Annotated in this window: 48 protein-coding genes and 3 pseudogenes (1 of these 51 running past the window's edge); 39 read left to right on the top strand and 12 right to left on the bottom strand. The window is 43.2% G+C overall.

The genetic code is table 11. From position 1 onward, the window contains the following. The 8 genes from M1K58_RS27600 to M1K58_RS27565 all read left to right on the top strand — a co-directional run. Window positions 1-258, top strand: partial view of a fumarylacetoacetate hydrolase family protein gene (locus M1K58_RS27600; protein WP_256762130.1) — the 3' end only. Its footprint begins 630 nt before the window's first position; 258 of the gene's 888 nt are visible here — the last part of the coding sequence; its start codon lies off the left edge, out of view; it ends in the stop codon at window positions 256-258. Window positions 259-553: 295 nt separating this feature from the next. Then, entirely contained in the window at window positions 554-979 is a 426-nt protein-coding gene (locus M1K58_RS27595) for a hypothetical protein (protein ID WP_256762129.1), read from the top strand. A gap of 48 nt (window positions 980-1,027) precedes the next feature. Next, a complete protein-coding gene (locus M1K58_RS27590; RefSeq protein ID WP_256762128.1) occupies window positions 1,028-1,465 on the top strand; it encodes a hypothetical protein in 438 nt (145 codons plus the stop codon). 27 nt (window positions 1,466-1,492) lie between these two features. Then, complete coding sequence (locus M1K58_RS27585; RefSeq protein WP_256762127.1) at window positions 1,493-2,230, top strand: alpha/beta fold hydrolase; 738 nt, start codon at window positions 1,493-1,495, stop codon at window positions 2,228-2,230. A gap of 155 nt (window positions 2,231-2,385) precedes the next feature. Further along, window positions 2,386-2,802 carry a GNAT family N-acetyltransferase gene (locus M1K58_RS27580; protein ID WP_256762126.1) on the top strand — a complete coding sequence of 139 codons (417 nt, stop codon included), beginning with the start codon at window positions 2,386-2,388 and terminating at the stop codon, window positions 2,800-2,802. 124 nt (window positions 2,803-2,926) lie between these two features. Next, complete coding sequence (locus M1K58_RS27575) at window positions 2,927-3,481, top strand: nucleotidyltransferase family protein (RefSeq protein WP_256762125.1); 555 nt, start codon at window positions 2,927-2,929, stop codon at window positions 3,479-3,481. A 143-nt stretch (window positions 3,482-3,624) separates the two neighbouring features. Continuing rightward, window positions 3,625-4,209, top strand: a complete 585-nt coding sequence (locus tag M1K58_RS27570; RefSeq protein ID WP_256762124.1) for a bifunctional transcriptional activator/DNA repair enzyme AdaA — start codon at window positions 3,625-3,627, stop codon at window positions 4,207-4,209. After that, window positions 4,196-4,747 carry a methylated-DNA--[protein]-cysteine S-methyltransferase gene (locus M1K58_RS27565; protein ID WP_256762123.1) on the top strand — a complete coding sequence of 184 codons (552 nt, stop codon included), beginning with the start codon at window positions 4,196-4,198 and terminating at the stop codon, window positions 4,745-4,747. Before M1K58_RS27570 ends, M1K58_RS27565 begins: the two co-directional genes overlap by 14 nt. A 77-nt stretch (window positions 4,748-4,824) precedes the next feature. Here M1K58_RS27565 and M1K58_RS27560 read toward each other — a convergent pair whose 3' ends face one another. Beyond that, entirely contained in the window at window positions 4,825-5,259 is a 435-nt protein-coding gene (locus M1K58_RS27560; RefSeq protein WP_256762122.1) for a hypothetical protein, read from the bottom strand. A 63-nt stretch (window positions 5,260-5,322) separates the two neighbouring features. Then, window positions 5,323-6,261, bottom strand: coding sequence for a DNA-3-methyladenine glycosylase family protein (locus M1K58_RS27555; RefSeq protein ID WP_256762182.1), 939 nt, complete (start codon window positions 6,259-6,261; stop codon window positions 5,323-5,325). Between the two features lie 208 nt (window positions 6,262-6,469). Here M1K58_RS27555 and M1K58_RS27550 point away from each other — a divergent pair, with 208 nt between their 5' ends. Both M1K58_RS27550 and M1K58_RS27545 read left to right on the top strand, forming a co-directional pair. Then, on the top strand, window positions 6,470-7,561 hold the full coding sequence (locus M1K58_RS27550) for a glycosyltransferase family 2 protein (protein ID WP_256762121.1): 1,092 nt from the start codon (window positions 6,470-6,472) through the stop codon (window positions 7,559-7,561). Then, the gene (locus M1K58_RS27545; RefSeq protein WP_256762181.1) at window positions 7,561-8,193 is read left to right on the top strand and encodes a glycerol-3-phosphate acyltransferase; all 633 of its coding nucleotides are present in this window, start codon (window positions 7,561-7,563) and stop codon (window positions 8,191-8,193) included. The genes M1K58_RS27550 and M1K58_RS27545 overlap by 1 nt, the downstream gene beginning before the upstream one ends. An 88-nt stretch (window positions 8,194-8,281) precedes the next feature. On the opposite strand, the gene M1K58_RS27540 is transcribed toward M1K58_RS27545, so the two are convergent. Continuing rightward, window positions 8,282-11,413 carry a beta-galactosidase gene (locus tag M1K58_RS27540; RefSeq protein WP_256762120.1) on the bottom strand — a complete coding sequence of 1,044 codons (3,132 nt, stop codon included), beginning with the start codon at window positions 11,411-11,413 and terminating at the stop codon, window positions 8,282-8,284. 245 nt (window positions 11,414-11,658) lie between these two features. Between M1K58_RS27540 and M1K58_RS27535 the strand changes: the two genes are divergently transcribed. The 9 genes and pseudogenes from M1K58_RS27535 to M1K58_RS27495 all read left to right on the top strand — a co-directional run. Next, window positions 11,659-13,440 carry a cache domain-containing sensor histidine kinase gene (locus M1K58_RS27535; protein ID WP_256762119.1) on the top strand — a complete coding sequence of 594 codons (1,782 nt, stop codon included), beginning with the start codon at window positions 11,659-11,661 and terminating at the stop codon, window positions 13,438-13,440. Beyond that, a complete protein-coding gene (locus tag M1K58_RS27530; RefSeq protein WP_256762118.1) occupies window positions 13,415-15,037 on the top strand; it encodes a response regulator transcription factor in 1,623 nt (540 codons plus the stop codon). The genes M1K58_RS27535 and M1K58_RS27530 overlap by 26 nt, the downstream gene beginning before the upstream one ends. Window positions 15,038-15,163: 126 nt before the next feature. Beyond that, entirely contained in the window at window positions 15,164-16,483 is a 1,320-nt protein-coding gene (locus M1K58_RS27525) for an extracellular solute-binding protein (protein ID WP_256762117.1), read from the top strand. An 80-nt stretch (window positions 16,484-16,563) separates the two neighbouring features. After that, window positions 16,564-17,451, top strand: coding sequence for a carbohydrate ABC transporter permease (locus M1K58_RS27520; RefSeq protein WP_256762115.1), 888 nt, complete (start codon window positions 16,564-16,566; stop codon window positions 17,449-17,451). Beyond that, window positions 17,444-18,277: a carbohydrate ABC transporter permease gene (locus M1K58_RS27515; protein WP_256762114.1), complete on the top strand. Its 834-nt coding sequence runs from the start codon at window positions 17,444-17,446 to the stop codon at window positions 18,275-18,277. The genes M1K58_RS27520 and M1K58_RS27515 overlap by 8 nt, the downstream gene beginning before the upstream one ends. Window positions 18,278-18,300: 23 nt before the next feature. Continuing rightward, on the top strand, window positions 18,301-19,623 hold the full coding sequence (locus M1K58_RS27510) for a glycoside hydrolase family 125 protein (RefSeq protein WP_256762113.1): 1,323 nt from the start codon (window positions 18,301-18,303) through the stop codon (window positions 19,621-19,623). A 638-nt stretch (window positions 19,624-20,261) separates the two neighbouring features. Continuing rightward, the gene (locus M1K58_RS27505) at window positions 20,262-20,897 is read left to right on the top strand and encodes a hypothetical protein (RefSeq protein ID WP_256762112.1); all 636 of its coding nucleotides are present in this window, start codon (window positions 20,262-20,264) and stop codon (window positions 20,895-20,897) included. Window positions 20,898-21,018: 121 nt separating this feature from the next. Next, a complete protein-coding gene (locus tag M1K58_RS27500; protein ID WP_256762110.1) occupies window positions 21,019-21,576 on the top strand; it encodes a DJ-1/PfpI family protein in 558 nt (185 codons plus the stop codon). Window positions 21,577-21,911: 335 nt separating this feature from the next. Next, window positions 21,912-22,211, top strand: a pseudogene (locus M1K58_RS27495) (transposase); the annotation flags it as partial. Between the two features lie 216 nt (window positions 22,212-22,427). Here the strand turns inward: M1K58_RS27495 and M1K58_RS27490 are convergent. Continuing rightward, window positions 22,428-23,411 (bottom strand): quinone oxidoreductase family protein, encoded by a 984-nt coding sequence (locus tag M1K58_RS27490; protein ID WP_256762180.1) that lies wholly within the window; start codon window positions 23,409-23,411, stop codon window positions 22,428-22,430. 204 nt (window positions 23,412-23,615) lie between these two features. On the opposite strand from M1K58_RS27490, the gene M1K58_RS27485 reads away from it, so the two are divergent. The 6 genes from M1K58_RS27485 (at window position 23,616) to M1K58_RS27460 (ending at window position 38,072) form a co-directional block, all read left to right on the top strand. Beyond that, on the top strand, window positions 23,616-24,152 hold the full coding sequence (locus M1K58_RS27485; RefSeq protein ID WP_256762109.1) for an RNA polymerase sigma factor: 537 nt from the start codon (window positions 23,616-23,618) through the stop codon (window positions 24,150-24,152). Then, complete coding sequence (locus M1K58_RS27480; protein WP_256762108.1) at window positions 24,139-25,575, top strand: hypothetical protein; 1,437 nt, start codon at window positions 24,139-24,141, stop codon at window positions 25,573-25,575. Before M1K58_RS27485 ends, M1K58_RS27480 begins: the two co-directional genes overlap by 14 nt. 309 nt (window positions 25,576-25,884) lie before the next feature. Beyond that, window positions 25,885-30,249 carry a helix-turn-helix transcriptional regulator gene (locus M1K58_RS27475; RefSeq protein WP_256762107.1) on the top strand — a complete coding sequence of 1,455 codons (4,365 nt, stop codon included), beginning with the start codon at window positions 25,885-25,887 and terminating at the stop codon, window positions 30,247-30,249. A 166-nt stretch (window positions 30,250-30,415) separates the two neighbouring features. Beyond that, on the top strand, window positions 30,416-34,042 hold the full coding sequence (locus tag M1K58_RS27470; protein WP_256762105.1) for an S-layer homology domain-containing protein: 3,627 nt from the start codon (window positions 30,416-30,418) through the stop codon (window positions 34,040-34,042). A 201-nt stretch (window positions 34,043-34,243) separates the two neighbouring features. After that, complete coding sequence (locus M1K58_RS27465; protein WP_256762103.1) at window positions 34,244-37,339, top strand: S-layer homology domain-containing protein; 3,096 nt, start codon at window positions 34,244-34,246, stop codon at window positions 37,337-37,339. Between the two features lie 109 nt (window positions 37,340-37,448). After that, window positions 37,449-38,072, top strand: a complete 624-nt coding sequence (locus tag M1K58_RS27460) for a hypothetical protein (RefSeq protein WP_256762102.1) — start codon at window positions 37,449-37,451, stop codon at window positions 38,070-38,072. A gap of 130 nt (window positions 38,073-38,202) precedes the next feature. On the opposite strand, the gene M1K58_RS27455 is transcribed toward M1K58_RS27460, so the two are convergent. Then, entirely contained in the window at window positions 38,203-39,090 is an 888-nt protein-coding gene (locus M1K58_RS27455; protein WP_256762101.1) for a fructose bisphosphate aldolase, read from the bottom strand. A 183-nt stretch (window positions 39,091-39,273) separates the two neighbouring features. On the opposite strand from M1K58_RS27455, the gene M1K58_RS27450 reads away from it, so the two are divergent. Continuing rightward, the gene (locus tag M1K58_RS27450) at window positions 39,274-39,645 is read left to right on the top strand and encodes a BlaI/MecI/CopY family transcriptional regulator (RefSeq protein WP_256762100.1); all 372 of its coding nucleotides are present in this window, start codon (window positions 39,274-39,276) and stop codon (window positions 39,643-39,645) included. Then, window positions 39,638-41,527, top strand: coding sequence for a M56 family metallopeptidase (locus tag M1K58_RS27445; RefSeq protein WP_256762099.1), 1,890 nt, complete (start codon window positions 39,638-39,640; stop codon window positions 41,525-41,527). Before M1K58_RS27450 ends, M1K58_RS27445 begins: the two co-directional genes overlap by 8 nt. 46 nt (window positions 41,528-41,573) lie before the next feature. Here M1K58_RS27445 and M1K58_RS27440 read toward each other — a convergent pair whose 3' ends face one another. From M1K58_RS27440 to M1K58_RS27430, 3 genes are all read right to left on the bottom strand, one after another. After that, window positions 41,574-42,332 (bottom strand): SDR family NAD(P)-dependent oxidoreductase, encoded by a 759-nt coding sequence (locus M1K58_RS27440; protein ID WP_256762098.1) that lies wholly within the window; start codon window positions 42,330-42,332, stop codon window positions 41,574-41,576. Between the two features lie 15 nt (window positions 42,333-42,347). Further along, the gene (locus M1K58_RS27435; RefSeq protein ID WP_256762097.1) at window positions 42,348-43,718 is read right to left on the bottom strand and encodes an APC family permease; all 1,371 of its coding nucleotides are present in this window, start codon (window positions 43,716-43,718) and stop codon (window positions 42,348-42,350) included. Window positions 43,719-44,028: 310 nt separating this feature from the next. After that, entirely contained in the window at window positions 44,029-44,310 is a 282-nt protein-coding gene (locus tag M1K58_RS27430) for a hypothetical protein (protein WP_256762096.1), read from the bottom strand. A 154-nt stretch (window positions 44,311-44,464) separates the two neighbouring features. Here M1K58_RS27430 and M1K58_RS27425 point away from each other — a divergent pair. The 5 genes and pseudogenes from M1K58_RS27425 to M1K58_RS27405 form a co-directional block, all read left to right on the top strand. Further along, window positions 44,465-44,635: pseudogene (locus M1K58_RS27425) on the top strand (thioredoxin reductase); the annotation flags it as partial. A 137-nt stretch (window positions 44,636-44,772) separates the two neighbouring features. Then, window positions 44,773-45,102 (top strand): metal-sensitive transcriptional regulator, encoded by a 330-nt coding sequence (locus tag M1K58_RS27420; RefSeq protein ID WP_256762095.1) that lies wholly within the window; start codon window positions 44,773-44,775, stop codon window positions 45,100-45,102. Window positions 45,103-45,320: 218 nt separating this feature from the next. Beyond that, window positions 45,321-46,475, top strand: a complete 1,155-nt coding sequence (locus M1K58_RS27415; RefSeq protein ID WP_256762094.1) for a YhgE/Pip domain-containing protein — start codon at window positions 45,321-45,323, stop codon at window positions 46,473-46,475. An 18-nt stretch (window positions 46,476-46,493) separates the two neighbouring features. Next, window positions 46,494-47,087, top strand: coding sequence for a TetR family transcriptional regulator (locus tag M1K58_RS27410; RefSeq protein WP_256762092.1), 594 nt, complete (start codon window positions 46,494-46,496; stop codon window positions 47,085-47,087). A 110-nt stretch (window positions 47,088-47,197) separates the two neighbouring features. Further along, a complete protein-coding gene (locus M1K58_RS27405) occupies window positions 47,198-48,172 on the top strand; it encodes a S66 family peptidase (protein WP_256762091.1) in 975 nt (324 codons plus the stop codon). Between the two features lie 52 nt (window positions 48,173-48,224). On the opposite strand, the gene M1K58_RS27400 is transcribed toward M1K58_RS27405, so the two are convergent. After that, window positions 48,225-49,595 (bottom strand): aminotransferase-like domain-containing protein, encoded by a 1,371-nt coding sequence (locus M1K58_RS27400; protein WP_256762090.1) that lies wholly within the window; start codon window positions 49,593-49,595, stop codon window positions 48,225-48,227. Between the two features lie 128 nt (window positions 49,596-49,723). On the opposite strand from M1K58_RS27400, the gene M1K58_RS27395 reads away from it, so the two are divergent. Next, window positions 49,724-50,620, top strand: coding sequence for a DMT family transporter (locus M1K58_RS27395; protein WP_256762089.1), 897 nt, complete (start codon window positions 49,724-49,726; stop codon window positions 50,618-50,620). Here M1K58_RS27395 and M1K58_RS27390 read toward each other — a convergent pair. Beyond that, complete coding sequence (locus M1K58_RS27390; protein WP_256762088.1) at window positions 50,582-51,460, bottom strand: LysR family transcriptional regulator; 879 nt, start codon at window positions 51,458-51,460, stop codon at window positions 50,582-50,584. The genes M1K58_RS27395 and M1K58_RS27390 overlap by 39 nt on opposite strands. A 110-nt stretch (window positions 51,461-51,570) precedes the next feature. Between M1K58_RS27390 and aroC the strand changes: the two genes are divergently transcribed. The 3 genes from aroC to M1K58_RS27375 all read left to right on the top strand — a co-directional run bounded on the left by aroC (window position 51,571) and on the right by M1K58_RS27375 (window position 54,041). Next, window positions 51,571-52,629 carry a chorismate synthase gene (gene aroC / locus M1K58_RS27385; RefSeq protein WP_256762087.1) on the top strand — a complete coding sequence of 353 codons (1,059 nt, stop codon included), beginning with the start codon at window positions 51,571-51,573 and terminating at the stop codon, window positions 52,627-52,629. Between the two features lie 393 nt (window positions 52,630-53,022). Continuing rightward, window positions 53,023-53,292, top strand: a complete 270-nt coding sequence (locus M1K58_RS27380) for a CD3324 family protein (protein ID WP_256762086.1) — start codon at window positions 53,023-53,025, stop codon at window positions 53,290-53,292. 149 nt (window positions 53,293-53,441) lie between these two features. Continuing rightward, on the top strand, window positions 53,442-54,041 hold the full coding sequence (locus M1K58_RS27375; protein WP_256762085.1) for a GNAT family N-acetyltransferase: 600 nt from the start codon (window positions 53,442-53,444) through the stop codon (window positions 54,039-54,041). Here M1K58_RS27375 and M1K58_RS27370 read toward each other — a convergent pair. Then, window positions 54,013-54,681 (bottom strand): DUF998 domain-containing protein, encoded by a 669-nt coding sequence (locus M1K58_RS27370; RefSeq protein WP_256762084.1) that lies wholly within the window; start codon window positions 54,679-54,681, stop codon window positions 54,013-54,015. The genes M1K58_RS27375 and M1K58_RS27370 overlap by 29 nt on opposite strands. Window positions 54,682-54,831: 150 nt before the next feature. Here M1K58_RS27370 and M1K58_RS27365 point away from each other — a divergent pair, with 150 nt between their 5' ends. Further along, window positions 54,832-55,500, top strand: coding sequence for a hypothetical protein (locus tag M1K58_RS27365; RefSeq protein ID WP_256762083.1), 669 nt, complete (start codon window positions 54,832-54,834; stop codon window positions 55,498-55,500). A 186-nt stretch (window positions 55,501-55,686) separates the two neighbouring features. Continuing rightward, window positions 55,687-55,959 (top strand): DUF4190 domain-containing protein, encoded by a 273-nt coding sequence (locus M1K58_RS27360; RefSeq protein WP_256762081.1) that lies wholly within the window; start codon window positions 55,687-55,689, stop codon window positions 55,957-55,959. Between the two features lie 285 nt (window positions 55,960-56,244). On the opposite strand, the gene M1K58_RS27355 is transcribed toward M1K58_RS27360, so the two are convergent. Beyond that, window positions 56,245-56,874: a cysteine hydrolase family protein gene (locus M1K58_RS27355; RefSeq protein ID WP_256762080.1), complete on the bottom strand. Its 630-nt coding sequence runs from the start codon at window positions 56,872-56,874 to the stop codon at window positions 56,245-56,247. Between the two features lie 426 nt (window positions 56,875-57,300). Between M1K58_RS27355 and M1K58_RS27350 the strand changes: the two are divergent. Beyond that, window positions 57,301-57,671 (top strand): annotated as a pseudogene (locus M1K58_RS27350) (ankyrin repeat domain-containing protein); the annotation flags it as partial.

Raw genomic sequence — 57,671 nt, 5'->3', positions numbered from 1 at the left:
ATTAAGTCGAGCGTGAATGGGGAAGTTCGTCAGAGCTCCAACACTTCAGATATGATCTTCCCTTGCGACGAAATCGTTAGCTACATCTCCCAACACTTAACACTTGAGCCGGGTGACATTATCCTGACGGGAACACCTGAAGGTGTCGTGCTCGGATACCCACCGGAGAAACAAGTGTATTTGAAGCCTGGTGACGTTGTGACGATTGAAATCGAGAAGCTCGGCTCGCTCACGAATACGTTCGTGGCGGAATCCTAACAAGATACTTTCCGCTGTCAACCCTAGAGATGGACACTGAATTAAGTGCCCACTCTAGGGTTCTTCTTTGCGTGCATAAGCTCTTCAATGTAGTTTTGATTTACTCGGATTATCCACTCCGTACCTATCATATGCTAAACTAGGACTATCATAATTTTCCATTTAATGAGGGGATGGTCATCTGGCGGGGAATTTATTATATATACCGTACACGATTTTAATGATGATTGGTCTGATTGTCCTCGTAATAGTGATCAGTTTTAAAAAAGATAAAAGAGCTATGAAGGGCTTCTTGATGATTTCGTTACCCCTAATTATTTTATTTCAATTTTACTTTTGGAATTTAAATTTTAATAACTATGTGAAAAGCTATTTGTTCGCAAGTAAAGGATTTGAATGTGAATATGAAGAAGAATTGAAAAACCTAATTATTCCTCTTCCTGAAAGAACGGTATTTAAAGGAAAGCAAGATGGCTGTTCTCCATTCTATATCACCTATGTGAATGTTACGGATTTTGAATCCTTCTATCAGAAAGAGTTAAAGTCGCTGAAAAACCAAGGGAAAATTCAAAGCTATCGTGATATTGAACGTACGGATAAGGATTGGACTGAAGATCAAGGGTTTGTGGTTGAGCTACCCTCGGGTTCGACGATCGAAATCTTTACTTACACAATAAAAGGTTCTGGGATTATTGCTATCGATTATCAACGAAGTCATTAAGTAATGCTGCAAGGGATATTTCAATGCTGCTCTACAGGGGGATGTAAAATGAAAAGAACGATCATCTTAGGAATCATTGCGTTCCTTCTCATACCCTTCCAGATTGCTTCAGCGGATTGGGCTTCTCGTTTTGTTGTTTATTCCAACGATATTTATGAATTGACGGATGAAAGCGTCATTCCCAATGAAATTGGAAAAAAGGTTGGGGAAGTCACTCGATATTCAGATCATGAAGGAACGTATAGGGGCAACTTTTCAAATACTTTTCCGAAGGGTACAGCTTATTTTTCTATTAAGGATATAGATCCAAAAGAGGTTATTGCAGTAAAGACGATAGAGAATACATATTTGAAAGCAATGAATAAAGGTCACTATGACAATGATCTTCTTGAAAAGCAATATCGATATTGGAGCTATTTATTAATTGGTGTACTTATTCTAGTCATTAGTATCCTTATCATTAGAAGACAAAAGAGAACGACATAGTTGGAAGTGAGATAAGGGGGTAGAGTCATGAATTTCATATCTGATTACTGTAATCTCGATAAGAATAGGATACACTTCTTGGACTCAAAACCAGAATCTAATCCACTAATGACTCCACTGTTAATCTGCCCTGGATTGTCTGAAACTGCCGAAGAGTATGCGGATCTATTAACTCAACTATTACCTAGACGAGTGGTAGTCTTATCGTTTAGGGGGCGAGGTAAAAGTGACTCTCCTCTACGAGGATACGATCTCATTGATCATATTCAGGATATAGAAGCCATTGTTAGTCATTTATCACTTGAAAGTTTTAATCTATTCGCTTATTCCAGAGGAGTTTCATTTGCTCTGGGTTACATGTACAACAATCCAAATAAAATCAAAAAAGTGATCCTTCAAGACTATCCACCAGAGCATAAGCAGATGTCTACAGAGTGGGCAGATGATTATATTCATAACTACCTAATCCCCTTTAAGAGAACAGGGAATATTTCTGAAATTGCAGTTAATGGAATTGCAAGAGACGCTACTCAAATTCCTTTTAACGAGATGATTACAAAACCAGTGTTAATTCTGCGGGGGATGCTAGAAGGAACATTGATAACTGAAGAAGATGTACAGAAGTATAAAGAGCTAATAGAAGACTGTACCGTTATTGAGTTTTTGGAATCGGGGCATGACATTAGGAGTTCGGAAAGCGAAAAGCAACTTGAGGTCATTCAAGCTTTCTTAAATGAAGCGGGAGAGAAAATTGAACAAAGATAGATAGGAATCAGCAGTAAGAGTTAGAAATGAACACCCCGGTATTTGCACGTCAGCAGACAAGCTATTAATATAGAGATGACTCCATGTTACGGGTGGGGTAAAAATTAGAATTGAACGTTGAACATCTACAACATTAGAAATGGAAGTGCATTGCGATGTTAATAAACCTAGAAGCCAGATTAGACGATAGCAATATACAGGAAATTGTTGAATACAGTGTTTATTCGGATTCCGAGAAGCTGGTGGAAACGATCGAGGCCTATAAGAATGATCCTGAATTGGAGCTGTATGGTTACGAGGTCGAGGGAGAAGTCATCGGCATCATTGGTGTTCGCTTGAATGTGAAGAAGGAACTGCAAATTGAGCATATTGCCATTACTCCAGACAACAGGGGCTTGGGATATGGTCGCGGGATCATCCTAGAGGTCATTGAATTGAAAGCTCCAACGCTGATTACTGCGGAAACCGATGAAGATTCCGTTAACTTCTACCGAAATATCGGGTTCGAGATTGAAAGTCTGGGAGAAAAATACTTCGGTGTTGAGCGATTCAAATGCGTGTATCCGGTCTAAATTAAACGATCCCCCTAAGATAAGAGCTATCGAAGGGGGATTTCTGTCTTTACGTGAAATACGGGAGTGGATGATATCGAAGGGATTAACAAGCTATAAACTAATAGCTAAAAGGAGGTTCTTTATGTTTGATCATAAGTTGAATTTAAAAGAGATTTTAGCTACGCACCCAAGTTTAATGAGGGATCTGGAGTTAGTTCAAGATCTAAATTTACCCAATTGGTGTATTGCAGCAGGATATGTACGAAACTTTGTTTGGGATTATCTCCATAATCAAGAGAGCAATACTCCATTGAATGACGTTGACGTCTTATACTATGACCGAGAAGATGAGACCGAGGAAACAGAAAAGCGTTATGAAAGCAGGTTAAAGGACAAGTTCTCTGAATACAATTGGTCGATCAAAAATCAGGCCAGAATGCATGATAGAAATCATGAAAATCGGTATGTGTCAGTAGAAGATGCGATGTCAAGATGGCCTGAAACGGTCACTGCTATTGGAATAACGTTAGATCAGATGAACAATTTGGAGATCATAGCGCCCTATGGATTAAGTGACTTATTTGAATTGAAAGTCAGAATGAGCCCATTATTTAGGGATCCCGAGTATTTTAAGACAAGAGTCCAGAACAAAAATTGGTTAAAGACTTGGCCGAAGCTAGAGCTAATAGAACAATAAGTTCTTGGTTAGGCACCTTTGCCAACTAGAGGGCTTATTTTTTTTATCCGTACCCAATTAGCCGCTGTCGATATGTTGCTATCCTATTCCCGCGCACTACTATTGGAATAAAGATTGGATTATACTTTGGTCATGAGGTGAAGATGATGGATCAGAAGTTATTTGACCTTGTTTATGAAGCTGTTGTGAATCGAGAAGCGACCTATGAAGGTGTTTACTATACTGGTGTTAGGAGCACGAAGATCGTATGTCGACCTACTTGCCGTGCCAGAACCCCGTATGCCATTAATGTAACGTTTTATCGCTCATTAGAAGATGCGCTCGATGCGGGCTTTCGGCCTTGTAAGAGATGTAAGCCTGAAGCGAATGGTGCTCTGCGACCAGACGCAGCTTTGGCAGCGCAAGTAGATGCGATTATTGAGACACAATATAAGGACAAGCTGACATTGCCACTATTGGCAACGTCTCTAGCGATAAGCCCCTATCATCTGCAGCGGGTGTATAAGCAAGTGACAGGATTTTCTCCTGCGGAAAAAACTGAGCGTGTTCGATTATCACATGCACAGAGACTATTATTGGATTTAACTACCCCAATTGCGGAGATTGGTGCCGCTGTGGGCTATGGCAGTCCATCCCATTTCACTTCTTGGTTTAGTCGGAGAACGGGTATCTCTCCTACAGTTTATCGGAATGGACACAAAGGAGGAGATTCGTTTGACAGTCAATAGAAAATATCGACAAACGGTAATGGGGCTAAATCAGCCATGGACACTTATAGCTACTGAGAACGGAATTAGTCAATTGTTATATCCTCCGCTACCGGCATCGTTGGGTGGATTGAATCAAGATTTGTTTCAAGAGGATCAGATGTTTGAGGACCGCAGCTTATTTGTTGAATTCGGTATCCTTGAATTATTGGAGCAGTATTTTGCAGGTGTTCCCGTCAGCTTCGATAAGGTCCCTCTGGATGTAGGAGGAACAACGTTTCAACGAAGTGTATGGACAACGCTAAGCCAAATCCCTCATGGGGAAACTTGGACGTATAAGCAGCTTGCCAGCACAATTGGAAAACCTTCGGCAATACGAGCAGTAGGCACTGCGATTGGACGCAATCCATTGCCCATTGTGTTACCTTGCCATCGGGTTGTTGGTTCTAACGGTACGTTAACTGGATTCAGAGGGGGGCTGCAACTGAAGAAGGATATCCTCGCTTTAGAAGGGATAACCCATTTGAATGCCGTCGGACATGAGCGGTTCCAGTTTTGAGCTGAAGTGTCACGTTAACGAACGGGAGTATGCTTAATAGCAGCTCCTGTTTTTTTTGCTGTAATCTAGTTCACTGGTTAATCATTCCAGATCGAACTTAAATCATTCTGATGAACAAACTTCTGAAGATCAACATCCAATACAACGATGATTTGTTTGTGATTATCTAGAAACAATAGTGCTGTTGGCTTAGCGCCGTGCTCAAGGAATAAATACAACTCGTTAATCTTGTTTGAATAGTACTTGTGAGGAACTTGTATGGGTGATGGGAATGGGATATGGAGAACGAGTCCACTTGACGGATTCATGGAAAAACCTCCATATACAGTGGGCGAGGATTGGAGAAGCTCAAGCACTGAGTCTTTTAACTCAGCGGTTAAGGGCATTACTTTTACTACCTTCTCTTGCTTAACATCAAAGACAGCGACAGTAGATAGTTCTTTGGATTTAACATCATCAGTAGCAAAAAGTAGAGAAATGACGGTTAAAGCGACCATTATTCTGAATTTCATAAAATCACCTCTCAGGAATTATTCCCAAGAGGTGTGGAGGTTATTAGTGGTCGGATAAGGGAGCTAGGGAGTCGCATCAACAGGCGTCAGGCTTCGCCATAGATAGAAAACCGCATAGGCTTCCCACTCCTTCCAAGGGAAGAAGAGTTGCTTGATTTCATCCAAGGAAGGCTTTTGTGATCTATTTAGCAGGAGTTTCAGTGCAGTTTGTAAGGCAGCATCTCCGATCGGGAATGCAGAAGGATCTCTGAAACACCGCATCAGCACATAGTTAGCCGTCCAAGGTCCAATTCCTCGTATCGTTATCAGCTGCGACTCAATCGCTTTGAAATCAGAGGATGACAGCAGTGCATGCTTCGAGAGCTCTCCCTGTTGCATGAGTTGAGCGATATGGATAATGTACTCAGCTTTCTTACTCGTAAACTGTAGCTTCTTCAAATCATCTACTAATATAGAAGCAACATCTTCTGGCTTTGGGAACAGCCAATATGTACGACTGTTCCACTCCATAGGCTTACCAAATGCTTCAACGAAACGCTTTTTCAACGTATATGCGAATGTCAGATTGATCTGTTGCCCGATGACAGCCCAGCATAACGCTTCGAACAAATCAGGGACTCCGATAATGCGCATGCCGTAATAATCGGTTGCCAGCTTGCTGAGTAGGGGATCATTCGCTGCTATGTGATAGAAGGGGGCTAAATCTCTATGGAGATCGAACCACTCCTGCACATAATGAACAATCGACTCCCAAACGGTACGATCACGAGGTAGACTATCCACAAGGCGGATCCAAATAGTAGAAGCATCGCTTTCGCTAATTTCGATTAAGATGGGCTCATGCTCAATCTCAATGAGCTTATAAATATGGCGATTCTCCACATGATGTAAGCACTCCATAGTTGACCTAGTCAGATAGAGTAAAGTTTCGTTATAGCTAAACGCGTAGGGGACATCTACTAACGTACATCCCGTGATCTCTTCATATTTGAAATTTAGCATGTCTTGTTGACGTATAGTCATGTAATCCCTCCAACTGAACCTCTGTATCATTCATTATTCATTATTATAAACGGTCGATAGACTATAGATAATACGATACGAATAGGATAGCAATATTTCGATAGTACAAAGTTCTAGAAAGAAATAATCAATTAACTAATACAAGCCATCCCCTCATAGATATAGAAGTACGAAGGGGGATCAGTACATGTGGATGGTTATTCTATTGCTAGTCGGATGCCTCTCAGGCTTTTTTCTGTTTCGAAAAAACACGTTGCCCCTTACCCATGAGCCTCATCAGAATCTACGAAGGCTGTCTGTTATCATTCCTGCTAGAAATGAACAATGTAATTTACCACATCTGCTTGATTCCCTTAAGTCGCAAACTGTTCACCCCTTTGAAATCATTGTTGTAGATGATTTCTCAGATGACCGGACTAGGGAGATAGCGGAAAGCTATGGGGTCAAGGTGATTCCCAATAGTAGCATCCCAGAGGGATGGACAGGGAAGAGCTGGGCCGTGTGGAATGGATATTTGCACGCCTCTGGCGATGTCTTCGCCTTTTTGGATGCGGATATTAGGCTGGCACCTAACGCATTATCAGCATTAATTCAAGCGAGGGAACGCTCGAAGGGCGTCATCTCGGTTGTTCCCTTTCATCATACGGAGAAGCTGTATGAGAAGCTCGCCATGGTGTTGAATATGCTTGGAATCTTCACGTTCACTTCGATTTTCGAACGAAGAAATCCGGGAAAAGGACTTTATGGCTCCTGTATCCTGGCTTTAAGAGAGGATTATGAAAAAATCAACGGGCATGAAAGCGTGAAATCCGAGGTGCTGGACGATTTGTTTCTGGGATCGAAATTTAGTGAAGCTGGTGTCCCGATCAACAATTATATCGGGTACGGCTTAGTATCGTTCCGTATGTACCCGCAAGGCATCCAAAGTGAAATTGAGGGCTTCAGTAAAGGTGCTGTCCTAAGCACCTCAACACTAAGCCTGTTGACGATTATCCCCATAGCGATGTGGGTGGTGGGACTCATCGTTTCGGGGACTGTGTTTATATTTGCGAACACTTCATGGGCAGTGCCGTTATTCATCGGTTATCTCATGTATATGGTTCAATTGTTTTATTTCATTAGATATGTGGGTGCATTTGGGTTCGTGATACCCATTCTGCATGTTGTGTCGACCCTATTTTTCATTGGTATCATGCTGTATTCGTTGTACCAGGTCGTTATTCTAAGGAAAGTAAGATGGAAGGGAAGGCACATCCGAGTAGGAGGCAAACGGAGTTGATGATCATTTTGTTGACTGCGGGTTCATTCCTTTCGGGTTCACTGATGTTTTCATATTGGTTGGGTCTTATGACTAACAAAGATCTGAAAGCCGTTGGCGACGGAAATCCGGGTGCGATGAACTTGTGGAAGTCATCAGGTTATCTATTCGGGATTGCCGGTATTATGTTGGATTTCCTTAAAGGATATGTTCCTCTTATGCTGATTAGGGGAAGCGAATATGCCCAAGGTAATCTTATCATTCCTTTAGCTATAGCACCGATTGCAGGTCATGCTTTTTCTCCCTTTCTTAGAGGGAGGGGAGGAAAAGCCATTGCCGTCACCTTCGGGATATGGAGTGCATTAACGGGGTTCGAGATTTCATTGGTCTACGCCGTCATTTTAGCTCTGTTGGTGGTTTTGACGCATTTGATAAACAAGAGGAAGTGCATACTTAACCCCGTGGAAGCGGGAGGCTTGCAAGTCGTGACCGGCATGATGCTCCTGTCCATCTACTTAATGTTAAGTACGTTTTCTGCTGCCATATGGTGGGTGTGGCTTGGCAACTTTGTTATTCTAGTGTATACCCACAGAATGGTGTTACGTACGTGGATAAGAAGAGGGGGTTCCGAAGCTTCTGAAGCTGATCAATAGCGATTTGGAATCCATTGCATATTGAAATGCAAACAGCGCGAACCGGTAACTCTTACGGTTCGCGCTGTTGCGTTTAATTGTTCTAATGTTAGCCCTGAACGATAACGTTAACCTCATGAGGACGGTATACCGTTTGAAGCTTACCGTTGCAATCTGTCGTGAACATGACGGTACGTTCGCTTTCTAATGTGAACGAATACGTTTGGCTCGTAATTGGATTGGTTATCCGAACGTCTGCATCTGCTCCAAATTCGGAAACAAAGATATACAAGTCGCCATCCTTGAAGCTTAGCTTGCGACCATATACGCCGGAGTATTCGCCGCCTTGCTCCCAGACCAGCTCTGGTGTAACGCCGGCTTGCACAATCGCGTGACGGTACAATGTAGCGATTGAATCCGCACGATCATTCATTTCAACAGGCAATCCACACCAGAGAATTCGACCTTTCCCTAGCTTCAACTCTCGCACAGAAGCAGTAGATTTCACCACTTTACCATCCACCGATTCAAGCACAGCCTCTTTCGCTAGCTTGGCAATTTTACGTCCGCCATAAGAGAGGTGTACGTTCTGTCCGTCCAGCGTGAACATTTCCTCACGTAGCACATTGCCAACTGAGCGGGAACCGAACAGCTCGCTAAACCGATCAGACTTATGCCAATATTCATCCAAGCTGCTAGGCCCGGTAAATAATAAAGTTGTTTCATGCTTAGCAACATGATCAAGCAGTTGTTCCATAGCTGCGTCGCTGAAATTATGCGCACTTGGCACAATAATGAGCTTAGCAGGCTGATCATTTAGTGCTTCTAGCTGATATTCGCCCATCGCTCGGAAGGGTACATTCATATCATGAGCAAGCACTCGTGTCGCACGACTTGTGGCTTCCACAGCGAAGCGACGGTTGGATAAATCGTTCGAATACGGGAATATCATGACGATATCCTCTAATTTACGACCGACGAACAAATCACGGATTTCGCCCATAAATTGACCGAAATCATAGGAAACATTCGCTTCAGGCTTTTCGGTGCCATCTGCACGCAATGCCCCAATATTCGATTCGTTAACGTTGTTCATGAAGTAATTTGTGTTCCACAGCCATTGTACGGCTCCTGCTCCACCTGTGGAAAATGCATAAGCATATTTGCGCTCAAGAATATTGCGTAATTCTTCTTCGCTCCGCTTAGCCATACCGTCCGGGGTTTCCACATACATAATACCTGTTTCTTGGATGACATTCGGCTTGTACGGTGTTTTGGCAAATATGCCGTCCCATACGAGCTGGTCCATTAACCACCAGGAATGGTTTGTGGTGTAATCCATAGCCTTTTCATAGAAGAATGGGGAAGGGCGCTGTGCATTTAACCCTTCGTCTTGTCCAATCGTAATGAGGTGATTTGGTGCAAATGAACGGATCGTTTCATTTAGCTCGTTAGCCCAACGGTTCAGCATATCCATGGAGAATAATGCATAATCCAGCCAACGTGTACCCTTCTTACCTGAGTGTACATCCTGAATGTCCGAATTGATGTCACTATCTTCCGGAATACGGACTGCTTCAAAGCTTGGAAGATTGACCGGTGTCATTCCCCAACGTTGTTGAAGCTCGCGGATCGAGCCATGACGTTGAGTCAACCATTCGATATAAGCCGCTTTCTCATAAGGATCATGTGCACTACGTGGACCTTTAGAGAAAATCCGTTTCGGATCGAACATAGATGGTTCGTTGATCAAATCCCAGTGGACGTTCGTTGTCTTGCTGTGACGCGAGACGATGGATCCGACAAAACGTTTTTGAGCTTCTACGCTACGCGGATCAAGATAGGGATTTAATCCTTCCCACAGCTCTGGAGCGAATGAGAAGAAGCAGAAAGTAAGCTCAAGATCATGCTTCTTCGCAGTCATAACAAAGGCATCAATCGCCCGTAGCACGTCTTCTGACGGATGACCATCGAGTAGCATCATTTGACGATAGCCTGTCCAAATTCCGGTACGGATATAGTTGATACCTGCTTTTTTCATCGCGTCCATATCTCGATCCCATACCGCCACATTCGGCAAGAATAGGAAGTTACGAGCAACATCACTAGTCATATAGGTCATTCCCACAAGAGGTAACGGACGACCATCCTTGAAGAAGTAATCACGATCACAGGTGATGGGTTCACCTTCCTGAAGCATTTGCTCATCCCAGCACCAAATGCCTTGACGCATCGTCTTACTTTCACCGGTATTCGAAGTCAGATCGGCACGCATCGTATATTGCCCCGCTTGTAACTCTAACGGCACGTTAATCGTGAAGGACTGTTGCTCACGCGAGCCTGCCAACACGTAAGTTTGTGTCCATTCAGCATGAGGTTCTCCACCTTGATCTTTACCGAATACAAGCTTAACTGACCATTCCTTGTTGGAGTTATCTCCTAGTTCACCAAGCGTTTGCCATTGGAACTTAAACTTAGCCCGATCTCCTGGATCATAGCTGGCATAGCTCGGTTTTAACCATAATTCTGTAACGCCACGAGCGCTGTATTCCGCCCATGCCATAACCGCTTCCGCACCCATAGCATTCCAGAACGAAGCTCGAAGAGGCTGATTAACGAACATCCACCGACTTCCGGCATACACTCCTCGTACATTTTCGAGCATCACAATAGGTGCGCCTACTTCTCGGCCATCCTTAGAGATTGCTGTAACTAAAGGTTGGATATGTGTGTTCATCGTGCCTAAAGAGCCCATTTCATGTGGGATTAACGTCTCCTTACTTACATGCAACACTAAGCTGAATGTTGGCTCTATCGTTAATCCATTGATGTATGGTGAACAAACGGGATTATCTAGGGATCCGACCAAATGATCGAAGGGCTCAGGCTGAACAGGCATGGCCTCATGTATGTTCAAATGCTGATGGTAGGAAGTTTGTTGAACCTCTTCCACCCATTGACCATTCTCTTGGTATACGGGAATACGGAATGGAGCTCCTCCGATACTGAGCAACGAACCGCCGCGCTTTAGATAGCTTAAAATTTGATTCCAGCTATCTTTAGGGAAATAGGGGGCATGTAGGTTAACAAAACTTCCACCTTCTAGTGCAGCTAATGCTTCGTCAAGTGCATCGACGCTAACAACAGTTGCTCCTTCTTCGAGCTTGATTAAGGAAGCTTGATCGATTTGGTCACCAGCATAAGGAAATGTTGGATCATATAAAACAACGATGTGATTCATAGTTGAATTGTCCCCTTTCGGCACGATACTCATAATAATCCAACATTATCATGTCACAAAGGATAAAAACATAAAAAAAACTATTCAAATGTCCAATTATCTATGAGATGTGACACTAATCGGGATGGCTGGTCGGTTGTTTCACTTTAAAGATGTATGCTATATTCATTTTTCTGAAACAATGTATGGGATTGGGATAGTCGTTGAATCATGACTTAGGCAAGAAAAGGTGGGGGAAGGTAGTCATGTTACAGAAGGGTCGAAAGCGATTTATTAGCTTGCAGTACAAAATTTTATTTTTTATTTTAATTCTGGTTCTTATTCCATTGCTGGTAGTGGGCATATTGTCTTATGTCAAATCTTCGGAAATCATTCGTCAAAAGGTAAGCGTGTCAGATCTCAATACGGTGTCGCAAATTGGGCAAAACCTCGAATACATGTTTGATTTTTTCAACGATACGTCGCTTTTTATGATGCAATCAAGCGAGGTTAGGCAATTTCTGAAAATGAAAACGGATGAAGATCCGATCGCTTATAACGAACAAAAGGCAATAACGGAGCAGCTGTTGACTAATTTACCGAATATGAAATCATTTGTACAATCGATTCAGCTTGAAGGGTTGCACGACAACCGTTTAAATGCGCGTGGAAAAGTGCAACCCTTACGACCAGATCAAATCTCCGACATATTGGCACGTAAGGGGCAGCCACGGTGGCATTTAAATGATGTTGTACTTGGAAATGGAACGAAAAAGAAAGTCATCTCTTATGAAAGGGAGATAAAGGATATCAACAATATCTCCCTTTCACTGGGTGTTGTACAAATGAATATGGATCTGGACGCTGTACGGGGATTGCTGGAGAGCCGCCTTAGCGGGGATATTGACGGATATTATCTCGTAAATGAGCAGTATTCGATCATCGCGTCGACGAATGTGAATCATGAGAACCTAATGATGCCAGATATTATTAGAGGCTCATTAGCGCTAGTGAACCAACAAGGGTACTTGGAGCTTACGATAGATCATACGCCATATATGCTAACTTACGTTGAGATAAAGCCTCTGAATTGGCATATCCTTCATCTCGTACCGGCGCAAGAGCTGTTGAAAGAAAATCAAGTCATCCCGCGGATTATTATCATTACAATTCTGATTACTTTTATCGTGTGCGCGGGGATGGCCTATTTGTTCTCAAGGCAAATTATAATCCCGATTCGTAAGCTAAGTGGCTTGATGAGTCAAGTGGAAGATGACCATTTTACAGCCCATATTACGGTTTCAGGGAATGATGAAATTACACAATTAGGGCTAAGCTTTAATAAAATGCTTGAACGATTACGCGAATTGATATCTGAAGTATACACAGCGCAGCTTAATAAGAAGGAAGCAGAGCTAAAGGCTTTCCAAGCGCAAATCAATCCCCACTTCTTATATAACACACTGGATACGATTTACTGGATGAGCCGTATGGAAAAAGCGTTCGAGACGTCCGAGCTTGTACAGGCGTTGTCCAAATTGTTCAGACTTAGCCTCAATAGTGGACGCGAAATTACGACTGTGCGCGATGAAGTTGAGCATCTCCGCCATTATGTCGTTATTCAACAAAAGCGCTATGAAGAAATGATTGATTTTCAAATTTCAGTAGATGAGGAAACGCTGGATTGTCATACTGTTAAATTAATTTTGCAGCCCTTTGTAGAAAATGCGATTGTGCATGGGATTGAGAAAAAGGGTGATTCAGGTATTATTCGAGTGGAAATCAAACAAGAACAAGATTTGTTAGTTTTCTATATCTCTGATTCAGGGAATGGCGTTGACTTGGAGGAGATCCAGCATTTGTTAGAGCATTATGGCGACAACAATAAGGGCTTCGCTGTGAAAAATATTAATGATCGTATTCAACTGTATTTTGGTAAACAATATGGTATCGAATTTATGAATCGACCGGAAGGAACCGTCGTTAAAGTGATTCAACCGTGGATTAAGGGAGAGATGACACATGATCAAGCTGATGATCGTCGATGATGAGTCCATCATACGCAGAGGAATTCGCACTTCCATCGATTGGTGGACATTGAATGTAGATATTGTTGGTGAGGCGCGGAACGGCAAACAAGCCTTAGACCTCGTTCAGGATTTGAAGCCGGATATCGTGGTTACGGACATTCGCATGCCGCATATGGACGGATTAGAGTTCGCTCAACAATTGAAAGAGCAGTACCCACATATCAGAATTATTATTTTGAGCGGGTATGATGATTTTGACTATGCTAGACAAGCTTTGAAGATTGGGGTAACCGAATATTTAATGAAGCCAGTGGGTGCGGAGGAATTATCAGCCCTTATTAGCAGATTAGGGACCGAAATTACTCAGGAAAAGCTTCAAAATGAAAAAGAACAGAGCAACCAGTTTCTGATGCGTGAGAATTTCCCTTATATTCAGCGGATGTGGTTGAATCGCTTGTTAAAAGGGGACATGAAGATTAATGATGCGGTAATTGACAAGGCCGCTCAGTTACGTATTCCGCTAGATGGACCAGAGTATGGTGTCGTCGTTGTGGATGTAGATGATTTTCGATTAAATACAGAGCATGTTTCGGATCGGGAAAAAGAACTGATTCATTACTCGATAAACAACATCGTGGAGGAAGTATTCTCATCCGTGTTTCAATGTACAGCATGTCACAGTGAATTCGATAATATTAATGTGTTGCTTAATGCTAATATGCATAATAAACACCGTATCATGGAAACCTGCATCGAAGCGCAACGTTGTATTGCCCGATACATGAAGCTGTCCGTTACGATTGGATTAGGTCAATATGTAAGCGAACTGGCGGATGTTCATGAGAGCTATCGTCAGGCCGTATACGCAATGCAATGTAAAGTTTATAAGGGGAAAGGGCAGATCATTGCTTATCAGGATGTGGAATCCGAAATTCAAGGGGAATCCTCCAAGTCCAAGCGTGAAATTCTGCTGCCTTCTGAGGATGAGAAGGAATTATTGGAGTACTTAAGTACGATGGATAAAGCGAAAATTGACGAATTGCTCGATACTCGATTTAAACATTTTGCACAATCGTATATTACGTACGAGAAAATTAAAAACATAAGCGTGAAATGGGTTATCTTGGCGATCGCACACCTCGAGCAAATGGGAGTGGATCTGAGCGATAGTAAGTCAGTGGTGCTGAATCCTTATGCTGAAATAGAAAAATATGAAACAACAGACGATATCCAGCAATGGTTAGGTGGTTTATTTAACGTATTCATCGAATCTATCGCCGCGTACAAAAATGTACGTTACAAAAATATCGTTTCCGTTGCCATTAAGTATATCCACGAACACTACTCAGAAGAAATAAGGCTAGAGGACATTTCCTCCCAAGTATTCGTGACGCCGAATTACTTTAGTCGCATATTCAAGGAAGAGACCGGGCAACATTTTACCGAATGGTTAAATAAGTATCGTGTAGAGAAGGCCAAAGTATTGTTGAAGGATAGCAGCGCCAAAATTTACGAGGTAGCAGAGCGGGTGGGCTACAATGACTACAAATATTTCACCCATATTTTCAAGAAGGTAACCGGATTAACCCCCAAGGAGTACCGAAATCAGACGTAAACAATCAATAGGATAGATTTACGGATGTTTTCATAGATATGTCTACTTCTTTCCCCCCTTTTCTTTTATATACTCACCTTATCACCACAAGAAGCAAGGACAAACGTAAAGGGGAGTTGTGTTGTTATGAAAAGAGGATTTAAAAGTGTAACAGCGACGGTACTTATTTCGAGTTTGGCAGTTCTGACAGCTTGCGGCTCCAACAATGCATCTGAAGGAACAGACGGAGTTAAAAAAGCGAAGATCAAGTTCATGCATATGTATGACAAAAACGTCACACCGCCAAGTCATCAAGCCGACTTAATCGAGAAATTCAAAAAAGATAATCCCGATGTTACTTTTGACGAAGAAATTCAATCCCATGATAATTATGAAACAAAAATTAAAACATTGTCAGCAGCAAATGAATTACCAGATTTGTTCCTGGTTAAACCATCGATGGTATCTACATTTGTAGATAATGGATTACTTCTTCCTCTAGATGATCTGCTAGATAAGGATGCATCATGGAAAGATGGATTTGTTGAAGGAAGTCTAGATCCTTATATCGTTGACGGTAAAACATACGGCGTGCAAATGTCTGGCGGACCAACGCATGTTATTTACTACAACAAGGACTTGATCGCCAATGCGGGATTCGCAGAGTTCCCTAAAACTTGGACGGAGTTCGAGACTCTAATTAAAAAATTGGTTGAGCAAAAGGTTACACCGATCTCACTCGGCAACAAGGGGAAATGGGTTGTGAACTCCTCTTATATTAGTACTTTAGGTGACCGCTTTACAGGTACTGAATGGTTCAATAGCCTAGTTTCCAATCAAGGCGCGAAGTTTACAGATCCAGAATTTGTGCAAGCTTTAGGCGCGTTGCAAAACCTCGTGAATATCGGGGCATTCAATAAGGACATGAACAGTATTGATAATAATCAACAAAGAACGAGTTATTATAATGGCAAATCAGCAATGTTCATTGAAGGCTCTTGGGCAGCGAATGCTTTAGAAGCAACTGCACCGAAAGAAATTGTTGAGAAAACGGGTCTTGCGGTATTCCCAGCGATTGAGGGTGCTAAAGGCGCGCAAAACAGTGTATCAGGCGGCGGCGGTTGGGCTTACGCGGTTAATGCGAAAGTAGATCCAGCGAAATTGGATGATATTCAGAAATTGATTAAAAGCCTAACGGATTCTACGGCAGCGAAACTGATATTGGAGTATGGAGATATTCCTTCCAGTAAAGTAGAGGACATTGACAGCATCGAGTTATCACCAATGAGCAAACAGCTTGTTCAATTGTTGGAAACAACGAAATATACGCCAATCTATGATACGCGTATGTCTCCGGGATTAACGGAGGCCATGAATACGACACTGCAAGAGATGATGATTGGTAAGTATACGCCAGAAAAAGCAGCAGAAGTTCTTCAAAAAGAATTCGAAGCTGAAACGAAGTAACAAGCTAAACAGTTTGTCGATATTCTCCTGGGCATACTGCTCAGGAGAATATTATTTTCAAAGTTCGAAGGAGGAGTATTATGAATGATTCAACGGCCATCCGCCCTAAACGGACTACGTTCCTCATATATTTGCTGCCGAGTGTGATTTTGTTTGCTTTTATGGTTCTCGTCCCGGTCATATTGGCTGTAAGATACAGCTTTTTCAAATGGTCAGGCGGTCCCAAAATGGACTTTATCGGGCTTGATAATTATATGACATTACTTACGGATAGTCTTTTCTGGAACGCCTTTTTGAATAACTTGCTTATCGTATTTTTTAGTGTTTTTGGTCAGATTGGGATTGCTTTCGTTATCAGTATCTTTTTGATGTCCAAAGTTGTGAAGTTGAAGGGATTTCACCGTACCGTTATTTTCATTCCAGTTGTTCTATCATCCGTAGTTATCGGATTTTTGTGGGGAATGATCTATAACCAGGACGCTGGGATGTTAAATTGGTTCCTGCAAACGGTTGGCCTAGAGTCGTGGATCAGACCTTGGTTAGATGATCCTAAAATTGTAATGTACTCCGTTACAGTGCCGATTGTTTGGCAATATATTGGGTTCTACCTCATTATCTTCTTGGCCGCGATGCAAAGTATTAACAATGAGGTCTATGAGATGGCTGAGCTAGATGGTGCAACAGGGTTCAAGAAAATGCGATTTATTACACTTCCGTTACTATCCTCCACGATAAAAATTGCCATCATGCTCTGTATAGCGGGGAATATGAAGGCATTCGATAGTATTTTCGTTATGACAGGTGGCGGCCCGGGCAGTAGCTCGACCGTTATGGCACAGTATGCCTATGACACATCTTTCAAAGCGTACAAGCTCGGTTACGGAAGTACGATTTCCGTTGGGATTATGGTGTTAAGCGTTGGGCTGATTATTATTAGCCAGTTGATTGGAGGGAAAAATCGTGACTAAGACAGGCAATAGAATCGGGCGAATTGGGATTAACGTCTTTATGTTCGCTGTATCCTTGTCGTGTATTTTTCCTTTGATTTGGATGTTATATTCTTCTTTGAAAACAGAGCGAGAATTTAGCCTCAATATTATGTCATTACCTACCAAGCCTCAATTCCAAAACTATATCGATGCGTTCGAAATTGGGAAGATGGGTTCGTATTTTTGGAATAGTGCTTTTGTCAGCTTCTTTACTGTTATATTTACGATTTTGTTTGGTTTCTTTACCGCCTACATCTTAGCGCGGTTTAAGTTCCCTTTCCGTAATGTCATTTATTTCATGTTCCTGACGGGTATGCTTATTCCGATTCACGGATTGCTAATTCCTATCTTCATTGAATTCAAAGCATTGGGACTGTTGAATAAACAGATCACGCTTATTTTCCCTTATGTAGCCTTTAATTTATCGATGGCTATCTTTTTGTTCGAGAACTTTATTAAGACGGTGCCGCTTGATGTGGAAGAAGCCGCTTGTATCGATGGCAGCAGCTCGACGAGAACGGTGTTAAGCATCGTATTTCCACTCTGTTTGCCGGTCATTTCGACAGCGATCATTTTGTTTTTCCTCGGTGCCTGGAACGAATTCCCGTTTGCTCTTGTACTTATTGAGAGTGCGGACTTACGTACCTTGCCGATCGGATTGACTAATTTCAACGGACAATACACGGCTAACTATACGCAGATGCTTGCGGCTATGGCTATTGTGGTCTTGCCGGTAATCATCGTGTACTTGGCTTTCGCTAAGAAAGTTATGCAAGGTATGACAGCGGGAGCTGTAAAAGGATAAGGATTAAGGAGGATCACTTCATTATGGAACGTTTTAGGCTGCCTAAAATTGATGCAGGATCGATGTCCATGCCTAAAGGTGTGGAGCAGGTACTACAAAATGCAGAGCAAAAGCTTGCGAATCGTCCGAAGCTACTCACTCTGTTTAAGAATTGTTTTCCGAATACATTGGAAACGACGACCAAATTGATGGATGACGGCACGACCTTTGTCATTACAGGCGATATTCCGGCTATGTGGTTGCGTGATTCTGTCGAGCAGGTGCGTCACTATGTACCTTTTGCCAAAGATGATGTGGAATTACAACGGATTATTGGTGGCTTGATTCAACGTCAAATGTTTTATATTCTCAAAGATCCTTATGCCAATGCCTTTAATGAAGGTCCGAACGATTGGCATTGGGATGCGAATGATGAAACGGACATGTCCCCGTGGGTATGGGAACGGAAGTTTGAGCTTGACTCGATTTGTTTCCCGATGCAGCTTGCCTACTTATTGTGGAAAGAAACGGGCAAAACGAATATTTTCGATGAGAATTTCAAGTTGGCTATGCGGGCAATAGTTGATTTGTGGAAGGTAGAGCAGCGTCATGGTGAAGAGTCCCCTTATACGTTCATGCGCCGTAATTGCCCAGCCATTGATACCCTGCGTAACGAAGGCAAGGGCATGACAGTCAATTATACCGGGATGATCTGGTCCGGATTCCGGGCAAGCGATGATGCCTGCGATTTCCATTACAATATTCCTTCAAATATGTTTGCCGTTGCAGTTCTACGTCAAATGCAGGAGATTGCTCGGTATGTGTACCGTGATGAACTCTTCGTTAAGGAAATGGCTAAGCTTGAGGAAGAAATTGAGCATGGCATTCGATTATATGGGATTTATAATCATCCTAAATACGGTCCTATCTATGCATTTGAAACGGATGGATTTGGGAACTACTGCTTAATGGATGATGCAGGAACACCATCTCTCATGTCGATTCCTTATATCGGTTATATATCAAATGAAGATCCTATCTATCAAAATACACGGAAATTCATTCTCAGTAAGGATAACCCTTATTATTATGAAGGCAAAGTAGCCAAAGGGATTGGTAGTCCTCATACTCCACCGGATTATGTGTGGCATTTAGCGCTTTCCATGCAGGGGTTAACAGCTTCCACTGATGAAGAAATGATGGAAATGATTAACATGATGGAAGCGACGGACGCAGGCACAGGATATATGCATGAAGGCTTTCATGCAGACGATCCAACGCAATTTACGAGAGCGTGGTTCGCTTGGTCTAACAGCATGTTCGCCATGCTGATCAATAAAGCAATGGATCGCGGTTTGTTCGAATAAAGAACAAATAGAGCAGACACATCGTCTGAACCCTCCGCAAAATGCTGTTGCAGCTGTTGCGCCTTAACGCCCCCAACCGTTCCGCTGAAGCCGGAAAGGTCGGGGGCGTTAGATAAGACTTCTCACCCCGGATATCTCGATATCAATTCCATTTAGATCCTTTGATCACGTCAAAGGATCTTTTTTAGTGTTTCACGGCTTATCGAAGGGGATTTCCGCATAAAAAGCGAATACAATTGACAACGATCCGATTGGCGATTGGAGGGGAGCTCATTAGCAGGCTGCACTTTTCAGTTGTTAGGCTGTTTGAAAATTACCCTCGAAGGCGAAGAGCTATCGGAAATCCCCGGCAAAAAAGCTGCTCTGCTGCTGGCTTACTTGATTCTCGCTTTTGACGCGCCTCCCAGCAGAAGGCAAATCGCTTATCTATTCTGGCCTGACTCCACCGAGAAGCAAGCGTTGTCTAATTTGCGGAAGCTTCTTCACGATCTTCGAGAATCCGTTCCGAGAATTGACAGCTATCTGAAGATTACGCACGCATCCATCAGCCTAAATCGTGAACTGTGCCCTTCTAGATATCGATCGTTTTTTATCTCGCTATTGATTACATTAAAGAATCTATGTAAGGAGAAAATCAGATGACCATAATCGACAAATTAGCAACCTCACTCAATCGTAAAGACGAAGGTCCCAATCAGGAACTGGCGAAATTTATTGCCGACCGAGAAGATAGGGAAGCAGTGAAAGAACTGCTTGATAATCTGTATAACAGGGATAAGAATATTCAAAGCGACTGCATTAAAGTACTCTATGAAATTGGAGAACTCAAGCCGTCTTTAGTTGCTGCATACAGCAAAGAGTTTATAGCATTACTTGATCATGGGAACAATCGACTTGTTTGGGGGGCTATGACAGCACTAGACGCGATAACTCTTGAAAATCCGGAAACCATTTATTTATCACTTGACAAAATTGTTGGAATTGCAAACAAAGGATCGGTAATCACCAAAGATCATGGAATAAATATCCTGATTAAACTCTGTTCTCTCAAACAATATACTGATCATGCATTCAATTTGCTCATCGAACAGCTTCAGAGATGCCCGACAAATCAACTTCCAATGTATGCAGAGAATGCAATATCCATCGTTAATGATAACAACAAAGACTTATTCATAAAGACACTTTGCTCACGACTCGACGATATTGAAAAAGACACAAAACGAAAGCGAGTGGAGAAAGTGATTAAGAAATTGGCGAAAACCCGGAAATGACGATTGCTCTTGTTGAGAATGACCGCTTAAAGGCACACGTAACAAAACAGTTGACGGTATATAGCTGGGATTCCTATAATATATTTGATTTAACAAATATGTACAATTGGGAGTGACTGTTATGTCCAAGAAAGTACTGATTGTTACTGGAGACGCTGTCGAGGTTCTGGAAGTCTATTATCCGTTGTATCGACTCATTGAAGAAGGCTATGAAGCAATCGTCGCATCTCCGCAACAGAAGGTATTACATACAGTCTGTCATGATTTCATCGAAGGTTGGGATACCTATACAGAGAAGCCAGCTCATCTGTTGAAATCAGATATTGCCTTCGCAGATGTGAACCCTTCCGACTATGCTGCTCTAATTATTCCCGGCGGAAGAGCACCAGAATATATTCGCAATGATAAGGACCTAGTAGCCATTATCGAACATTTTATTGAGCAGGATAAGCCGATCGGATCGATTTGCCACGGTGCACAGGTTTTCGTAGCTCTTAAGGACAAATCGTACTTTCAAGGGAAAACAGTGAGTGCCTACAATGCTTGCAAAGCTGAAGTAGAATCACTTGGTGCTGTGTACGCTGACGGAACACTTCAAGTGGATGGTAAATTAGTTAGCGGCCATGCATGGCCAGACCTGCCGGGCTTTATGAGAGAATTCCTGAAGCTACTTCGATAGAACAATCGAATTCACAATAAAGATAATATCGAACAATATTTGCAAAAACCGAAGCCAATAGGCCTCGGTTTTTGCAAATATGTCAAGGGCTTCATTATATAGAAAGCTATAGGAAGGAAAAAATCTATTCCTTTAACCAAATGTTCAATATTTTAAAAATCAACATTGAAACTTAATAGCCAACCCCTTTATCATCAAGGGGTTGGCTATTTTTAGTGTACCCGACATGGGCTGGCTATACCTTGGTGATGAAAATCGACTTGCATTATCCACTTTCATTTTTAATTAATAAAATATCGATTAAATTAGGCGGTTTTCTAAAAGATTGTTGCTATATGCGGAACTTGTCTGAGGAAGACAAAAGACAGTTGTTTGAAGCGATAAAGAATGATGTGAATGCCGAACCCAGAAAAGTTATTGGGTTATATGAAGGTATTCGTGAAGCTCGTTTTCGGAACGGATTAGCATGTGTTCATTGCGGAAGTCTTCGTGTGAAGCGAAAAGGAACATACCGTGAACGCCAACGATATTTGTGCAAAGATTGCGGAAAAAGCTTCAACGATATAAGCGGAACACCTCTCTCAGGCACACACAATCCAGAGAAGTGGATGCGATATTTTTTGATGATGGTTGAAGATAACTACTTGTTTTGGCATCGGTTCCTTGAACTGAACAAGAAACAAGATGATAAATTAGTATCCAACTCGATACTTTTAGCATCGTGCCATAAACCAAATTTCACTACGACAATCATTCAATGTGGGATAATTTGCATGAAAAAACAAGAATCCAGTAGCATTACACCCGATGCTATTGGATTCTTGTAAGAAGTTCTGTATTACATCTACCGTTTATGAGTTCACAATATACAATAGAACCTTTCCAGTGCTATTCCTGCTTTCGATTAATTGATGTGCTAACGAAGCATCTTTCAAGGGTAATTTTTCACTTATTTTAATCGTAATTTGCCCACTTTCTAACATGCGGAATACTTGTAATGAAGTATCCTTTAATACTTCTGGCTGTTCTTTTCTTGTTGTTCCCAAGCTAAACCCAAGAACAGAACGACAACTTGAATGGAGTTCACTTGTTTGAAGTTGTCCATATTTTCCGCTTGAATTTCCGAATACAACTAAGCGTCCATATTTAGATAGACAATTCATGCTTTGCTCCGTTATTTCTCCACCAATGGAATCCAATATAATATTGACACCCTTACCATCAGTTAATTCATTAACTGTCTGTGAAAAATTTTCATTTGTGTAGCATAACACATGATCTGCTCCAGCTTCTAATGCCACAGAAATCTTTGTTTCATTACCTACAGTTCCAATAATAGTTTTTGCACCTAATGCTCTGGCGACTTGAATAGCTGTTGTTCCCACTCCTCCAGAGGCAGAATGAATGAGAACCTTATCTCTATCTTGTAATTTAGCTACGTCAGCAAGCAGTTTATAGGACAAAAATGAGACAATACCACATGAACCTGCAACGTCAAAACTAATATTATCAGGAATTGCAAAAGTTAAATTTTCATCTGCAATAATGTACTCTGCATACGAACCGTTTTGAGGAAACGCCATTACTCTTTGACCTACAAAAAAGGATGTTACTTCATCTCCAACTTGTTCAATGATACCCGATGCCTCAAGTCCAGGAATAAACGGAAGTTTCCCCTGTCCTTTGTTGCCATATCTCGCTTTAACATCTGCAAAATTAACACTTGTCACCATTACACGAATTAAGACTTGTTTTGAACTTATAGAAGGTATTTCAACATCTACATATTTCATATTATCGGTTGAGCCAAACTGTTCTACAATAATTGCTTTAATATCAACCACCCTCTTGTTTCACTCTATAAAACCACGTTTCATTTATATTTTTAATTATATACTAAATCTGGAGAACAACAAACTTTTGCTTTCTAAAGCAACAATATTTTAGAAAACCGCCTTAAATTAATAATGATGTCACAAAACAGCTCTTTGAACTGTTATAAGGGTACAGTCGACTGATAAATAAAAGGAGGTGAGCTTATGGAGGAAATAGACTTTGGAAAAAGGTTCGTTAATGGCGGAGAAGATGAACTGGAAGAGATAATTAATCTCTATGGTGAAAAACTCCTTCGCTATGCAACGGCGATTCTATGTGATTATCATGAAGCAGAAAATATTGTACAAGAAGTTTTTCTTTCAGCTTATCAAAATCGGAATACTTTTGATGGCAATAACCTTTCCGCATGGTTGTACAAAATTACTTATAATCGCTGTTTAAATCAACTAAAGAAGCGTAAAATCCTATATTTTTATGATATTCGTAGTGAAGTCGTTTTACCAGAGAAGGATAAAGGTTTGAGTGATGAGATGCTTCGTGCCTTACAGAAGCTTAAACCTATGGAACGTGCGCTGCTTTACGGGCGAGTTATGGATGGGCAAAGTTACGAGGAACTATCTTTGCTTACAGGAAGTTCTCCAGCTACACTACGTAAACAATATCAACGAGCCAAAGATAACATAGGTAAATATCTTAATATTGCATATGGTAGAAAGGAGTCTAACTATGGAGAAATTTAATAGGGACGAAAAACATATACATGAAATGTTCTCTCAAATTACGGTTGATGCAAGTAAACTTGCAGAACAGGTTAAAAGCCGATTGCATGAGGGTCATGCTGAAAGGCCAGTTAGACAACGCAAACGGTGGGCAACATCAACAATTGCGGCTATTGCGATATCGTTCGTATTAGTGACGAGTGCGGCTGCTGCATCTTTAGGGAATTTTGATTGGTTCATAGAGAGGTTTAATCCTGATTTCGGTAAGATTGTTGAACCAGTAGGAGTCTATAGTGAGGACAAAGGAATTCGCATGGAGGTTATCGGTGCACAGAAATATGATAATAGGGCGATTATTTACCTATCTCTTCAGGATAGAACAGGTCAAAACCGATTGACGGAACAAACTGAATTTAGAGACGGATTCAATGTAAAAATGCATTCACCAACAAAAGAGGGAGCCGAAAGTGGAGGCCCATCTATATCAGCCAGCATTTCATGGAAACAAAAAATAATTAATTTTAATAAAGATACGAATACCATTTATTACGAGTTTAATATAACGGCTGATCCAAACTCACCCTTAACAGATCCGTTGGAGCTTGGCAGTTTCCTTATTTATTTTAGCGAAAAAGCCTATATAGACGAACCTATTTCCGTATCCCTTACAGGAATTGAAGATGCAAAAACTATTCCTATTGTAGAAGCACAGATTATGGGGAGCAGTAATAGTAATAATGTACCAAGTGACCTCAGTTCATTAACAGAGGCACTTCTGCCAGGGAATTATGCTGCCATGCCCCATGGTGAAAAAGATCAATGGGTTTCAAATATCGGTATTATAGATGGAAAATTGCATGTGCAAATAGGAAAAATTTTAAACAAAGAGTTTGGTCCTAATGATGCCACGCTTTCTCTAAAGAGTCCAGACGGTAATTTAATCTCCCATGATTATAGTTTGTTCTTTCTCAGTGATAAGAAAAATAACCTTCTTACCGATTATGATGGCGCTAAATATAGATATGAAGAATTTGTATTTCCTATAAGCAGCGAAAATCTTAGCAAATACACTCTTTATTTTACGGGTTCCGTTTATTCTGGGGTTGAAGGCAGCTGGAATGTAGCGGCGAATTTAAGTGGTACAACTGCCAATTTCCGTACTTGGAAAAATGATATTTCAGTTGAAGGTCATCTTTTTGAATATATAACCCTCAGTCCTCTAGGATTACAAGTAATCGGTACCTATAAAGGTGAGAATTACATGGCCAGTGATATGCGAATTGAAATTGAAACAGAAGATGTTATTATCCCATTGGAGGGGGGAGGAGGAAGTCAAAACTCTGATAAGCATACCTTCAATTCAAGTTGGGATACGAAAGCACCTTTAGATATTACCAAAGTTAAAGCAATAATTATAAATGGCACTCGAATACCGGCTAAATAACAAGATAATTAAAATAAAAATTTCAACACACTTGTTTAACAAAAGCTCCATTTTGCTAAAGAGGAAACCCTTGATCTTGGATGGATCAAGGGTATTTTAATATTGTAATTTCCTTAACGTTGTAAATCCACATTTTCCTGACGCTACCCTATTGGTGATTTAAAAGAAGGAGAAGTCCACAACATCATTTCCGATATTTGAAAAGTGTTACTTCGTGAGGCTAAGCGGTGGTAGAATAATAACATAAGCGCAGTGGTCTTTCCGACTAGGCAGAGGTTTGACAGGTTTTACATAGAAGGATGGCACATTATGTCACATACCAAAGGTATCATGCTACAGGAATTTCGGAATGAGACTTCAATGGAGGTTATGAGTTTTATACCTTTAGCAATAGCACTAGCTAGTTGGGTACATACAGCTCATCAACAGAGCTCCATCATTGGCGATTTACATCCGTCATGTGTTCAAATTCTACCAGAAATGAAAATAGAGGTTCTAACAGAAAATCGTAAATGGGATTATGCCTATCTTTCTCCGGAGCAAACAGGTAGGATCAATCGTGGACCAGACGAGCGTAGCGATTTGTATACGCTAGGCGTGATCTTCTATGAGATGCTAACGGGAATCCTACCCTATAAGGCACAGAGCAAGGAAGAGTGGGTACATGCTCATCTTGCCGTTGTGCCAAACCCTTTGCAGGAACTGCGTCCAGAGTTGGCGGGTTCGCTCGAGGATATCATTATGAAGCTCTTATCCAAGAGACCAGAAGAGCGTTATCAGAGCGCTTATGGTCTGTTAAGTGATCTGCAAAGATGCTCCTCCTATATAGATAAGAAGCTGGAGATTGAACCTTTTCAGATTGCTTGTGAAGATGAGGTAAGCCGGTTTCGGCTCCCGCAGTGCCTCTTCGGTCGTGATATGGAAAGGGAAACGCTTCGAGACGCTTTCGAACACACGCGCACCGGCGTATCTACGTTCGTCATCGTTAGCGGCAGGGCAGGCAGCGGTAAAACGACATTAATCCAAGAACTTCAAGTCCCGGTAATCAGGGCGGGTGGTCGATTCCTAGCGAGCAAATGTGACCTGTTGAATCGGGCAACTCCCTTTGAACCGATTCTTCAAGCCCTTCGAGGATTGATTCGGCAAGTGTGGAGTGAATCGTCGGAAAGAGTGGTTAATCTGAAGTTACGATTAGCTAAAGACTTAGGCCCTGGAGCAGGTGTTATTGCACAATTTTTACCGGAAGCAGCAACACTGCTCGGTGATTTTCCCGTAGTGGAACAGCTACCACCTGCCGAAGCGGCAACTCGATTTCGCCGCCTATTGCCCCTATTCATTAACATTTTTACGGATAGGGAGCATCCGCTCGTGTTATTCCTTGATGATCTCCAATGGGCTGATCCTGCTACGTTGGATGTCCTTCATCGGATTTCAAATGACCTTACTCTGCATGGTTTATTCGTGGTAGGTGCGTTCCGAGAGGAATCGGCGGATAACAGAGATAACCAAGTCGCTGTAGCGTTATCCATGAATCATGCCTATTCCATAGACCATGATATACCTAAGCCAGTGCAGCATATTGTTCTCGGTCCTCTGTCTTATATTGAGGTAAGACAATTTATGTCGCATATCTTGAATGAGAATACAGCTCGCGTCCGCCTGCTTGCAGAGACGATTTACCATCGAACGGGTGGTAATCCTCTATATTTACATCGATTTGTAGACAACTTATATCGGGAGAAAAAGCTGTATTTCGATGAAAAGCAAGCAAAATGGGCCTGGGCATGGGAAACAGATAAAGTAACAAGAATACCTGAAAACCCTGACATCCTTCATGTGATTGGGAATCGCATTCGCATGCTATCACAGGAAGCGATCGAGCTGCTTGCCATTGCTGCAGCCATCGGGTATCGCTTCCGTCCTTCCTTGGTGGCACGAGTAAGCGGTCGCTCTTTGATGGATACCCATGATCTCCTGCAAACCGTTGAGGAAGAGGGCTTGTTATGTAGAAGCAATGATGCTACCCAAGAAGATACGGACGATGGATATTTTCTATTTCTACATGATCAAGTACAACAGGCTGCTTATATCACTGTTTCTGAATCGGAACGAGCGGGGCTACATCTGAGGATTGGGCGTGTAATGAGCGAGGGCAGGACTGATGTACAGGAGAACTCCATCTACGATGTCGTTTATCACTTGAATCTGGGCTCCGAGAAGATGGTGGATGAGGCGGAGCAAAGTGAGCTGGCTGCTTATAATCTTCAAGCGGGTCTAAAGTCGAAAGCCGCAACGGCATTCACAGCCGCCTCGCAATTTCTGGAGAAGGGCTTGAGCCTTGTCCGGGACGATGAACAGGGAATGAATTCGCTTGCTTATCGTATTCTGCTTGAGCTTCCTGAGTGTGAATATATGTGCGGTCGCGTGGCTGTTGCAGAAGAGCTGATAGAAAGATTAATGGCCCGTACCACGGGAATGGTTGAGCGTACACGTATTTATCAGATTTGGATCGAGATGAACGCCTATTTAAAAAGAGATGAAATCGCCGTGAATATAGGGTTAAGCGCGTTGGAGGAATTCGGCTGGAAACTGCCCATGAACCCTTCTAAGGCAGAGGTTGTGAAGGAAGTAGCGATGACGCGAATCAGCTTGCATAGCATGCGTAATGAGCTAGCGAATTTCTCTTTAAATCGTGATCCTTATTACAAAGCCATATCAGATTTGGTCATGGCAATCTCGACTTCCGTATTTTTAATAAGCTTTGAAATGTCTGCTGTACTGTTCTCAAGATTCGTCCGTTATGGCTTGAAGCATGGCAATAACGAAGCGTTTACTTACATGCTCGCAGCTTATGGCTTAGTCATTCCTAGAATTAGATTGTCGCGCTCCCATGAAGGGCTTGAATTTATCGAAATAGCGAAAAGGCTGTCGTCCTCCATTGAAAGCACGGATCTACAATGCCGGATTCACTATATTAGGGGTCTCGCTAGTCTGCTGGATGATCCAGATAGGGCTGTGGAACATTTTGACCGATCAGTGCAATACGGGATGGAATCTGCTAATTTGACATTTGTTAGCATAGCTATGCTGACGCGTACAACGAACCATATTGGAGATTTGCAATCCTTGTCTACGTGCATCAGTGACTATGAATCCATTTCCCAAGAGCTTGTGGATGACAAAACGCTTAACATATTTCGCATTGCTAGATCTTACGTGGCACAAATGCAGGGCGATGTCGGTGATGATGGACTCGTAGTCATGGAGAAGAGCAATTATTTTAGGGAGATACAGAATAACGAGTTTTATTTTACCTGCACATGCAAGATCGAAATCGCTTATTTGTCAGGACGGTATCAGGAAGCTCTCGAATGGGTAGAGCAAGGCCAATTCAATCATTCACGACAGACTCGTCTTCAATTACGCAAGCAACATATCTATCACTCGCTGACGCTGGCAGCTCTTTATTCAGAGGCACCACCAGATGAAGGAGTGAAGATCCTCCATTTGCTCAAAAAACAACTACGTAACATGACACAATGGTTTGGATTCTATGGACAGGAGTCGTCGGCTTATTTGCTGCTCACAGCAGAACTGTTACGAATCAAGGGTAATCAACTAGCTGCGTTCCAGCATTTCGAGAAAGCTGTTCGGACTGCACGAAGCGAAGGTTACGGGTTAATGGAAGCGATCTGCTGTGAACGTGCATCGATTTACTACAGGGAGATGGGTATGATTACAGCAGCGGATTCACTCCTCGCAGATGCCTGTGCTGCGTATTCAAGTTGGGGAGCTACTGCCAAAGTCAGAAAGTTGAGAGAAACGAATCCTGAGCTTCCAGCATCTCGTGTTCCGTGGCAAGATGACAGGCGGGCGTTCAATAAGACAGATGTACAAGAGGAGTCCGTGCAGCCAACGGTAGCCCATATCATTAACGATGAGATGCTCATCAAGCAAATTTCGGGCTGGTCAAGCCAGTCAGATAGCCAAGATGTGATGAATCGCTTCTTGGATTCGGCGCTTCGTTATTCAGGTGCAGAGAAGGGATTTGTGCTGGATATCCAGGAAGATGGGTTTTCCGTAGAAGCCTGTGCAGGAGGTAGGGATTATCCCGGGGAAGCACCTTCGTACTCGGAAGCAATCGTTCGCTATGTCGTGAACTGTGGGGAGTCGGTCGTGCTGGCAGATGCTTCACGCAGTTCTTATGCGGCTGATCCTTATATTCAGCGGTTCCAACTGCAATCGGTTCTCTGTATGCCTGTATTTTCTCCGGGGAAAGCGTTGCCGTCTGTTCTTTATTTGGAGAATAATTTCATCTCTGGAGTTTTTACCAAGATGAGGCTGGAAGTGCTGGATCTCATGATTACTCGAATGGTTTATTTGAAATCATTGGACGACTTTCGCGAACAGATGATCATGTCCACGGATTCGAGTGGCAGGCTTATGGATGCTCCCGCACCTGATTCACATTCGCTCATAGAATCACTAACCAATCGTGAAATGGAGATTTTGTACGCACTGTCGGATGGTTTATCCAATAAGGAAATCGCATACCGATTCGGGATTACCGAGGCTACAGTCAAAAGCCATATATTCCGTTTATACGGCAAACTCGGAGTGAAACGGCGAGGTCAAGCAATTGCCAAGGCAAGAGAACTGCAATACATGGATTAGGCAGATTTATTGAATAGAGATACTGAGAGCAAACAACCAGGCTTTAAGCTGCCCGGTTGTTTGCTTTTTTGACTTTATTTGCGGAATTACAACTTTAGTTTGACTCTATTTTCATCCATAAGAACTATACTTTGCAATGAACTTAGTTAAAAGGAGTGAGTAATTAATGATGTTGTTAAAAAGAAAGTCAATGTATACTCGAGCGTTGCTTAAAGGATTTATGTTTCGATTATTAGTAGGATTGATGGTGCTTGCTCTGTTCTCATCTGCACAATCATTGCAAGTATCAGCCGCGGCGGATCCACAAGCAGCAGTACCTTATTCAGGGGCTGGAGAGGGTTCGGAACAGGAACCTTATCAGATTGCAACACCTGGTCAGCTCAATGAGGTCAGGAATCATATGGCAAGCGGTACTTATTTCATACTGACTGATCATATTAATTTGGATAGTTATGCAAACTGGGTGCCGATAGGAAATACGAACGATAAATTTGAAGGAAATGTAGATGGCAATGGTTATTCCATTTCGGATTTAGTGATAAGTAGGAGGAGTGAAAATTACATAGGATTATTCGGTAGTGTGGGCGGATCAAGTAAGATTACCCATATGAAGTTGGAGAATGTCAATATTACGGGTAAAAGTTACGTAGGCGGTCTGATCGGTATGAATGAAGGAACAATCATTAACAGTTATGTGACTGGAAATGTAATTGGGGCTCAGCAGACGGGTGGGTTGGTTGGCAAACAAGATAATGGATCAATTAGCGATAGCTTCTCGACGGCGACTGTGAGTGGGAGTGGGAGTGGGATTGAAGATACAGGTGGGTTGGTTGGTAACTCTACAAGTGGATTAATTCTCAACAGCTACGCAACTGGAGCAGTGAACGGAACTCAGGGAGTAGGCGGGTTGGTTGGTATTAGCCAAATGGGAACCATTAGTGAAAGCTATGCGACTGGAATCGTAAACTCAGCTTCCCAAGAAGCGGGTGGATTGGTTGGCAAATCTAACGATACGCAAATTAGAAGCAGCTATGCTAACGGTGGAGTGTTTGGAAGAAATAGTGTGGGGGGACTGGTTGGATTTGAATTTACCGGTTCAATTAGCGACAGCTATGCGACAGGAACCGTACAAGGGGTAAATGCTGTCGGTGGCTTGGTTGGTAATGGTTACGACGATGCGACAATTATTCACAGTTACGCAACAGGATCGGTAAGTGGGAGTGATAGAGTAGGTGGCGTGCTTGGGTATAATCAAGGCATGAAGGTAATGGATAAAAACTTCTACGACAAAACGACTGCGGGTCTGCCTGATACAGGTAATATCGAAGGTAAAATAACCGCAGAAATGAAAATAAAGGCCACTTTCACTAGTTGGGATTCATTGACTTGGTTTTTTGTTCCAAACCAATATCCGCAATTATGGGCTTTTGTTGATTTAGCGCAAGGAACACAAATGGGACAAACGACGATTAACAATGTTGGACCGGGAATGGAGTTTTCGTTTGACGGTGATCACTATTTTCCGATTTATGTTGCTGGTGGCGTTAGTTTCTTTGCTAATGCGGGAGATGAAATCTATGTTCGTATACAAGCTGATCCTTCAAGCTTAAAAATATTGACGGTCGATCTTGCAGACATTCAACCGAACTACGAGCCAACAACAGGAGCATTGGAGCATGGATCGAATATCGGAAAAACGATGTTAACAGGTGTGACAGATTTAATGGAGTACAAAGTAAATACAGGCACGTATCAGGCGATAACAGGAACTAGTGTGGACGATATTGCTGTCCAAGGCGATAAAATTTTCATCCGAGTAAAAGCAACAGAACTTCAACCGGCGTCTGCTGCGCAAATTCTAAGAGTAACTGCTGAGCATGTTAAACCCGCAACTATCACAACAGCAGCTATCGAAGGAGTCACAGTGCCAGTATCGGGGGCAACTCCAGTAACTACGCTTATTGACACAAACGAATACATTGCAACGATCGCTTGGTCACCAGTAGCAACGATTTTTGCTGCAGGCACTGCTTACACAGCAACAATTACAATTATCCCAACAGCAGGCCATACCTTAACGGGTGTAGCTAAAGACTTCTTTACCGTAGCGGGAGCAACAACGACAACGAATGCCGCAGATATAGGCGTAATCACAGCGGTATTCCCAGCGACAGCAGCAGCACCTATTACAATTGCAGCGATCGCTGGAGTAACGGTGCCAGTAAAGGGAGCAACACCGGTATCAACATTAGCGGACACACCAGAATACACAGCAACGATTGCTTGGTCACCAGCAGCAGCAACATTTGCTGCAAGCACGGCCTACACAGCAACGATTACAATCACCCCAACAGCAGGCCATACCTTAACAGGTGTAGTTAAAGACTTCTTTACAGTAGCTGGGGCAACAACCACAACAAATGGTGCTGATTCTGGCGTAATCACAGCGGTATTCCCAACGACAGCAGCAGCACCCATCTCATCATCTGCAATTACTGGAGTAACAGTGCCAGTAAAGGGAGCAACACCGGTAACAACATTAGCGGACACAGCAGAATACACAGCAACGATTGCTTGGTCACCAGTAGCAGCAACATTTGCTGCAAATACGGCGTACACAGCAACGATAACAATTACCCCAACAACAGGCCATACCTTAACAGGTGTAGCTAAAGACTTCTTTACAGTAGCGGGAGCAATAACCACAACAAATGCAGCTAATTCAGGCGTAATCACAGCGGTATTCCCAGCGACAGCGGTAGCACCAAGTGTAGGCGGCGGTGGCGGTGGTAGCTCAACTTCAAATCCAACCGACGGCAAACTAAATCTTTCATCAGGTAAGTCGGGTGAGGTGAGCTTGGCCCAAGAAGTCGTCGTCACGATTCCAGCCTACGCCACCAGCAAAGATTTAAAACTAACGATAGACAAAGTGTTAAATCATCAAAATCTGCTCACGAATAAAGACGTTCTAGCCAGCTCTATTTTCGAGATACTGAAAAATTTCCCGGAGAACTTCAGCAATCCTGTCACATTGACTTTTAAGTTCGATCCGACAAAGCTGAGCAATAAGCAAAGACCGGCTGTCTTCTACTATGACGAAGCAAAGAAGATCTGGGTAGAGGTGACAGGCGGTAAGATAAGTGGCAATCAAATTACCGTTGAGGTTAATCACTTTACGAAATTTGCGGTATTCGTTGTTGGCGAAGAAGCGACAGAAGTACCATCAGACAAACCAACAGACCCGAACCCGACGACTAGCATAAGCGATATCGCTGGACATTGGGCTGAGGCAAATATCAAGCAAGCGGTGAATAGTGGAATCGTAAAAGGCTATACCAGCGGAACATTCAAACCGGATGCGACCGTGACACGCGCGGAGTTTGCTGTGATGCTAATGAATGCGTTGAAGCCGCAAGATGAAGGTGGGGCTTTGACCTTCACGGATACTTCAAAGATCGGAGCTTGGGCACAGAAATCGATCGCTCAAGCGGTACAAGCTGACATTATTAAAGGCAATAGTGATGGCACATTCCGTCCGAATGCAGAAGTAACACGTGCCGAGATGGCTGTGATGATCGCTCGCGCTATGAGCTTGTCCAGTGAAGGGAATTCCGTAACGGGCTTCGCAGACGACAAGAATATTCCAACATGGGCGAAGGGCGCAGTAGCAGCCATGAAGAAACTTAATCTTGTGGAAGGTAAAGGCACCAACCAATTCGATCCGACTGCTCAAGCCACAAGAGCAGAAGCAGTGACGATCCTGCTGAAAATGTTAGCGCAAAAGAACAAATAAACCATCGCGCCGGCATTCCCTTAGTTGGGCTGCTGGAGGTGCTGTATAGGAAATCGAGTAAACCAACGCCGAGTCCCAGATCGGAGTGAACACGATCTGGGCGCTTTGCGCTGTCGAAGTTTGTCATTTTGCCGTCATTGGGGTGGGATATATTTATTATTAGTGTGAAAATGAACTGAAAGTTTTGGAGGAGGAAATAGTATGCGTATGATGTGTAAAAAAGGAATGTCCATCATCTTAGTATTGATGATGGTGATAGGTGGAATGTCGGGACTTCTTACGCCCGAAGGAAAAGCCTATGCTACGGTAAGTTTTGCTGGAGGAACGGGTCAAGCAGGCAATCCTTATCAGATTGCAACGGCTGATCAGCTCAATGAAGTTCGGAATAATCTTAGTTCTGGCATTTATTTTGTTCTGACAGCAGATATTGATTTGTCCAGTTACACAAACTGGGAGCCGATAGGCAGGTCCACACCTTTTTTTGGAAACATTGATGGCAAAGGGTTTAAAATCATGAATCTAACGATTAATAGACCGGAAAATGATTATATCGGGCTTATCGGGAAGACAGCTTCGTCTGCAAGGATTACTAATATCATTTTGGAAAATTTTAATGTAACAGGTAGATATAGTGTAGGTGGTCTGGTAGGTTTCAACTACGCATTAATTAGTAGCAGCTACGCCTCAGGTAGTATAAATGGGAATACTCAGCTGGGAGGCTTGGTTGGTGAGAACTACGGAACAATAAGCAACAGTTACGCCTCAGGAAGTGTGAATGGAAATAATCCGAAGGGCGGCTTAGTTGGGCAGGACTATGTGGCTAATGGACCCATTTATACCTTGCCAATAGACATAGCTGGAGTAACGGCACCAGTAACAGGTGCAACACCAGTGTTGACATTAGATACGTCAGCATATACAGCAACGATTAACTGGTCACAACCGGATACAACTTTTGCTGGAGATACAAAATATACGGCAACAATTACATTAGTACCAAAAAGTAAATATATAGTAGAGGGAGTGCCTGCAAACTTCTTTACAGTAGCAGGAGCAGTAACAACAAATGCGGCTAGTTCAGGTGTTGTAACAGCGGTATTTCCAAAGACAGCAGCAACACCCATCTCATCATCTGCTATTACTGGAGTAACAGCACCAGTAAAGGGTGCAACACCAGTAACAACAATAGCGGACACAGCAGAATACACAGCAACGATAGATTGGTCACCAGTAGCAGCAACATTTGCAGCAAACACGGCATATACAGCAACGATTACAATCACACCGAAAGCCGGATACACTTTAACAGGTGTTTCGAAAGACATCTTTACAGTAGCCGGTGCAACAACGACAACAAATGATGCTGATTCTGGCGTAATTACAGCGGTATTTCCAGCGACAGCGGCAGCACCCATCTCATCATCTGCAATTACTGGAGTAACAGTGCCAGTAAAGGGAGCAACACCGGTAACAACAATAGCGGACACAGCAGAATACACAGCAACGATAGATTGGTCACCAGTAGCAGCAACATTTGCTGCAAACACGGCCTACACAGCAACGATTACAATCACACCGAAAGCGGGATACACGTTAACTGGTATAGCTAAAGACTTCTTTACAGTAGCTGGAGCAACAACGACAACAAATGATGCTGATTCTGGCGTAATTACAGCGGTATTTCCAGCGACAGCGGCAGCACCCATCTCATCATCTGCAATTACTGGAGTAACAGTGCCAGTAAAGGGAGCAACACCGGTAACAACATTAGCGGACACAGCAGAATACACAGCAACGATAGCTTGGTCACCAGTAGCAGCAACATTTGCTGCAAACACGCCCTACACAGCAACGATTACAATTACACCGAAAGCGGGATACACCTTAACAAGTGTAGCTAAAGACTTCTTTACGGTAGCTGGAGCAACAACGACAACAAATGATGCTGATTCTGGCGTAATTACAGCGGTATTTCCAGCGACAGCAGCAGCACCTATCTCATCATCTGCAATTACTGGAGTAACAGTGCCAGTAAAGGGAGCAACACCGGTAACAACATTAGCGGACACAGCAGAATACACAGCAACGATAGCTTGGTCACCAGTAGCAGCAACATTTGCTGCAAACACGCCCTACACAGCAACGATTACAATTACACCGAAAGCGGGATACACCTTAACAAGTGTAGCTAAAGACTTCTTTACGGTAGCTGGAGCAACAACGACAACAAATGATGCTGATTCTGGCGTAATTACAGCGGTATTTCCAGCGACAGCGATAGCATCTAGCGGAGGTGGTGGCTCAACAGCAACCCCAACCCCAACGGATGGTAAAATAAATCTTCCATCAGGTAAACCGGGTGAAGTGAGTTTGGTCAAAGAAGTCATCGTTACGATTCCAGCCAATGCCACCAGCAAAGACTTAAAACTAACGATAGACAAAGTGTTAGATTCTCAAAATCTCTTAACGACTAAAGACGTTCTAGCCAGCTCTATTTTCGAGATACTAAAAAATTTCCCGGAAAACTTCAGCAAGCCTGTCACATTGACTTTTAAGTTCGATCCGACAAAGTTGAGCAATAAACAAAGACCGGCTGTCTTCTACTATGATGAAGTAAAGAAGATCTGGGTAGAGGTGAATGGCGGTAAGATAAGTGGCAATCAAATTACCATTGAGGTCAATCACTTTACGAAGTTTGCGGTATTCGTTGTTGGAGAAGAAGTCAAAGAAGTGCCAACAGAAACAACAAAGCCGACAACGAGCTTAACCGATATTTCTGGACATTGGGCGGAGGCAAATATTAAGAAAGCGGTGAATAGTGGAATCGTCAAGGGCTATTCCGATGCTTCATTCAAGCCGAATGCGACCGTGACTCGCGCGGAATTTGCTGTGATGCTAATGAATGCATTGAAGCCGCAAGTTGAGGGTACGGCATTAACCTTCACGGATACTTCGAAGATCGGGGCATGGGCGCAGAAAGCTGTGGCGCAAGCAGTACAAGCTGACATCATTAAAGGTAATAATGACGGCACATTCCGTCCGAATGCAGAAGTAACACGTGCCGAGATGGCTGTGATGATCGCTCGCGCTATGAGCTTGTCCAGTGAAGGGAATACCGTAACGGGCTTCGCAGACGACAAAAATATTCCAACATGGGCGAAGGGCGCAGTAGCAGCCATGAAGAAACTTAATCTTGTAGAAGGTAAAGGCACCAACCAATTCGATCCGACTGCTCCAGCAACAAGAGCAGAAGCGGTAACGATTTTGCTGAAAATGTTAGCACAACAGAACAGCTAAAGGAGCAAGCACTATTCCTTCGGAAACGATATTTTGGAACCTGAGTTATATAGTGGACTAGACTGTTCAAATGTTCGAATGATATGATAGTTAATGGGTGAAGCAGACGATGAATAACGAGACAACAAACGAAGAAGTTAACAGTAGTCAAGAAACGGATTCCAATGAAAAATGGGCTGAATTGATCAAGGCTGTTCAACATAACGGGCTCGTTAGTTTGAGAACGCATTTTGATCAAGTCGATGTTCAGGTTTTGAACCAGGATATTTACGGTCCTGTATTTGTGTTTCAAGTGAAGGATGATTCGAATAACGAATATGCATGCGGTTTTTTTCTTCGCGAATTGGTCACGCAATTCCAGTCGGGCGGTGATCCGGCAGAATGGATGGCTTCATTTTTCGTAGATTTGATGAAGACCGAAGGAGGAAAACTTCTTCCTAAACCACCTGCAAGCGAAGACGAGGCCAAAGCGCTCATCGACAAGGTGTTGGTCCCGCAATGCATAGAGGCAGTTCAAGCAGAATTCGCGCCGGAGAAGGTTCATGCAGGTCTTGATTGGAACCAAGATCACGGCCCAGTATTCGAAGCTGGATTTCCGGCAATACGGGAAGGCAATAACGTGTGCGCTTTTCCACTTCATCTTTTATTTACACATTTACTGTTGAATCGGGATCCTGCAGACGTCCTTCTACAAGGGTTGTACAAGATCAAGGAAGAACATGGAATGCTATAACCATGATAGAAGACTAACTATCAAACAATGAATTGCGCCTTAGTAAAATACACCCCTTAGAATAGACATTGGAAAACCTCCTTGGGTTGATCCGATGACATTCTAAGGGGTGTTTTTTCAGTTGTTGCGTTTATGTGATGGAGGCTTCATAGATGTCTTTAATGGATTGAGACAGCAGAGTATTAAATTCATCGTCTGTTTGCCCTGCGGTTAGTCCCTGCGATAAGGCACGCGAGAAACTGGCGATCAACCCGTGATTATGTGCCAGCTTTTCATTTGCTTCTAGCTGAGTGTAGCCGCCTGACAAAGCGACAATCCTTATCACATGTGGATCATCCATTAATTCACTGTAGAAATTGTTTTCCGTCGGTATGGAGAGTTTCAACATGACTTTTACATCTTTGCCAAGGGTGGATAATTGTTCGATAAGCTGATCTCTTAATAGCTTTTCCGAAGCAACCTTATCGGCGCTGTGGATATCAACTTCCGGTTCGATAATCGGAACCAGTCCCATCTGCGCAATTTGGTTGCCGAGGGCAAATTGTTGCTCTACGACCTTTTTAATTCCGACTGGATTGGCTTCCTTGATTAGCGAGCGCATTTTGGTCCCGAAGATATTTCGTTCAACGGCCCTCTTCAGAAGGTCGTTTAAACCAGGAATCGGCTTCATGAGCTGAACCCCGTCCTCAAGGTCTGCTAGTCCTTGATCGACCTTAAGAAAAGGTACAACACCTTTCTTCTCCCAAAGATAATCAGCCGTAAATTGCCCGTCTATGGATCGATCCATCGTATTCTCGAATAAGATCGCTCCCAGAATGTACTGGGAATCAAACGCATAACTCTTAATAATCCGCGTTCTCATCTCGTGCACTAATGCATACATCTCTTCCTCAGTGGAATAGCTGTTTTCCTTAACCCCATATTGCAGCAGAGCCTTAGGAGTACTCCCACCGCTTTGGTCCAAGGCGGCAATAAATCCCTTTCCCGTACAGATTCGATCTAATTGTTGTGTATTCATGGATGTTTCTCCTTCCCTTTCGTGGATTGAATGGCATCTAGAATCTTATTAATTATAACACTTCTACGCCGACTCTGATGGGTGCATGAGTTAAGAGTAGGAGTTTTGATGTATTTGCATTTCGTTTCTACAAGCTGTATTATAAAAAACATCATGTAGAAGCGAAAGGAGGGGAACACCGATATGCAAATTACGAAAGCAGAAATGGAGATCATGCAAGTCATATGGGAAAGTGAAGCAAAGATGACAACAAAGGAGATTATGGAACGATTACCGGACAAAAAAACGACGACCATTATCACCCTTGCTGGCAGGTTAATCGACAAAGGTGCTTTGCAATCGGTCAAGCTCGGTCGTTCGCATGCTCATGAATATTGGGCAGCGATAAGCGAGGAAGAGTATCAGAAAATGCAGACGCAAAACTTCGTACGTTCGATTCATAACGGTTCCGCCAAAAGTCTAATTAGCGCCTTGTTTAAGGATGAGAATTTGACGAAGAAGGATATCGAAGAGCTCCGGAATTTCATTAATAGTGAGGCGGACGATCATGATTAAGTGGTTGCTAATGACCTCTCTTACTGGAAGTATTGCAAGCTTGCTCCTCATTGTATTAAGAACAAAAATGGCAGGAAGATTTGGCGGTCGCTCCTTTTATTATGCTTGCTTGCTGGCGTTGCTGCTATTTGTATTACCGTTGCAGGTCAATGTGCCTGCGATTCAGATAAAACCATTTCTAGCCTCTTTTGAAGAGGGACGGAGTATACCTTCACCCGCTATCGAAGAGACAACTGCCGTGGTCGACACACCCATGCCAGATCAAGTGATAATGATGAGCACAAAGACTAACAATGTCATCTTTCCAACTCTATCGATAGACCAATGGGTACTCGGAATATGGATCTTCGGTTGTGTCGCGATGATGTTCCGTTATTTTTTCGGTTATTACCGCTTCAAGAAGCAAGTAATTCGGTCTCACCCAATCGATACTATGGGGAGTCTAAGAGTGGTAGTCAGTGATTATGTTCACTCCCCTATGCTCATAGGATTTTTTAAGCCGCAAATCGTCATTCCCAATACGGAAATCAATGTAGAGGATTACAATCTAGCGTTGCAGCATGAATGGATCCACTACAAGCAGAGAGATGTATGGTTTAAGCTGGTCGCCGTAATGGTTAACTGCCTGCACTGGTTTAATCCGGTTTCTTATCTTGCTTTGGCTAATATAAGTGAAGCTTGTGAATATTCCGTAGATGAGAAAATAACAAAAGGCTTGAAGTCAGCGGAAAAGAGGCGATATAGCGAAATGCTATTACATTTTGCCTCATCCAAGTCACCGGTGCTAAACAGCAGTCTGGCCCTACATAAGAAACAGCTGTATCGGAGGTTTACACTCATTATGAAACGAAATACGGGTAAAGGGAAAGTGGTCTTGGGCTTCATGCTTGTGGTTGTGATTGGAGCCGTATCGGTCTTCTCGTCGTCAGTGGTGTTTGCGAAAAATGCTAAACCGCTTAAGGAGTATGGGGGTGCCATTAAGACCTATTACAATACGAATAAAAAGCTTGAAGAAAATGTACAAGTCACGCTAGGTGATAAGGCAACAATAGCTAAAGTCGGTTGGTCTCATACGGATGCACCTCTCTATATCGATGCAGACGGACTAAAAATCGATTACTTTAACCGGACGGAATCCCAATATCAAATTGTTAAAAGGTGGTTAGAGAAAGAGACAGCTACTGCGAACTTGACTAACAAAACGTTGTCCATTGCAGGGCAGAAGGTAACGGTTGCCTTCAGAGATCAAGCGAAGAATTACATGGATGATAAAGTAATAAACCAAATGATCATCAACCAAATTACTTATGAATTGGACAACCAGAATCCTAAATTGAAGTACGATCACAAAGCGTTTATTCATGAGCTTATTAAGCGGGGAGCTTATGTAATTGAAGAGGTCGTAAGCCCGGAACACTTCACCTATGAACGATCCCGGACACCAAATGGCGGCTTCATCGGGAATAAAAGGTTAACCTCCTATGACAAAAAGGATAAGATTGTGGACATCTTCAACGGAAAAGCGAGTATTCCTAAAATGCTCGATAATGAGGACGCCAATCAGGGAGTGCAACTTGGAGCTGCCTTTGTCATTAAGAGCGGAGAAACTTTAGCGATTAATATTAAGGAGCTAACGGACACAATGCCAACCTTAAGCTTGGCTATCATAGATGAGACAACGGGTGAATTGGTGAAATGGCTTCTCCATGAGAATAGTGGGAGTAGGAATATTTTTACACCTGGGGACAATGAAGGGAACCATTCCTTTAAGGTTATGGCAAGCGGAGAGGAGCAAGACAAAGCAAGGATAGAAATTTATACCTTTAAGACGGGCGAAATGGAAAGCGGGAGTAAATCCAATCTTGACCGTAACCCTAGATAGAAAAAACGACCCCTCGAGGTCGTTTTTTTTAGAATTTACGATTGAGTTATTTAGCTGTAAGGCCACCATCGACAATAAGTCCTGTTCCTGTAATTGCGCTTGAATCATCAGAAGCAAGGAATACAGCTGAATTCGCGATTTCGACGGGTTTAATCGTTCTGCCAATCGGATGGATATCATCAATCATTTTCAACACTTCATCTCTACCGCCATATAGATCACAATGAGCATCGTTAAATGTGGTATCCACCCAACCTGGGCAGATGCAGTTTACACGAATGTTATCTTTAGCAAAATCCAATGCCATCTGTTTGGTCAGCATGAGGATTGCTCCTTTAGAAGCGACATACGCGGATAGACGAGGCTCGGCAACATAGCTATTTCCTGAACCCATGTTGATGATCGATCCTCCGCCATCTTTTTGCATCAATGGAACAACAGCTCTAGATAACAGGAATTGAGATTTCACATTAACGGCAAACGTTCTGTCCCATACCTCTTCAGACACTTCCAGAATGGATCCAGGAATGTTAATTGCGGCATTATTAACGAGGATATCAATACGTCCGTACTTCTCTGCGGTGAAAGCGACTAGGGATTCAACGGAAGAGTTGCTGGATACATCGGTACGGAAAAAGGTAACATCATGACCTAAATCCTGCAAAGCTTGAGCAGATTCAACTCCAGCTTCCATAATATCCGCAAGAACGACTTTAGCTCCCTCTTCTGCAAAACGTCTTGCAATCTCAAAACCAATTCCTCGTGCTGAGCCTGTAACAATGGCAGTTCTATGGTGTAATCTCATTTTATTTCCTCCTCATTATAAGCCCTTAAGTGCTGGGGGTACTTCTTTAAAGCCTTTAGATTGAATGGCGACAATGGCAATTCCGATAATTAACCAAGAGAACCCGATCGTATAAGTTAAGGTATCGAATCCTGTCCAAATAAACCCGATAACTAAGAAACCAATAAGCGGGAAGAGTAGATAACCAAAGATTTGCTTAGGGCTGCGTTGCTTCTTTCTAAAGAAGAAATACGTAATAACAGAAAGATTAAGCAGCATATAAGTAGACATCGCACCGAAGTTGACTAGACGAACTAAGAGGTCCAGGGACAAAAAGAGTCCAACAAGCACGGAGAGTACTCCTACGAAGATCGTTGCATTAGCTGGAGTCTTAAACTTCGGATGTACTTTTCCTAAGAAACCGGAGAACGGGATGACCTTATCGCGACCCATGGAGAACAGTACGCGGGAGATTGCAGATTGTACGGTTAGTGCATTAGCAACACCTACGAAGATCACACCCGCAATAATAAATGTGTAGTACAAGGCGTCTCCCCCGACTTCACGAATGATGTCGAAGTATCCCATATCCGCATCCAGATTTGTATAATCTGGGTGCGCTAGTGTGGCCATGTAAGCTTGACCCATGAAGAGTAGGCCGATCAGAACGAGACTGGCGACTACCGATTTACCCACAGTTCTTGTTGGGTCTTTCGTTTCCTCAGACAGTGTGCTGATGGCATCAAACCCGATAAAGCCGAGCATGGCAATGGAAGCGGCATTGGCAATAAACTTGATATCGATTTTATCGGATTGCCAGAAGGGAGCAAGCGAGAATCCTCCAGTACCATGCCCATCGATGAAAACAAACTTAATGGCACAGATCAGAAATACTAAAATCAAGGTAATCTGACCGAATAGGAAAAATTGATTCACTCGCTTGCCAATCTCAATTCCTCTTACGTTTACGAAAGTCATTATCGCGATGAACACAACAACCAGAAGCCATGAAGGGAATTCCGGAAGGACTACCGACAACCACAAGGTAGAGAAGGAAACTAGTAAGCCAGGTACAATAATGTAATCTAGTACGATTAGCCATCCTGTTAGAAAGCCGATATGAGGATTCATCCCCCGCTGAACAAAGGAGTAGGCAGAGCCTGCAATAGGAAACTCTCGGCTCATTTTACTATAGCTTAGTGCAGTGAAGAACATGGCGATCATACCAATTAAATAGACAAGTGGGGCCATGCCGAAGCTTGCGATGGATGCACCTGCATACACTTGTGTCGGTGCGATCGGTAGCATGGTAATTAAACCGAAGATTACAAGGTCTTTCGTTGTTAGCGTTCTCATTAATTCTTGGGAGTAGCCTGTTTTTGGTGTGGACGTGCCGTTCTTTTGCAATCAATTTCCTTCTCTCTAGGTGGTTTTTTGTGGAAAAAAATTTTCCATATCATGCTTTATTATAGTAGCACGTACTGCAAATTCATCAAGCTTTATTTGTACTTAAAGCGGATGTGAATGGAATAGAAAAAAAACGAAACCCCAGATCACTCTCACAGTAATCAGGGGTTTCGTCTGAATGTTGGCTGATAACCATATAAAGATGGATTTAGCAGTTGATAATTCACTTTCAGGGTACCATGGGTGCATTCATAATATGATGCCATCCATTTTTGAGTTGTTTCATCTGTAAATCCCCCGTTAATCGTTCTTAGGTGAGGCTCGTTCTACCTTTTCCAACGACTGTTTTCTTATCCAAATCCACATACACAATGAGATTACCGGAAGACTTCGTCTCCGTATGATTAAAGGTAACAGCATAGACTTCAGTTCCTTTACGGGGCCTACCCATTAATGTTGCTATATGTTCAGTAACAGCTACCTTGCTCACGACAGAATCTTTCGGGCTCGCAGGGAGCAGGTGCTGTTCCTCATCCGTAAGACTAGCGAATGCAACCATCTCAATCGGAGTCTCACTTCTTTCAGCTCGCAATGGGTAACATCCGCTGAGAGCTATTGTTAGAAGGATTAACACCGTCATATTCATCAGCTTCTTCATCATATCCCACCTATTCTAACTTGTCCTTGTTATATAGGTAACGGTATCCAGCTAGATAAGGTTGCAAAACCTTTCCAGCTCTCACCCTTTCAATAGCAAAGTGAAATTGATTGCTGGCGCATTTACCGACGGTGTGCTTGCCTTGAATAGCGCCAAGCTGTATCTTGATCCCGAAGCACCGAAGGTTGCTTACGTTTCCTCGCATAACGAGCGATTCAGGGAGAAAAATAAAGCGCTGGGCGTAAGCGAAGAGGACTAGAGCAGCGAATAAATTAAGGAGTACACCAAATGAATTCGAAACGATCCCTTTAATTAGGAAGGGGTCGTTTTTTTATCTTACTTTGTATAGGTGGGGGGGCTATGTTACAATAGCATCAAAGAAGAAGGAGTGATCGTATGGAAGAACTCGTTCAAGAACCCCAAAACCACGAATCGTGCGGCACAGATGGGCGAAAAAGCCATCATTCGGATAAAACAAAAAGCAATCTCATTAGTCGGCTAAACCGAATTGAGGGTCAAATCCGGGGAGTGAAGGGTTTGATCGAGAAGGACACCTATTGCGATGATGTGCTGAATCAGATTTCTTCTGTCCAGTCCGCTTTAAACGGTGTAGGTAAACTGCTTCTGGAGCACCATATGAAGAGCTGCGTCATCGATCGTATTCAAGATGGCGAAACCGAAGTGATCGATGAGCTATTGATCACGATTAACAAACTAATGAAATAAGCACAAGAAGAAGGATTCGTAAGAATCCTTTTTTATATGAATAAAATATAGGGTTGGGGGTAATGTAGATAACCTGATCCGAACCACCCTTAGGGGTGTTTTTTTTGTTGTAAACGAATTGACAATCAAGGGGGTTATCGAATATAATTCAAACTCATATATTAAACGTTTGTTTAAAACAATTGTTTAACAAACGATAACAAGGAGAGAATGGACAGATGAAAGAGGCATTACAAGCATTTATGAAGCGCCCTACGACAAAGGTAGGCATTATTACGGCAATCATGTTCCAAGTTATATTTTCCGTCATTTGGATGACGGGGTACAAGGGTGTAACGGATCGGACGGATCAACTAAGCATTGTGATTGTGAATGAGGATCAACAATTAGGACAACAAATCGCAGGTAAGCTGGAGAAAGAGCTTCCTTTTCAAATGTCACAGATGGCTAGTCTGGAAGATGCGAAACGTCAGTTAGATGAACGCGAGTTGCAAATGATTATTTATTTTCCAGCGGATTTCACTTCGAAAGCATCTGCACCAGATAGTCAAGCTGCAGTGCAGTACTTTATTAATGAGTCCAATCCTGCATTAATTAAGAGTATTATGAGTGGAGTTGCCACGACAGTGACCTCCCAAGTGAATCAGAATGCAGTAGTCGCAGGGGTAACGTCCGCTCTAGGAGATAATATGCCTTCTGAACAGGCCGCTGCAGCTGCACAGGGATTGTCATCGCGTGTAACGAGTGATATTCAATCAACAAACCCTGTAAAGGGAATGAACAATCAAATGGTACCTATGATGCTGGTACTGGCCTCATATGTCGGAGCAATGATTATGGGAATGAATATGGAGCAGTCATCCCTTGCTATTCAAGCGCTAGTCGGACGTTGGAAACGATTCGGCGCAAGAAGCGTAATAAATGTATTGTCCGCAATTGTTGTCTCTCTGGTTGGCTCGGCACTCCTGGTGGCGTTCGGCGGACAGATTGAACAAGGATTCCTGCACTTGTGGTTGTTCCAATTTGTATTCGTGGTTGCTTTTATGTTTGTATCCCAGATGTTCCTATACCTATTCGGTATGGCAGGTATGCTGTTTAACATTATTTTATTGTCGGCGCAGCTTGTGACATCCGGTGCTATTGTGCCGCGTGAATTGCTGTCGGACATCTTTGTTGGACTGGGTAACGTACTTCCAGCTACTTATGCGGTTGAAGGTGCGATGAATATCCTATTTGGTGGACCAGGAGTAGGAAGCGAAGTGTCGGTACTTCTCCTGATTGCTGCAGTAGCGATCCTAATTAGCGCCGTTGCAGTTGGGCTAAAACGTCAGCCAGTGCTACAGGGACCAGGGGTTGTTGCAAAGCAAGGCTAATGTAGATGGAGGGATAGAATGACTACACCTGATCCGGATAGTAAAATGCGTATATTGCTGGCTGCTAGGAAATTGTTCGCGACCAAGGGATTCGATGGGACGACGGTACGGCAAATATGCGAAGAAGCGGGTGTGAATGTTGCACTCGTGTCCTATCATTTTGGGGGTAAGGAAAATATGTTTCCTGCGTTATTTGATTCTTTCTTTTTCCCTAATGAGCGAATTGCTGCTATTAATCGTGAGATGGAACCCTTAGAAGGGGTTAAACTTATTATTCGTGAAGTGACACGGTTTCGTGGACAAGATCCAGAACTTATCAGTATTATTCAGCAGGAAGTCATATTGAATACCTCCCGTGTTCATAAGATTCGGGAGCATGTCGTACCGATATGGAATTTACTGCAATATTGGCTTACTGAAGGACGCACACAAGGCGTATTCCACTTTCGTTCGCTGGATACGGCGTTCATGTCGATCGTCGGAACGCTGTTATTTCACCGAGATTCAGACTATTGGAAAGTCATGAAGGTGGAAGAGCATATCTCGATGGATGAGATGATAGAGGATATGACCGCTTTTATATTAGGTGGATTGCGGGTTCAGGCCTCATAGGGCAAGAAAGTGAATAGTCTTCGCCAAACAAGCTTAGAAGGTCTATGTGGACTTTCTAGGCTTGTTTTATGATAGAATCAGAGAAAAAATGTGATAAGGGAAGTGTATGTATGAGGGCACCCAAATTACAAGCTGGTGACGAAATACGGATCATCTCACCTTCTAGAAGCATGTCGTTGATCGCTGTTGAGCAGAGAAATCTAGCACAACAAAGACTTGAAGGCATGGGGTTCAAGATATCTTTTTCTAAAAACTGCCTAGAGTCTGATGAGTTTGTTTCCTCATCCATCCAATCCAGAGTAGATGACCTTCATGACGCATTTAGAGACCCTAATGTCAAAGGGATATTAACGACAATCGGCGGCTATAACTGTAACCAATTGTTAAGAGAGATCGACTATTGTTTGATTCAGTCTAATCCTAAGCGACTATGCGGATATTCTGATATTACGGCATTAAGTAATGCGATTTATGCCAAGACGGGATTAATCACGTACTCCGGTCCACACTTCTCTACCTTCGCGATGCTTCATGGTAATGAGTATACAATGGAATATTTTCAGAAAATGATGAGCTCAGAGGAACCGGTTGACGTACATCATTCCGAACAGTGGAGCGACGATTCGTGGTTTCTGGATCAAGAGAACCGCACATTCATTCCTAATGAGGGTCCCTATGTAATGAATGAGGGAGAGGCAGAGGGAACTATTATAGGTGGAAATCAGTGTACCTTCAATCTTCTGCAAGGCACGGAATACATGCCGAGCTTCCAAAATTCAATCCTATTTATAGAAGATGATTACGAGGCACAGCCTCAGACCTTTGATCGAGATTTACAATCCCTTATTCACCAGCCTAGATTTGAAGAGGTTAAAGGAATTGTCTTCGGAAGATTTCAAAAATCTTCAAATATGAATAAGGAGCTACTGTGGAAGATTATTAAAACAAAGAGGGAACTGAATCACATCCCCATAGTAGCCGATGTAGATTTTGGCCATACGTCACCATTGATGACTTTCCCTATTGGCGGGCAGGCCAAATTAAGAGCACACCATACAGCAATAAAGCTGAGCATTACGGATTAGGTAAGGTTGAACAAGAGTCTACCCACGACCACGGGTAGGCTCTTATTTGTACTCATAATCGAAAGAATGGCTTAGGGATGCTGCTTGTATATTGGGTACGCTCCAGTTCTTCGGCAATGATGCGGATACCCTCTTCAATATCATGCTCATCGGTCCGAATGATGCTAAGTCGCAGCAAGTTAAGCTTGGGGAACGATGAAAGGAACTGCGTTGCCAGTACATCAACGCCACGATTCTCCAAGCGCTTGACCAAATCTTCTGTATGAATGGAGTCCGGAAGATGTATGGAAGCGAAGAGCCCCCCGCAATATGGAATAGAATATAAGCACTCTTTAGGCAATAATCGCTGTGAAATTTCCCTTAGTTGCTTCATACGATGATTGTACAAGGACTTCATTTGCTTTGCATGATGAGCATACATCCCGGACTTTAAGTAAATCTCAAGCACACCTTGAGAAAGCACTGAGGTGCTCAGATCCGCTGTATGCTTATGCCATTGCAGTAAAGGAATAAACGAATCGGGTACTGTGGCTGCAGCAATTCTTAATCCAGGCATCATCACTTTGGAAAAGCTTCTGAGATAAATGACATGACTGGCTCCATTATAAGCGTGAATAGGATCTGCTTTACTGTTTGTTTCCAAATCAGCAAGATAATCATCTTTAACGATGTAAACGTCATTGGCTTTGGCGAGTTCTGCCAGTCGCTGCTTGTCTTCGGCCGTGTAAGAAGTGCCTAACGGATTATGGAAACGCGAGATTGTATAAAAAAACTTGATATTATTACTTTGAAAATGGCGCTCCAAAGTTAACCAATCTATTCCGTCAGGAGTTCTTTCGATACCGATTACGGTTTGTCTTTGTGTCTTAAGCGCAGCGAGCATTCCCCAGTAGGTTGGTTGCTCAACCAGAATGTTGGTTTTTCCGTTTGGGAAAGGCATCCCGGCTAGAAGATGAAGAGCTTGCTGAGCACCTGAAAATATAAAAACTTGCTGCTCCGAAGGGAAAACCTGTTGCTGCTGAAAAAGCTTCACGATCTCCTGGCGCAGGGAAAGCAAGCCCTGTGGATCCGGATAAGTGAATATGGACGCCTCAAATAATTCCATCGCTTTGTTCAAGCATTGACGAAAGTCGATTTGCGGGATCGACGCGGGATCGGGAGCCGCTGATGCAAAATCGATTCGTTTTGTTTGCAGCAGGGGAAGAAGCGCTTCTTTGGCTACGACATAATAACCACTCTTCGGACGTGAATAAATGAGGTACTGATTTTCAAGTTCCTGATAAACACCAATAATGGTGTTGAGACTGCAACCGAATCTTTGGCTTTGCTTGCGGATGGAGGGCAGCTTCTGACCGGGTTTGAGGAGACCGTTTACTATGTCAGAACGGATGATTTGCTGAATGGTTTCTTTTTTATTTGTCATACAAATGCCTCCAATTTGAATGATTAATCAACTATCTGTACCCTTACAGATGGGGAAAAGGTCGATATACATCAAATTCTGTATCTACTATAATACGAATAATCATACAGAAGTGAAAGGTGATTGTTATGAACAAAACGACGAGCGGCTGGATTAATGGTTTCCTGGGCGTGCTCATCTTCAGCGGCTCGCTACCCGCAACGCGGTTGGCTGTGATGGATTTTGATCCGATATTCCTCACCGTATGTCGTGCTGCAATTGCTGGGGTGTTAGCGGGAGTGCTTCTCCTCATCTTCCGGCAACAACGACCTGTCCGAAGCGACATCGTTCCGCTATTGCTAGTAGCACTCAGCGTGGTAGTTGGATTCCCACTGCTGACAGCCTTAGCGCTTCAGTATGTCACATCCGCGCATGCAATTATCTACATTGGGCTTCTGCCGCTTTCGACGGCGATCTTCGGCGTACTACGGGGCGGTGAACGCCCGCGACCCATCTTTTGGATCTTATCAACTCTAGGCAGCTCCCTTGTAGCAGGATTCGCCCTAACACAAGGGGCTACATCTTCGCCGGTAGGTGATGCGTTAATGCTAGCTTCTATCATTGTGTGCGGATACGGTTATGCGGAAGGGGCAATACTCTCGCGGAGGCTAGGGGGTTGGCAGGTGATCTCTTGGGCGCTCGTTCTATCGCTTCCGGTTATGTCAATGCTCTCGTTTTATTACATGCCGCATTCATGGGCGGATATCGGTAGTTCGGCTCTCTTGAGCCTTGCTTATGTCTCCTTGTTCAGCATGCTCATCGGCTTTGTGTTCTGGTATCGTGGTCTTGCCCAAGGAGGTATAGCAGCGGTCGGGCAGTTACAACTCCTCCAGCCCTTCTTCGGTTTGCTGCTTTCGGCTCTCGTTCTGCACGAGTCGATTGGTTGGCCTATCTTTGTAGTCAATATCGGTGTCGTACTGTGCGTGGCGATCGCACGGCGATTTGCCTCAAAACAGCATACTCCAGAAAGCCTCGGCAGCGAGTGATAGGGATGAATGCTTTCGAACGGCGATACCGATATGTCGATCAGGTATCGGAACTTCCGTCCGAAGCTCCAGTAAGGTTCTACTTGCGATACGAGACGCGACAAATCCCCGCGGCAAGAAGGCTGCTCCATACCCTCGCTCCGCGAATTCTGCGAGCATATCCAAGCTGTTTAGCTCGAAGTCGGCTTCCGCTTCCAATCCTTGTGATTGGAACCATCCTTCGATGAAGGAACGCGTCGTGCTGCCGGGTGACAGCATCAAAAGAGGAAGCTCCGTCAGCCGTTCCGTCGACAAGGGCTGCAGGGTCCAGTCAGCGAAGGCCGTTCCGACGACTACGCAATAAGGCGAAGCATGGGAAGCACCGACCTCAATCTCTTCATCCAAGACGGGCAGATGTACGAAGCCGAGGTCCGTAGAGCCTTGCTTCAACCGCTCCAAGATACGGCTCGTACGATCCTGAGACAACTGGATACGGATGGAGGGATAGCGGGCATGAAACGCGTCGAGTGAGGGGAGAAGAAAGTCTTTGATAATAGCCCCATTCGCACAGATTCGCAAGTGCCCTTCGCTGAACTGTTTCAGCTTCTTAATGCGACGCTCAGCGGAATCTAGTTCCTCGAATGCTGTTCGAACATGCAGATATAAGGCCTGTCCTTCTTGCGTTAATCGGACGCCCTTGGATAACCGGTCAAATAGTCTGACCCCGAGAGTCTCTTCTAGCTGCTTAATAGCGTAGCTCACGGAAGGCTGCGTCATATGGAGGCTTTGTGCGGCCTTGGTCAGATTGGAAGACTCAGCGGCATGAAGGAAAACGCGGTACCATTCTGTGTTCACGATCATCTGTTATTGATCCTCTCTATGACAAAGATTAAATATTACGATTTCATCTATTTCAAGTATACCCCTAAACTAAAGGAGAAGGAATCCTAACGATACGGGGTGCATAAGACATGGCGGGAAGCACGTTTGGAGAACGATTAAAAATGACCACTTTCGGGGAATCGCACGGAGAGGCAGTAGGTGTCATTGTGGAGGGCATCACGCCGGGCGTCGAACTGGACGAAGCATACATCCAGATTCAGATGGACCGCAGAAGGCCGGGACAATCTTCCGTCACGACTCCTCGGAAGGAGTACGATAAAATTCGCATCTTGTCCGGTCTATTCGAGGGCAGAACGACCGGGACACCGTTGTGCATAATGTTGAACAACACGGACATGCGTCCGTCGGCATATGATGACATCAAAACCATGTACCGGCCTGGACATGCGGATTTCGTCTACGAGAAAAAGTATGGGATCCGCGACTACCGCGGCAGTGGCAGGGCATCGGGCAGGGAGACAGCCGCGCGGGTGGCCGCTGGAGCAGTAGCACGCAAGTTGCTGGAACGGCGGAACGTCTCGATCATAGCTTATACGACCGAGATTGGCGGAATCCGTTGCGAGACTTTTGATGCCAATGCCATCGAACGCAACTCGGTGCGTGCGTGTGATCCTTCGGCGGCGGAACGTATGATCGAACGGATCGAACAGCTGGCCGCAGAGGGCGACAGTTGTGGAGGGATTGTAGAATGCCGGATCAGCGGCGTCACAGCCGGGCTGGGAGAGCCCGTGTTCGATAAGTTGGATGCAGAGCTGGCAAAGGCAATGTTGTCCGTCGGCGCTATCAAGGGCATCGAATTCGGTTCTGGTTTTCAAGCCGCCTCGATGCGGGGAAGCGAACACAACGATCAGATGGACGCGAGAGGGTTTTGGACGAATCATGCTGGCGGGATCATTGGGGGGATCAGCACCGGGGCGGAAATCGTGTTCCGAGTAGTCGTCAAACCGACCTCTTCCATCTCCGTTCCGCAGCAGACTGTTGATGCGGATGGTAATGAACGGGAGATTGCAACGATCGGCAGGCATGATCCTTGCATCTGCCCTCGAGTCGTGCCCGTGATCGAAGCGATGGCATGTATGGTAATTGAGGATCATTACAAGCGACAAGCAGCTTTGTTAGACGAATAGAAATTACCTCTTTTGTGTGAACATAACCAACTCTTATTAGCTGCTTAACGAAAATCGATACCCTCACAACAGGCGTCCGGCGTCATTGGCTAAGTATAATAAGGAAGTAAAATCAAGGAATTCATCATCGTCATGTAGAAATAATTACAACAAAGTATATATCATTGGAAGAGAGGGAATTCGTTATGAAGGGTGTTAGCCAAACTATGCTTCGTGTAATCTTACCGATGCAAGGTTTCGAGATTCGCTCCATGCAAAGTCTATATGACATTAACGCGGTTGTTTGCATGGAGCCTATGATTCTAACCGCTTAACAAGGAATTACGGGGAAGAAACCGTTTGTCATGTAGGCTTTGCAACTTTCCATCGCAATTAGATGAAGGGGTGAAGCCAATGAAATATGTTTCGGCAAGTGAGATCTTACCAGAAAGATTACTTCGTGAAATACAAAATTATATACAAGGCAAATCACTATATATCCCCGCACCCAAAGAAGGTAGGAGAAAATGGGGACAAGACTCCGGGCAACGAGAATTTCTTTTGAAACGAAACGCAGAGATGCGGAAGCTATTTCGGCAGGGTATGAATGTGGATGATCTTGCGAGTTTCTACTGTCTATCCCATGACAGCATTAAGAAGATTGTTTATAAAACGGAGGCATAACAAAAGGCTCGCGTTGGTTAAAACCAACACGAGCCTTTTGTTATGTAAGAAATGAATAGATGAATACTCTGCCTATATAGGATGCAGCATTCACTATATACTGATGCTAACAAAGTACTTTGAGAGCGTCTAATTGGAGGGATTGCAAAATGGATAGTGTTTATCGAGAAGTGAATAAATTAAACGTTGCCGTTCGATTATGTGGCATAGAAGAGAAGTTTATTATCAATAATATTTATCCGCTTTATCTACATGACTTGTCCGAGGTGTGGGAGCACAAGACGAATCGTTATGGCGTATTCGAGCAGGATGATACTCGAACCTTGAATGAACAGAATCGCGTGTTTGATATTTGGTGGGAACACCCGGGTGTGCTTTTTCCCTATCTTATCACGGTCGATGATATACCTGCGGGTCTTGCCTTTGTGGCTACTAAGCCTTTCACACCCTGTCCTCATTATATCGATTATTACATGAATGAGTTCTTCCTGTTACGCTATTATCGAGGAAAGGGCGTTGGAGAAGAAGCGGTTCGACAGATTATTGAAATGATGCCAGGGCAATGGGAAGTGCAAACCAATCCCACCGAACGAAACGCACGTGCGGCACGTTTTTGGCGTAGGACACTTACCACTTGCACTAACGGGAAATACTCCGAAGAACTTGGTCATAATCCTGATGTTGGGGAAATGCTAGTCTTTCGCTTCAGCACTAGTTCTGTCATTGCACACTTAACTTTCGAAGCTTGAGTGTATGAATCCCGACGGTCAAGAGCCACCCGAGGTAGGATACAATTAAGAACCTTCTGAACAAACCTGCAAGCACGTCAGGAGTGAACTGTCCATCTTGCGGGATTTGAAGTATGAATAGGATCATGACGACCAACATAATGCTGCTTGTAACAAACAGCCGTCCTCGAATGGGTCTCCAGGCTTCATTACGAGCAAGCGCAAAGCTCATCAAGAGGGCTGCAACAGGCGTATAGTCGAGCGTAGCGCCTATTGCATGCATCTTACCGCTGAAAGTTGCAGCATCCGGACTCACCGATATTGGGTCAGTTACAAAGAGGGCTGCGATCAATAAACCTAAGGAACTTAGTCCAAGGATGGCGAGCCCGATGTATCCCACGACGGTACGAACTTGCGAGATGACCACTACTCCAGCGCATATCAGACTCGTAGCTAGCAATACGAATGCAAGATGCATCATCCAGCCGAAGTTGCCTAGAGCGTATTCGCTGATAAAGCGCCACTTCGGATCGAATTCCGGTTCCAGCAGGTGGAGGATACCAAGGATGATAACAAAGAATGCTCCCGAAAAGATGGACAGTCGTGCGGCATTAGAAGCAATCACGGAAATCGGTTTTGCAATCAATAGCGGCTTAGCCAATTGCGTTCTCCTTTCTGAAGGTGTCATAATCGATAATCGTCTTCGCTAGGATGTCCGGACGACCAGACGGGAAAATCACTTTACGATTATTTTGGTGTGGGGATTAATTATTCACCTGGGGAGATTAGTTATGATTCAGAGCACTACAGCATGGATCCTTCCGACACGATTCCAATTGACTATATCTTTTTTATTTTCAATGAGTTTGAGTCGTTCGGATTCTTAACAGACTTCAGTACGACTCATACTCTTGAGGAGGCTCCCATTGTCGTTCACGAGCCTCTTGGTGATATAAAGGCCAGAATAATAGCTGGGAATTTAATGGAGTTCTTACAGGTATTAATCACAGTAAAAAGTATTCATTATATTGATTCTGAAACAATAGATGAAGATCCCGATGAGGAAACAACTTTTGTTCTCAATAAAATCAAGGATTACTTTGGAATAGAGCCGATCCAGGATCTTGATGTCTATAGAGAGAACTTACTGAAACACAGACTTGAGAATGTTGTGATTAACACAATAAACGATCTTGGCGTAGTGAGGGTTTCTTCTCACAACAGCTCGCTGGAGCACAAAACCATAACATTAGATAAAGATGGGGATTATGAGCAATATCTACATGATGTTAAAAACTTTTTTGGTCAAGAAAATTGTAGCATTGAAAGCAAATTTGGGTGCATTAGAAACATACAGGAGGACTGTAATTTATCTGCACCAGGTGTAACCGAATTTCTAATAATGGAACTAGAAAAGTTGGGTTTTTTCCATGAGGTTGAGCGGTTGCGATTTATTTTACAGTCAAACCCTAAACTGTAGTTTCTATATATTTTGAGCTAACTATGAAGGCCTGTTGAGGTTGCCTTCATTAAGTTAAGCTGAGGAGCTTGCCACGTGGCAGCTCCTTTTACGTTTGTTGAAGTAACGGGCAGTTTAGTTGAAGAAGGAATTGGATTTTTATGTGAGAATATTATATAAAGTGAATGTTTAGGGAGGGGGTTGCCGTTGAGAAACGAGGGGATATTAGAGAGAAAAGTTTTAAATAGAAAAGCTGTCACTTCTTTGGTTTTAGGGGTTCTATCAATTGCTTTATATTTTTGGGTTGGATTTATTTTAGGTGTTATTGGTTTAATAATTGGTATTATAGCTCTAAAAGAAATAAGGCTTAACGAACAAAGTGGAAGAAAAACAGCAATCACAGGTATCGTTTGTAGTTGTTTAGGAATTATTATTCCAATTCTCTTGATGACAATTCTATATATAAATCGGGGACTATAGGTTTACAGTAAGGATTGAACTAACGGGACACGTTTGTTCAATAAACTCAAAGGGACGGCAGCCGGTATTACTGGCTGTCGTTTTCTCAACTAAATGGGCAGTTTAGTTGAAGAATGGAAATGGCTCCTTTATGTTTGTGCAAAGCAAGAATAACCCCTCCGAACAGATTAGAGGGGGTTGTGCTATCTAAATTCATCCGTTATTCCAAGCCCTTATTCTGACCAAGCAACCACTTGGTGACAGTTCGGACAAGTTGTATAGGAAATTACCATTGGGGATACTGATTTATAAGTTTGAAATAGCCTCCTGTGTCGTCCAAGTAGCACTGGCAAATGCTTTATAATTGGTAACGGCAGCTTGAAAATCCTCTTCACTAATTGTTGCGGTGGCATCGTATACAACAGCTGTTTCAAAACCAGTTTCGATTAGATGCCTCATATGTGACTCTACACAAACGTTGGAAAGCACCCCTGCAATAATTATCTTCTCTTTTCTATGTTGTCGTAACTGATATTCCAAGTCATTTGTTTGTGGGCTGGCAACCTTATGAGGAGTTGCAATGACGGTTCTTCTATCAAAAATATAAGGTTTGAAAGAATGAACAAAATCAGCTCCAAATGACGGTGGTGTGTACGCATTTGCCACTTGATACATTCTAAGACCTAATAGCATCTTTTGTTCATTTCCTGTAAATTGCCAGCCATAATCATGAGGGTATAAATAATGGGGCGATATGAAAAGTTGATATCCCTTATTCATGGCAGTTCTCATTAATAGTTCTAGGTTTTGTATAGTATTGTTTCGTTCAATAGTTCCTTTAGTCAGATGATAGCCTCTTCCCCCAGGACTCATAAAGTCATTTTGTGGGTCTGTGATTACAATAGCCGTATTATTGGGATGAGGTTTAAACGGCAAATTACTTACCTCCCTCGCAGCATAAGCTTGCGGAAATGTTTGCATCCTGTTCAGGGAAGATAGAGAAGTTGTTTTCTAAAAAAGTTCAGCATTGACACGACAGCTGCACCGAACAAGTACTCATTAAAAACTCTATAGGCATCTATATGTATTTGTAGTTTGTTTGGTTCCCTTTGTTATAGAAATTAGTGTGCAACTTTGACGAATTGTTTCAAGAAGGTATGCTAACGGGTAACATGTGCGCAGGAGCTGCTCTAACGTGGCTCTTATTGCTCAATGAAGTAACGGGCAGTTTAACGTGACGGTTTTGAAGAACTTTCGATAAATAAAGTAGTAGATGTCCTGGCTTATTTTCAAATCAGGTAGACTCATGATACTAGGTCCTTCAAAGCGGAGGGATGTGCGCCTAACAGGATCGTTGATATAATGGAAACAACTTACTTGATGGAAATGGGGGAATATATTTTGAAGGAAAATGATTACACGAGATTTGTGCCTACAGCCCCCGCTGGCTCTATGCTGTCGTTTTTGGTGCTGGACGATGTTCTAGAGAATAACCTCTTGGATTTGGCTTCCGACATTCTAGATAGATACAGTTTTGATAATTTAAACGATAAAAACTATCCTATAATCACGGCAGCGGCTCGTTACGGCAATAAGGCGTTATTTGAAAAATTAATCGCGCTCGGCGCGGATATTAACGCTATGACTCATGTGAAATCTGCTGCCGTCGACAGGGCTCTTGCATTTAATAATGATGAAGGTGTCCGTGCCTTGCTTGAGCTGGGATTTGAGAT

It is taken from the genome of Cohnella sp. WQ 127256, assembly GCF_024519285.1.
In the GTDB taxonomy this organism is placed as follows: domain Bacteria; phylum Bacillota; class Bacilli; order Paenibacillales; family Paenibacillaceae; genus Cohnella.
The sequence above is the reverse complement of the archived record's forward strand: the minus strand, read 5'-3'. Positions and strand labels throughout refer to the sequence as shown.

Excerpts from the sequence above, each read along its gene's own strand:
- M1K58_RS27595 (WP_256762129.1), top strand. The coding sequence starts at position 554 with ATGATTTCGTTACCCCTAATTATTTTATTTCAATTTTACTTTTGGAAT.
- M1K58_RS27590 (WP_256762128.1), top strand. The coding sequence starts at position 1,028 with ATGAAAAGAACGATCATCTTAGGAATCATTGCGTTCCTTCTCATACCC.
- M1K58_RS27585 (WP_256762127.1), top strand. The coding sequence starts at position 1,493 with ATGAATTTCATATCTGATTACTGTAATCTCGATAAGAATAGGATACAC.
- M1K58_RS27580 (WP_256762126.1), top strand. The coding sequence starts at position 2,386 with ATGTTAATAAACCTAGAAGCCAGATTAGACGATAGCAATATACAGGAA.
- M1K58_RS27575 (WP_256762125.1), top strand. The coding sequence starts at position 2,927 with ATGTTTGATCATAAGTTGAATTTAAAAGAGATTTTAGCTACGCACCCA.
- M1K58_RS27570 (WP_256762124.1), top strand. The coding sequence starts at position 3,625 with ATGATGGATCAGAAGTTATTTGACCTTGTTTATGAAGCTGTTGTGAAT.
- M1K58_RS27560 (WP_256762122.1), bottom strand. The coding sequence starts at position 5,259 with ATGAAATTCAGAATAATGGTCGCTTTAACCGTCATTTCTCTACTTTTT.
- M1K58_RS27555 (WP_256762182.1), bottom strand. The coding sequence starts at position 6,261 with ATGCTAAATTTCAAATATGAAGAGATCACGGGATGTACGTTAGTAGAT.
- M1K58_RS27550 (WP_256762121.1), top strand. The coding sequence starts at position 6,470 with ATGTGGATGGTTATTCTATTGCTAGTCGGATGCCTCTCAGGCTTTTTT.
- M1K58_RS27545 (WP_256762181.1), top strand. The coding sequence starts at position 7,561 with ATGATCATTTTGTTGACTGCGGGTTCATTCCTTTCGGGTTCACTGATG.
- M1K58_RS27540 (WP_256762120.1), bottom strand. The coding sequence starts at position 11,413 with ATGAATCACATCGTTGTTTTATATGATCCAACATTTCCTTATGCTGGT.
- M1K58_RS27535 (WP_256762119.1), top strand. The coding sequence starts at position 11,659 with ATGTTACAGAAGGGTCGAAAGCGATTTATTAGCTTGCAGTACAAAATT.
- M1K58_RS27530 (WP_256762118.1), top strand. The coding sequence starts at position 13,415 with ATGATCAAGCTGATGATCGTCGATGATGAGTCCATCATACGCAGAGGA.
- M1K58_RS27525 (WP_256762117.1), top strand. The coding sequence starts at position 15,164 with ATGAAAAGAGGATTTAAAAGTGTAACAGCGACGGTACTTATTTCGAGT.
- M1K58_RS27520 (WP_256762115.1), top strand. The coding sequence starts at position 16,564 with ATGAATGATTCAACGGCCATCCGCCCTAAACGGACTACGTTCCTCATA.
- M1K58_RS27510 (WP_256762113.1), top strand. The coding sequence starts at position 18,301 with ATGGAACGTTTTAGGCTGCCTAAAATTGATGCAGGATCGATGTCCATG.
- M1K58_RS27505 (WP_256762112.1), top strand. The coding sequence starts at position 20,262 with ATGACCATAATCGACAAATTAGCAACCTCACTCAATCGTAAAGACGAA.
- M1K58_RS27500 (WP_256762110.1), top strand. The coding sequence starts at position 21,019 with ATGTCCAAGAAAGTACTGATTGTTACTGGAGACGCTGTCGAGGTTCTG.
- M1K58_RS27485 (WP_256762109.1), top strand. The coding sequence starts at position 23,616 with ATGGAGGAAATAGACTTTGGAAAAAGGTTCGTTAATGGCGGAGAAGAT.
- M1K58_RS27480 (WP_256762108.1), top strand. The coding sequence starts at position 24,139 with ATGGAGAAATTTAATAGGGACGAAAAACATATACATGAAATGTTCTCT.
- M1K58_RS27475 (WP_256762107.1), top strand. The coding sequence starts at position 25,885 with ATGTCACATACCAAAGGTATCATGCTACAGGAATTTCGGAATGAGACT.
- M1K58_RS27470 (WP_256762105.1), top strand. The coding sequence starts at position 30,416 with ATGATGTTGTTAAAAAGAAAGTCAATGTATACTCGAGCGTTGCTTAAA.
- M1K58_RS27465 (WP_256762103.1), top strand. The coding sequence starts at position 34,244 with ATGCGTATGATGTGTAAAAAAGGAATGTCCATCATCTTAGTATTGATG.
- M1K58_RS27460 (WP_256762102.1), top strand. The coding sequence starts at position 37,449 with ATGAATAACGAGACAACAAACGAAGAAGTTAACAGTAGTCAAGAAACG.
- M1K58_RS27455 (WP_256762101.1), bottom strand. The coding sequence starts at position 39,090 with ATGAATACACAACAATTAGATCGAATCTGTACGGGAAAGGGATTTATT.
- M1K58_RS27450 (WP_256762100.1), top strand. The coding sequence starts at position 39,274 with ATGCAAATTACGAAAGCAGAAATGGAGATCATGCAAGTCATATGGGAA.
- M1K58_RS27445 (WP_256762099.1), top strand. The coding sequence starts at position 39,638 with ATGATTAAGTGGTTGCTAATGACCTCTCTTACTGGAAGTATTGCAAGC.
- M1K58_RS27440 (WP_256762098.1), bottom strand. The coding sequence starts at position 42,332 with ATGAGATTACACCATAGAACTGCCATTGTTACAGGCTCAGCACGAGGA.
- M1K58_RS27420 (WP_256762095.1), top strand. The coding sequence starts at position 44,773 with ATGGAAGAACTCGTTCAAGAACCCCAAAACCACGAATCGTGCGGCACA.
- M1K58_RS27415 (WP_256762094.1), top strand. The coding sequence starts at position 45,321 with ATGAAAGAGGCATTACAAGCATTTATGAAGCGCCCTACGACAAAGGTA.
- M1K58_RS27410 (WP_256762092.1), top strand. The coding sequence starts at position 46,494 with ATGACTACACCTGATCCGGATAGTAAAATGCGTATATTGCTGGCTGCT.
- M1K58_RS27405 (WP_256762091.1), top strand. The coding sequence starts at position 47,198 with ATGAGGGCACCCAAATTACAAGCTGGTGACGAAATACGGATCATCTCA.
- M1K58_RS27400 (WP_256762090.1), bottom strand. The coding sequence starts at position 49,595 with ATGACAAATAAAAAAGAAACCATTCAGCAAATCATCCGTTCTGACATA.
- M1K58_RS27395 (WP_256762089.1), top strand. The coding sequence starts at position 49,724 with ATGAACAAAACGACGAGCGGCTGGATTAATGGTTTCCTGGGCGTGCTC.
- M1K58_RS27390 (WP_256762088.1), bottom strand. The coding sequence starts at position 51,460 with ATGATCGTGAACACAGAATGGTACCGCGTTTTCCTTCATGCCGCTGAG.
- aroC (WP_256762087.1), top strand. The coding sequence starts at position 51,571 with ATGGCGGGAAGCACGTTTGGAGAACGATTAAAAATGACCACTTTCGGG.
- M1K58_RS27380 (WP_256762086.1), top strand. The coding sequence starts at position 53,023 with ATGAAATATGTTTCGGCAAGTGAGATCTTACCAGAAAGATTACTTCGT.
- M1K58_RS27375 (WP_256762085.1), top strand. The coding sequence starts at position 53,442 with ATGGATAGTGTTTATCGAGAAGTGAATAAATTAAACGTTGCCGTTCGA.
- M1K58_RS27365 (WP_256762083.1), top strand. The coding sequence starts at position 54,832 with ATGGATCCTTCCGACACGATTCCAATTGACTATATCTTTTTTATTTTC.